Below are 57,671 nucleotides of genomic sequence, written 5' to 3'. Positions count from 1 at the left end.
AAACCCTGCTGCCTGTTCAGCCTTCGAAAGCCCCTCAGCACCAGCCAGTCCTGAATTAAGAACCTGACCTTTAAATGTGCCAGTCTGCTCAAGCATTGTCTCATCAGCTACTGTCAGTACATTCGCCAGTCCTGCTTCCGCAACTGCTTCTGCAGATTCTGCCGGTTCTTCAGGTTCGAGCTTAATTAGTCCTAACAGACTCAATACAGCGCCATCCAAACCTGATTCCTCTGCAAGCGAAAGGGATATCTGCTCTTCTGGAACGATACTCTCCTGTATGTTCTCATTTGCCCCCTGCTCCATTGTTTCACTATTGATTACAGCAGTTTTCACCTCATTTCTGGCATCATTTAAAAATGACAAAAATTTTGATGCTTCCGAGCCTGGACTCTTTTGAACACTTGAATGCTGACTGGTAAAATCAGCCGTCCTGGACGCTTGACTTACCTGTACTCCCATTCTTTCACCTCCTTATTAAATTGTCTAACCACTAGCTCAAAATCACATCTTATAAAATGCTAATCTAGCTAGTGCATCATTTATCTGAACAGCTTTCGCCAGTTCATTCAGTTCTTGCATTCCTTATCTGGAATGATTTTAATTTCCTATTTATTATACTGCAAGATTCTTTAAAGTTCAATAAAATATGGAACTTACCTTCTCTCTTTAGTTTAGATATACCCTTATATTTTTGAATTATCTAAAGACCATACAAACTTTTAATTCTAATCATTTTCTGGTATTCTGACTTGAAAAATCACTAAAAAATAAATAAAGGCAACTTTGCAGCTGCCTTAAATTCAAACCTATACAAATAAAAGCTCATTTGTATAGCATTTTAAGCAACTGGCTGTCATGTAATAAATTATTTAGACCCTGTAGTTTTGCGTCCTTACTTTTCAGTAAGTTTGCCCTATTTAGTTAGTCTCACTAATAGTACTGTATTCCTGATATTCTGTCAATATATACAAAAATATTTTTTGTTAAATTAAGGTTAACTTGAGAGACCGCCATATTCATTAAAACCAGCTTCATTATATTCACTTTGGCTGATTAAACCCTGATGCAGTTTAAGACCTAAAATCCCTTGTGCTATGTTTGAAGCATGGTCGCCTACCCGCTCAATATTTGTCAATAAATCCATAAAGATAATCCCAGCGTAAGGGTTGCAGATCCCTTCATTTAATCTATCAATGTGATCATCCTTTAGCTTTTCGGTCAGCTCATCAATTTCATCTTCCTCATCTAAAATTTTATAACAAAGTTCCAGTTCATCAGTTTCTAAAAGCATCACCATATCTTTGAGGGTATTAGTCGTAATGTTAATCAGCGTTAATAACTCCTGATTGGCTATCTCACTGAACTGAATTTTTCTGTTTACCTGCATTTCCAGTAATTCGCTGATATTCATCGCATGATCACCAATTCGTTCCAGATCGTGGCTGCCTTTCATAAAAAAGGCTAGTTGGTCATTTTCTGCTTCGGACATATTTTCATTCGATAATTTTACCGTGAAATCAATGATTCCCTGCTGGAATTCATCAATCCGTTCTTCGCGTTCTGTGATCTCTTCCAGTAATTTGGAGTCTTTGGTCATAATGACTTCACAGGACTCAAAGAAATTTTTTATTACCAGATTGCCCAATCGGACCATTTCTTTCCCCACTTGACCCAAGGCAATAGAAGGATTGTTTAACAAGCGATCATCCAGATACAAGCCCTTTTCAGCTTCCTGTTCTGGCATAAAATGATCCAGAGCTTTAACAAAATAATTGATAACCGGAAATAATACTATTGTATTAATAATGTTAAACAAAGTATGGGCCATGGCTATCTCGCGGGCCACATTGGGAACAACTTCACCGCTGGAATCAACCATTGTACCAGATACATTGGCTATAAATGTGTAGATGGGATTGACAGTCATCAGACTATCCATAACACCCAACAAGGCCATTACCCAAATCGCTCCAAATATATTAACGAACAGATGAATAAAGGCTGCCTTTTTAGCCGCTACTGAGGTACCAATACTGGAAATTAAAGCCGTCACACAGGTACCAATATTGGTTCCGATTAGAATCGGAATACAGACATCGATGGCTTCAGTCGCTCCCATTGTCGAAAATACGCCTGAAATAGCCAGTGCCTGAAGCAAGCCTAATGATGCACTGCTGCTTTGAATAATAGCTGTAATTCCGGTCCCAATCAGCAGTCCCAGTAAAGGATTCGTCCCATAAGTAGTCAGCAGATAAATAAACTCTTCACTTTCACGCAGCGGTTTCATCGCAGAGGACATTGTCGAGATTCCAAAAAATAGGATACCAAAGCCCAACAGCACACTCCCGAGATCGCGATTTTTTTTGGTCCTGCCAAACATCGTGATCAGCGCACCCACACCAATAAAAACCGGTGCAACATCAGAAACATTAAAAGCAATCATTTGTGCTGTAATTGTTGTTCCAATATTTGCCCCAAGAATAACTCCAGCTGCTTGAGCAAGTGTCATCAGTGAAGCGTTAACAAAACCTACCACCATTACTGTAGTCGTGCTGGAGCTCTGAACAATCATCGTGACAAGTGTCCCGACAAGAATTGCTTTAATTCGATTACTGGTTAATATTTCCAGCAATTGTTTCATTTTTGTACCAGCGACAGTCTTCAAGCCATCACTCATCATATTCATTCCAAAGATGAAAAGTCCCAAACCGCCAAATAGACCTATCAGCATTTCTAGCGTCATAAATTCCTCCAAGAAAAACCATAAATCACATCAAATATTTCCTGATCAAAATCATATAAATATCCTTTTAAAAAGCCAAAAAATTGATTTTTGATATGAATAAACCTGGTTAATCTTCCTTCCTTATTTTCTATTTTTAACCGTATTAATTTTAACATCAATTTAACATATTTCAAACATAATTTTAACATTTTATTTTATATTTATATGAAATTAATTAAAATTCAATTTTCATGTTAACCTACTTAACTGAATGGCATTCTAATATGTCAGTTTTTTTGTTGTTTTTTCAAAACTTTTCTTGACAGTTTAACTTATTTTTGCTATTCTTTTCGCATTAGTTAAATATTAAAAGCAATGCGGAAAGAAACTTACTTAAGTTTGATAATGTAGCGAGCAGAAGATGGTGCAAGTTCTGTCTATCAATTAATTAAGTGGCGCTTACCAAGCTGCAGGATTTTAGTCCTGACGTGAAAATCGTTATAGAAGAGTGGTCGTAACAGACAACTTGGGTGGAACCGCGGATAACCGTCCCTTGTATGAGGGGCGGTTTTTATATTCGCGAAAAGTAAAGCCGTGCGGAGCCGAGTTGTGCTCGGTTTGATTTTATACATGGTTCATTTTTGATTCATCAATTTATTTTAAAAAAGATCTTTAATTTTCAGGAGGTATAGTTATGTCTGATTTTACAATGGCTGAAATTGTCAGTCTTGCCAAAATGCGTGGTATTATTTTCCCCGGCTCAGAAATATATGATGGTCTGGCCAACAGTTGGGATTACGGTCCTTTGGGTGTGGAAATGAAAAATAATGTTAAAAAAGCCTGGTGGAAGAAATTTGTCCAGGAATCTCCCTATAACGTGGGCCTTGATGCGGCTATTCTGATGAACCCTAAAACCTGGGTAGCCTCTGGGCACGTAGGCGGATTCAATGATCCATTAATGGACTGCAAATCCTGCAAATCCCGTTTTCGGGCCGATAAATTAATCGAAGATTATTACCTGGAAAAAGGTGAAGAAGTTGTTGTCGATGGCTGGTCCAATGAACAAATGATGGACTTTATTCGTGAAAATGATCTGGCCTGTCCAGAATGCGGAAAAAGCGATTTTACTGATATTCGCCAGTTTAACCTGATGTTTAAAACCTTTCAGGGTGTTAACGAGGACACTGCCAGTGAAATTTTCCTGCGACCGGAAACCGCCCAGGGAATTTTTGTCAATTTCAAAAACGTCCAAAGAAGCAGCCGAAAAAAAATTCCTTTTGGAATTGCTCAAGTTGGTAAATCTTTCCGAAATGAAATCACTCCGGGTAATTTCATTTTTAGAACCCGTGAATTTGAACAGATGGAGCTTGAATTTTTCTGTGCCCCAGGAACTGATCTTGAATGGTTCGATTACTGGAAAGCCTTCTGTAAAAAATGGTTGTTTGACCTTGGCATGAAAGACGAAAACATTCGCTTTAGAGATCACGAAAAAGAAGAGCTATCCCATTACAGTAACGCTACAACAGACGTAGAGTTCCGCTTCCCGTTCGGTTGGGGTGAACTCTGGGGGATTGCCGACCGAACTGATTTTGATTTAACCCAACATCAAACCCACTCGGGGAAAGATATGAAATATACTGATCCTATAACCAACGAAAAATTCATTCCTTACTGTATTGAACCGTCTCTGGGTGCTGATCGCGTATTTCTGGCATTTTTATGTAATGCCATGGAAAAGGAAACCATTGAGAATGGAGCTAAAACTGAAGAACGAAATGTACTTCGTATTCATCCATTTTTATCGGCTTATAAAGCTGCAGTTTTACCGCTCTCTAAAAAGTTAAGCGAAAAAGCTGAATCAGTTTTCAGCTTACTTTCAAAAGAAATGATGGTTGAATACGATGAAGCAGGCAGTATCGGGAAACGATATCGACGTCAGGATGAAATTGGAACCCCCTACTGTATCACCATCGATTTTGACACTTTAGAAGACGAATCCGTTACCCTGCGTGACCGTGATACCATGGTTCAAATTCGTTTACCTATAGATGAAGTCGCTGACTATATCAAAGAACGAATTGCTTTTTAAGTCTAAATTTTATCGCTAATAAGACTTTGCAGAGTAAATAAAATAGTCAAGTACAAATTCCTAACTTATCTGTATATTGAAAATGATATTATATAGAATACTGCTAATACAAAACAAACCCGATTATAGATTAAAACTCTATAATCGGGTTTGATGATAATGAAATAATTATCCTTTTATGCTTCTTTAATTTCCAGTACATCTTGCGGACAAGCCGTTACACAGATTCCACACGCAATGCATTTAGAAGGCACATCTTTATCTTCTGATTTAACCAGCACACCAAATGGACAGGCTTCCACACATTTCCCGCAATTTACGCAAAGTTTTTTATTAATCATATAAACCCCAAATTTATTCTGGGTAATTGCACCTGCTTCACAAGATTTTGCACATTTTCCACACTGTACACAAACTAAAGTTTTCAGACTGCCATCATTTTTCTCTGTCACTTTGACACAAGTCAATTCCGGATCATACTGTTTATAAAAAGCAGTTGAACAGGCCATTTCACAGGCAAGACAGGCCACACAGGCAGATTGATCTTTTACATATACTTTCTTCATTTAGCTCTCCTTTTGGACAATTTTAATTGTCTCCTTCTAGTATCCATTCCATTCTACTGATTAAAAGTGCCACTGTCAATAAAAGTCAAATTTTTACCGGTACTTTATACTAAATTAAAATAAAGATAAAAAAAAGACCAGTAAAATAAACTGATCTTTATCTTTTTCAAGTTTTTACAGAATTAAAGGGTTCAAAAAAGACCCACCTGAATTAGACATTCTGTTTTAATTTTGCCGCCTGATCACTGGTCGTCAAGGCATTAATCATTTCGTCAATATCACCGTCAAGAAATGCTTCCAATTGATAAACAGTCAAACCAATACGATGATCGGAAATTCTTCCCTGAGGAAAATTGTAGGTCCGAATCCGTTCACTTCGGTCTCCACTTCCAACCTGACTTTTTCGGTTTTCTGCAATTTCACTGGCCTGTTTCTGCTGCTCAATCTCAAATAATCTGGCCTTTAAGATTTTTAAAGCCTTCTCTTTATTTTTCAACTGGGACTTTTCGTCCTGACAGGTTACAACCAGACCGGTCGGTTCGTGGGTAATTCGCACGGCAGAATCAGTAGTATTTACACTCTGACCTCCATTTCCAGAAGAACGATAAACATCCACCCGCAGATCATTGGCGTTAACTTCTATTTCCACGTCTTCAGCCTCCGGTAAAACTGCCACAGTAGCTGTTGAAGTATGAATTCGTCCGCCTGATTCTGTTGTTGGAATTCGCTGTACCCGGTGTACTCCGCTCTCATATTTAAGCCGACTGTAGGCACCATTCCCTTCAATTAGAAAAATAATTTCCTTGATCCCGCCAATATCCGGAATGTTTGAAGACATAATTTCGCTTTTCCAGCCCTGTCGCTCGGCATATCTGGTAAACATCCGGAACAGGTCACCGGCAAATAAAGCTGCTTCACTCCCGCCAGCACCAGCCCGAATTTCAACAATAACGTTTTTGTCATCATTGGGATCTTTCGGCAGCAATAATACTCGCAATTCCTCTTCTAAAACAGCCTTTTTCTCAGAAAGCTCTTCATCTTCCATTTCGGCCATTTCCCGCAATTCCTTATCCAACTGCTTATCCGCCAGCATTTCTCTGGCATCCTCAATCCCTGAAAGTACTTGTGTATATTCATTGTACTTTTGAATGATCGGTTCAATATGTGCATGTTCCTTAACCAGCTTTTTCCATAAATTCTGGTCGGCAATTACTGCCGGATCACTGATCTTGTCATTTAGCTCAGCATATTTTTCTGCCAAAAAATCTAATTTCTCTAACATGTTTCTCCTAATCCATTATTCCACTCTCGCCCAGTCAGCGTATTCATCAAAAAAGAACACGGCAAGTGTTCCCGGCCCTGAATGTGTCCCCACTGTTGCACCAAGTGTCACGATTTTAAATTTATCTGTATTCAGGCGTTTTCCCGCCATCTTAACAAAGCCTTCCAATAATTTGGGATTATCCGCATGACTGATGCCAATGGTCTGATGTTCAAAATCATCGCCATTTTGTTCCAGATAATCCACCATTTCCTTTAATAGTTTTTTATCACCCCGTACCTTGTCAATCTGTTTCAGTTCTCCGGTTTCACTCACTTCAAGGAGAGGATTAATATGCAGCATATTGCCGATGATGGCAGTACTTTTATTTAAACGTCCACCTCGATAAAGATATGAGAGGTCTGTCACAGTAAAAACATGTCTGATATGCTGACTGTAATATTCGATCCGTTTCGTAAGCTGATCCATTGTTTCGCCTTTAGAAGCAGCAAGCGCTACCGCATAAGCAATTAGACCCAGACCATAACAAACTGCCCGTGTGTCAAAAACTTTAAAGACTGCCTCCGGGTATTTTTCCTTGAGATCACGTTCTGCCAGAGCTGCTGCCTGATAGGTCCCAGACAAGCCACTGGAGAAGGCCAGATAGATAAAGGGCTGTTTCTCTAGAATCAGTTCTTCAAATCGCTTAACAAAATCTCCATAAGGAATCTGTGAGGTTTTAAAGACCGTTCCCTGTCTCATTTGCTCATATACTTCTTCAGGAGTAATATCAATTCCATCCCGATAGGTTTCATCCTCCTGAGTGACGTAAACCGGTATTATTTCAATATCTAAATTTTCCTGATCCTCTTTGAGGATATCGCAGGCTGAATCAGTCAAAATTTTTATCTTCACCATGCTCTCCTTTCATATTCGCTTTACGCTGACTTTTCTAATGAATTTGAATAAAGGTGTGATGAATTTAATATTCCACTGACAGTTTACCATAAATTTATTGGGAAAACAATTCTCTAGCTGCATCCCGGGGATCTTTAAATAATTTTCTTCCCTTTGCTTCAAGATGATCGATCAGCCTTTTTGTTTCAAGGTTTATGATCAGTTCATCAGGGAATCCAACCTCATTCAGTAATTGATCAACATAAGGAAACGCACCAATATCCGAAGCAAAATGTGTATCACTGCCGATAATTACTGGAATTTCCAGTTCCTTGCAACGATTAGCTATCCAGGTGCAATTGGGCTTGGATCCACTTCTGACAAAAAATGACGCATTATTAATCTCGATGAGAGTATTATGCTTTTTTGCTTCCTGTAAGATCGCTTCATAGTCCAGTTCATAAGTTGGATTACCCAGATGACAAATAAAATCAACTTCCGGATTTTCAATAGCACCTAATACCGCACTAGTATTTTCACTTTTAGATAAAGGTTTAAATGTCGGAGTATGCAGCGAAGCCGAACGAATTTCAATGGAATCTAAGAAGGCTGTGGGAATATCTGTATTACCGTCAACATCTAAAATATTACTCTCAATCCCTTTTAAAAGCTTCACATTTTTGATTACACTGGGGATAACCCGGTAGTTTGCAAAAAAAAGCGCGTTGGGCGCGCCAGGTAAGGCTGGTGCATGCTCAGTGAGACAGATCATCTCCAGATTTTTTTGTGCCGCCATTTCAATCAGTTCCATTAGTGTATTGTAAGCATGTCCGCAAGCTAAGGTATGGGTGTGGGCGTCTAAAACGTAATTTCTCAAAATTTTCTTCCTTTTCTTATTCTTAATTCTTAATCTTCTCGCGACGTTTCACTTCTTCATCATTAAAATCAGTTATCCGATCGCAAAATACCTGGGCCGAATGATATCCGTATTGTTTAGTTCGATTGTTGATCGCCGCCGTTTCAATGATACTGGAAAGATTTCTGCCGCTGGAAACCGGAATCATAACTTGCGGTACATCCATCCCCAGAATATCCATGGTCTGTTCATCCAGCCCCAATCGATCATAAGGGGAGCGTTCATCCCAATTTTCCAGTTTTATTACCATATCAATCTCTACTACCCGCTTGATCGCCTGGGCTCCGAAAAGAGTTTTTACATCTATAATACCAATTCCCCTAATCTCCATAAAATGCTGCAAAAGTTCCGGTGCCGTTCCCATTAAGTATGAGTCACGAATTCTTTTGACTTCAACCACATCATCGGCAATCAGGCAATGTCCCCTTTTAACTATTTCCAGAGCGGTTTCACTCTTACCAATCCCACTGGGCCCCATAATCAATACACCTACACCAAATACTTCGACCAGCACACCATGCAGACTGATCGTCGGAGCCAAAAGCTGGTCCAGAAAACTCACCAGATGATAAAAAATCGAGGTCGTCCGCTCACGACTTCTAAATAGATAACGACCGTATTTTTCCGCAAATGGGATGAAAATCTCAGCTTCATCAAGCTCCCAGCAAACAATAAAGCAGGGAAAATCGTAAGCAAAAAAATCATCGATTTTCCGGTTTCTTGTTTCTTCATCCAGCGCCATTAAATATGACATTTCCACTTTTCCGATCACCTGAATCCGATTAGGATCAAAATGTTCATAAAAACCGTGCAATTGTAATCCCGGACGGTTGATCCCACTGCCCAGTAGATCCAATTCATCTCCAGGACAGTATATTTTTTCCAGACACAATTCATTGCTGAATTCATCCAGACTGACTTTTCCTTTCATCTGACTCACCCTTCTTATTCTTTTTAAACTGATTAATCCGCTCATTTATTCTACCGCAAAACTTCTCCTGATTAAAGTCTTTTCATGCATCGCGATGAAAAAAATCATACACTGCCTGGGCCAGTTTCTGATTCATTCCCGAAACACCGGTTAGTTCTTCCAGTGTTGCTTTTTTAATATTTTCCAAACGGCCAAAATGAAACATCAAAGCTTTTCGTCTTTTTTCACCAACTCCGGGAATCTCCTCAAGAACTGAAGCCAGCATTTCCTTTTTTCTTAATATTTTATGATACCCAATCGCATAACGATGAACTTCCTCAGAAATTTCATTAAGAAATACCCCAATAGTACTGGCTTTTTTAACCAGCAACTCTGTATTATCTTTATAGACTCCGCGCAAGCGGTGCTGGTCATCTTTAACTAAGCCACAAACTACAATATCAAAGGGATACATCGAAATAATAGCTTTGGCTGCATTGACATGACCTTGTCCACCGTCCATCATCATCACCTGTGGAAGGGGCAGAAAACCATTATTTTCGCCACCCTTTTGAGCTCTTTCCAGTCGTCTGAAGAGCATCTCCTGCATACTTGCATAATCGTTTTGTCCATCAACAGATTTTATTTTAAAACGTCGGCAAGCCTTTTTATCCAATTTTCCGTCGGTAAAAACAACCATCCCACCAACATTGCTGGAGCCAGCAATATTGGAAATATCATATGCTTCAATTCGAACCGGCAATTCTGACAACTTTAAAAATTCAGCTAATTCCTGCATGCGATCCATTTTTCTATTTTCTCGCTGAGCTAACTCAAGGAATCTTTGTTTTAAAGCAATTTCCGCGTTTTCCTGAACCATTTCCAGCATTTTCACTTTTTGTCCCCGCTGCGGAATGGTGATGGTGATTTTTCGGCCAGCCAATTCTGACAGCCAGTCTAAAAGGGCTTCTAATGATTCCGGTTCATGTTTTATGATTATTTCTTTAGGAATAAATCCGCAGTTGACATAATACTGTTTTAGAAAACTTGCAACAATTTCTGCTTCACTTTCATCACCTATCCCGCTTAGGAAAAACGGGTCACGTCCCAAAAGTTTTCCTTCCCGGACATGGAAAACCTGAAAACAAGCCTGCTCACCATCTAAGGCAAGGTTTATAAAATCCTGATCCTGCTGGTTACCACTGGTTATTTTCTGTTTCTGGGCTATGTGCTTAATTCCTTCAATCTGGTCACGATATTTTGCCGCATTTTCATAGTCCTGAGCGATTGCTGATGATTTCATTTTTCCCTGCAAATTATCAATCAGTTCCGTATAATGTCCATTTAAAATATCCAATATTGCATCGATATTTTCTTTGTATTTTTCAGGTGGGAGTTTTCCCTGGCATGGTCCCTGACACTGACCGATATGATAGTTAAGACAAGGACGACCAGTTTTTTTGCCATACTGAATAAAGCGATTGCAGGTTTTTAAAGGATAAACTCGGGAAACCGCCTCAATCGTATTCTTAACCGCTGCAGCGCTGGTAAACGGTCCGAAGTATCGACTGCCATCCTTTTTATAACTTCTTGTCATTACTATTTTGGGATAGTCTTCATTTAAAGTTACTCGAATCCATGGGTAATTCTTATCATCCTTTAGTAGAATATTATATCGCGGACGATGCTGTTTGATCAGATTGGATTCGAGGATCAGAGCTTCCATCTCCGAATCCGTCACAATCGTTTCAATCTCAGCTATATGAGAAACTAAAACCGCTGTCTTTGAATTACTTTCGTGGCGGGATTGAAAATACTGGCGAACACGATTTCTTAAATTGATAGCCTTTCCCACATAGATTATTTCTTTGTTCTCATTTTTCATCAGATAGACCCCTGGTGTCTGGGGCAGGTCTTTTAATTTACTTCGATCGTACATATCTGTCCTTATCAATAATAATTCTTAATTCATTCTTTTTTTAAATTTTTTTGTTTATTTCCCTGCTGATTTTGGTATAATATTACTACTTAAATCTTAATGAAAGGAAGTGTTATCAATGTTTGAAAAAACGACCAAAGATGGCATTAGTACCGTGATTTCTTTTGGAAACTACGAGGTGAAAATCGTCCCCAAAATTTATGGTGGCTACACATTGACGAAATCTGCAACTAACGATCCTTTTAAAATTATCGAAATTCGTGAGATAAGACTTCCTCTCACCGAAAAAGAAATTTTAAAAGAAGCCAGGGACTTGTTAAAACGCAAATACGACTCAATTGACTTTAACAGTTATTGTACCACCTGAATCTTGATTTCAGCTTTCACCTGTTTCTGACATGGCAATCTGTTTAACAAGGTATTCATCTTTATGCAACTTAAAAATGCAGGACTGTATCCCAAAGAAAAATACAAATCCTGCTTTTTTATTGTTCTCAAAGATTGCTCCTGACCTTAATCATATCTCATCTTGTTCTGGTCAAATAATTTTTTTATAAGGCACCAGACAAATTAATGCTTTTTCTTATCGCCCGCTGAACAGCTTGAACAGGCTCCACCTTTACAACCCTCACAGGAGAAATCGCCATTTTTCATTTTCACAAATTTTCTCACTAAAATATATGCCGCTGAGCCAATAATTACTGCTGCAATTAAAAATGTTGCCATTACTTTCTCCTTTGCTGTTAATCTCTTTAAAAACCTTTTAAATCTACCACGCTATTATTGCAAATATCTGTATTTAGACCAATAGCCGACTTAAAACCTGATAAGCAAGCAGAGCCACCAGATAAGCCATTCCCATCTGATATGCCAGAGCAAATAAAAAGTCGCGCCAATTCCCCAATTCTTTTTTCATGGTGGCTATGGCGGCCATACAAGGGGACGCCAATAGTACAAAAATCATAAAACTAAAGGCCGAAGCCTGGGTAAATAAACTGCCAATTGACAACGTAAAACTACCTTCAGCCCCGGATAAGAGAACACTCATCGTCGAGATAATCATCTCTTTGGCCGCCATCCCCGAAAGCAGTGATACTGATGCAACCCAATTACCAAATCCTAAAGGGGTAAAGATTGGTGCGATCAGTTTACCCAATCCGGCTAAGATGCTTTCATCAGCTGCCGATACCATTGTCAGTCCAGGAGTAAAGCTCTGTAAAAACCATAGAACTACTGACGCTGCAAAAATAATCGTTCCTGCTCGAACAAAAAACTCTTTTATCCGTTCCCAAACTTGTGACATGGTGTTTTTTAGCTTGGGAATCCGGTAAGGCGGCAGTTCAAGCAGGTATGAGGAACGGGCCCCCCTAAACCAGGTTTTTGACAATATAAAAGCAGAAAGAAAAACGGTCAGCAAACTGACCAAATAAAGGCCAAAAACCATTATCGATTGATATGTGGTAAAGAAAACAGAGCCCATCAGCACATAAACCGGCATTTTTGCTCCGCACGACACGAAAGGCGTGACAACAGCTGTTAATTTTCGTTCTCTTTCATTTTCCAGAGTACGGGAGGCCATAATGCCAGGAACCGAGCAGCCCAAACCCACCACCAATGGTATAAATGATTTTCCAGATAATCCAAAACGGCGAAATACACGGTCCATCATAAATGCCACTCGCGACATATAGCCGCTGTCTTCAAGCAAAGCAATAAAAATAAATAATACGAAAAGCTGTGGTATAAAAGTCAGAACTGCACCTACACCGGCAACTATTCCATCATTAATCAGCGAATTCAGCCAATCAGCTGCCCCAACTGCTAATAAAAGATTGTTTACCAAGACGACAACCACATCATTAATAAAAGTTTCGATCAGGCCAATAGTAACCTCACCGACCAGGGTGATAGAGACATAGTAAATAATAAACATAATCAGAAAAAAAATCGGAAGTGCCGCGAAACGGTTCATTAAGACTTTATCCAACCGATCCTGAAAGGAAATCTGATTGTCTCTTGTCGAATGACTTGCACCTTTTACTTTATCAGTAATGAATCGATAACGGTAATCAGCAATTGTCGAATCAACATCCTGCCCCGAATAAGCGGTAATTTCTTCTCTAACTTTATCAATCAGTTCAATCAAATCCTGATTCTCTGAAAAATGGGTCAGCAGTTCTTCATCTTTTTCAGCCAGTTTAACAGCCCTAAAAACCGGTGGCGTATCGGGTAATATTTGAGGAAACTGATCTTTTAACGCTTGATCAAAGACCTCCAATGATTTTTTTATCTCTTCTGGAAAAACACTGGGATAATGGCTTTTTCCACCTTGCTTGAGCATACTTTCCATATTTGTTATCAGTGCCTGAATCCCAGTTTCTTTCTGTGCCGATATCTTTACAAATGGAATGCCAAAAGCGGCTTCCAATTGGGATATCTCCAACTCGATCCCTTTTTTTTCAACCACATCCATCATGTTAAGTGCGCTAAGAATCGGGCATCCCAATTCCATCAGCTGGGTGGTCAGATAAAGATTGCGCTCAATATTTGAAGCATCGATTATGTTTATGATCAGATCTGGTTTTTCTTCCAAAATATAGTTTCTTGTAACAATTTCATCCATCGAATAAGGTGCCAGGGAATAAATCCCCGGCAAATCGACCAGATTGATGACTTCTTTGGAATTCCTGATCCTGCCTTCTTTTTTTTCGACGGTAACGCCCGGCCAATTGCCGACATAGAGATTACTGCCTGTCAGACAATTGAATAATGTTGTTTTTCCTGAGTTCGGGTTCCCCACCAATGCCACATTATAATTCATGTCATCCTCTTTCACTGACGAACCCACCACCGAAACGGTAGTGGGTTCAATGGTTTACTTATTTTATTACGATATATGAATATTCTGTGCATCTTCTTTACGAAGACTTAAAGAATAACTTCTAAGCCGAATTTCTATGGGATCTCCAAGCGGTGCCGTTTTATTCACTTCAATCTCAACACCCGGTGTAACACCCATATCCATCAGTTTCCGGCGCATCAGACCTTCTACCGTAATACAATGAACACAACCTTTTTGACCTGGTTTTAAATCTTTTAGCGTTCCCATATGGATTTCCTCATCTTCTGTCGTTTTACAAATCCTAGTTAATTTGTTAGGTTTAGTATACTCTTATTGAAAACCATTGTCAATTAGATTTTTCTAACATCAGGTTTTTTTTAACTTTTTCTTAAACCATTAAAATATTTGCAGTAAATCAAGCCTGCAAACATCCAATTGTCATAATTTTAAAAAAAGTCTGTTCACCTTCGTATAACGAAAATATTTGTAAAACTGAAAAAACTGTCAGGAAAAACTAAACTTAATCAGTTTTCCATAACAGCTTTTAGAATTCATAACATTGCTTGATTCAGACATTATCCTTTGTTAATCAGCTTTTTGAGATATTGTCCAGTATACGATGATTCAACGCCAGCAACTTCCTCAGGAGTCCCTGTCGCCACAATAGTTCCTCCAGCATCTCCACCTTCCGGTCCCAAATCGATTAGATGGTCTGCGACTTTAATCACATCCAACTGATGTTCGATTATTACAACGGTACTGCCACTGTCAGCCAGACGATGCAAAACCTCGACCAAGCGATGGACATCAGCAATATGAAGTCCAGTTGTTGGTTCATCCAAAATATATAATGTTTTTCCAGTATTTTGTTTGCTGAGTTCAGTTGCCAACTTGATCCGCTGCGCTTCGCCACCGGATAACTGGGGTGAAGGCTGACCCAACTTCAGATAGCTGAGTCCCACATCATTTAAGGTCTGAAGTTTCGTCCGTATCCGCGGCAAATTTTTGAAAAACTCCAATGCTTCTTCAACCGTCATATCCAGCACATCAGCAATATTTTTACCTTTATACTTCACTTCCAGTGTTTCACGATTATAGCGCTTACCACCACAAACTTCGCAGGGCACATAAACATCCGGTAAAAAGTGCATTTCAATTTTTAAAATCCCGTCACCACTACACTTTTCACAACGACCGCCTTTAACATTAAAACTAAAGCGCCCTTTCTTGTAACCCCTTGTCTTCGCTTCTGGAAGCCGGGCAAAAAGATCACGAATCAAATCAAAGATACCGGTATAGGTTGCCGGGTTGGATCTTGGAGTTCGCCCGATTGGAGACTGATCGATATCAATCACTTTATCGATGGCATCAATCCCTTCCATCGCTTTAAATTTCCCAGGCTTCTTAATGGACCTTGACAAGTGCTGTGCCAATCCTTTATAAAGAATTTCATTTACCAGGGTGCTTTTCCCCGAACCGGATACGCCGGTTACACAAACCATTTTACCAAGAGGAAAGGAAATCGTCAGATTCTTTAAATTATTTTGGCTGGCACCGGTAATTTTTATCGCCTGACCGTTGCCTTCCCGACGTTTATCCGGCAGAGGAATAAATTTCTTCCCACATAAATACTGTCCGGTCATCGACTCCGGATTTTTCATAATGTCCTCAAGGCTTCCCTGAGCAACTACCTGACCGCCGTGAACACCAGGTCCTGGCCCAATATCCACGATATGGTCGGCCTCTTCCATGGTTTCCTCATCGTGCTCCACGACAATCAGTGTATTCCCCAAATCAGTCAGTCGACGCAGCGTCTTTAAGAGTTTCTGATTATCCCGCTGATGCAAACCTATACTGGGCTCATCAAGAACATAAAGTACACCTACCAGACCGGACCCAATCTGGGTCGCCAGACGAATTCGCTGTGATTCGCCACCTGACAAAGTTCCAGCGTTGCGTGAAAGGGTCAGATATTCCAGCCCCACATTGGACAAAAACTGAAGACGAGCATTAATTTCCGCAAAAATCGACTCTCCGATCAGGCGTTCAGTTTCTGTCAACTCCAAACCTGAAAAAAAACAAAGTAAATTCCCCACTGACATATCCGTCAGCTCAATAATATTTTTATCCTGGACGGTCACCGCCAGGCTGGTTGGATTTAAGCGTTTGCCTTTGCAAGTAGGACAGGGAATTTCCGACATATACTTGTTAATCAGCATCCGCATCCGTTCAGAAGTGGTTTCCATATAACGTCTTTCCATGTTATGAATCAGACCTTCGAATTTTGAAGTGTAGGTGCCTGAAAATTTTCCTTCGTAGGCAATTTCCAGCTCTTTTTCACTTCCATAAAGAAGCTCATTTATAAAAGCTTCCGGAGCCTCTGCTATAGGAGTATCCATTGAAAAATCATGTTGTTCAGCCAATGCTTTTACAAGGTTATAATAATACTTAGAATCGCTTTTTAAGCCAAAGAACTTAATCGCGCCACCAGAAATCGATAATCTTTTATCTGGAATCAGCAGATCCGGATCAATTTCCCGGTGAAAACCCAAGCCATGACAATCAGGACACATTCCAAAAGGATTATTAAAGGAAAAGGTTCTTGGTTCCAGGACGTCCATGGCAATTTTACAGTCAGGGCAGGCCAGCTTTTCACTGAAAAGATGTGATTCTCCGTCGATAATCTGAGCAATTACCATTCCATTTGCATGTTTAAGTGCTGTCTCCACCGAATCAGTCAGACGCTTTCTGATTCCTTCTTTGGCAATCAGACGGTCTACGACGATTTCAATGCTGTGCTTCCTGTTTTTATCCAGTTCTATCTCATCGGTTACTTCCATTGCTTCACCATCGACTATAAGTCGAAGAAAGCCTTCTTTTCTGATCATCTCAAGGGTTTTTTTGTGCTGACCTTTTTCACTTCTGACAATCGGTGAAAGAATCTGGTATTTGGTTTTTTCAGGATAGGCAAGAATTGTATCAACAATCTGGTCCACTGTTTGAGATTGGATTGGCTTTCCGCATTTTGGACAGTGCGGAATCCCAATTCGAGCATATAATAACCGAAAATAATCATAGATCTCCGTCACTGTTCCGACTGTCGAACGGGGATTTCGATTAGTTGTTTTCTGATCAATAGAAATGGCTGGTGACAAGCCGTCAATACTTTCAACATCAGGCTTTTGTGTCTGTCCTAAAAACTGTCTGGCATAAGAGGATAAAGACTCCACATATCGTCTCTGTCCTTCCGCATAAATGGTATCAAATGCCAATGAAGACTTGCCCGAACCACTGAGACCAGTCAGAACCACTAACTGGTCACGGGGGATTTTCAAGTCAATATTCTTTAAATTGTGTTCTTTTGCACCTTTTATTTCAATGTATTTCATATTACTCAACTTTCTTTAAGCGTGAAATTTCATCACGTATCTGTGCCGCTTTTTCAAATTCCAGCGCTTCTGCGGCTGAAAGCATTTCCGCTTCCAAATTTTTAATCAGATCAGCAAGTTCATGAGGATCCATTTTCACTTCATAAGCCGCGGGCTCCTCAGCCACTTTAGTCGCCTCAATAATCTCATGAATCTCTTTTTTTACCGATTCCGGTGTTATTCCATGAACCAGATTATACTCACTTTGAATTTTACGTCGCCGGTTGGTTTCATCAATAGCCCGTTTCATCGACGGCGTAATTTTGTCGGCATACATTATAACATGGCCATCAAGATTTCGTGCTGCCCGGCCGATGGTCTGGATCAGCGATGTCTCCGACCGTAGAAAGCCTTCCTTGTCGGCATCCAGAATCGCAACTAATCCTACTTCCGGCAAATCCAAACCCTCACGCAGGAGGTTAATTCCTACCAGGACATCAAATTCACCGACTCGCAGATCTCTTAATATTTTCATTCGTTCAATAGTATCAACGTCAGAATGGAGATAATTCACCCGTTCACCATTTTCGTTGAGATAGTCAGTCAGGTCTTCGGCCATTCGTTTTGTCAGCGTAGTTACCAGGCTGCGGTGGCCTTTTTTTGTATTCTCGCGAATTTCCCCCAGCAAGTCATCAATTTGCCCAGTTACCGGTCGAATGATGACCTCCGGATCAATTAGGCCGGTAGGCCTGATAATCAGTTCCACTTCCTGCTGACTATGTTCTTTTTCATAATTGCCCGGTGTTGCTGATGTAAAAACGATTTGATTTATTTTGCCTTCAAATTCCTGAAAATTCAGAGGGCGGTTATCATAAGCTGATGGCAGTCGAAAACCATAATCTACCAGATTCGATTTACGGGCGCGATCCCCCGCATACATACCCCCAATCTGAGGTATGGATACATGGGACTCATCGGCAAAGATTAAAAAATCATCCGGAAAGTAATCGATCAGGGTATAGGGCGGTGAACCTACAGGGGCATTATTGATATATCGGGTATAGTTCTCGATCCCGTTACAGTAACCCATTTCTCGAAGCATCTCGATATCATAATTAGTCCGCTGAAGAATCCGCTGAGCTTCCACTAACTGATTCTTTTCTGTGAATTCATCGTATCGCTGTCGGACCTCAGCTTGAATTCCCTTGATTGCCCGTTCTAGATTTTCCGGTGTTGTGGTGTAGTGGGAAGCTGGAAATATCGAGGCATGATTAAGTTCTCCATAGATTTCTCCCGTCAAAGTATTGATTTCCGTAATCCGCTCTATTTCATCGCCAAAAAACTCCAGACGGATTGCTTTCTCCGAAGATGCCGCAGGGAAAATTTCCAGAATATCTCCTCTAACCCGGAAATTATTTCGCTCAAAGGCAATATCATTTCGGGTATATTGAATATCCACTAATTTCCTGATTATTGCATCACGATCCTTTTCCATCCCCGGTCTTAAGGAAAGAACCAGATTTTCATAATCGATGGGACTCCCCAGACCATAGATACAGGACACACTGGCTACCACTATCACATCTTTTCTTTCGAATAAAGAAGCCGTGGCAGAATGCCTGAGCTTATCAATCTCATCATTAATTGAAGAATCCTTTTCAATATAAAGATCTGAATGGGGTACATAGGCTTCCGGCTGATAATAGTCATAGTAACTGACAAAGTATTCCACCGCGTTTTCCGGGAAAAAACTGCGAAACTCATTTGTCAACTGAGCCGCCAGTGTTTTATTGTGAGCAATAACCAGGGTCGGTTTCTGTACCGCTTCAATGACTTTAGCCATCGTATAAGTTTTCCCCGAACCTGTCACACCAAGCAGTGTCTGATATTTTAGACCTTTATTAATGCCATTACTGATTTTTTCAATCGCCTGGCCCTGATCTCCTTTGGGCTCATATTCAGAAATAACCTTGAATGCTTTATTAGTATCTTCCATTAACCCTCCCCTAATAATATAAAACAGGCTTCAGCAGCATAGCTGCTAAAGTCTGTCAATGATTTCCGCTATCTGTACTGCAGCGTAGTTGATTATACCACAAAATATTTTAATAATGAAGAACGATTATAATTTATTAAGATATTTTCTGATTGACTATTTCCAGAGCTTTTTGTAACTGAACATCCTCTTCGTCGGTAAAATAGTTATTCATCATATAATCACTGGCTTCGATCACTACGTCCGGCTCCAGACCGATGCCCTGAATGTTTCGCCCATTGGGCGTAAAATATTCAGAGTTAGTTACTTTAAACCCCCCTTCGCCGTCGAGCCCTTTGATGATTTGGACAACACCCTTACCATAAGTGGTCGTTCCTACTAATGTGGCTGCCTGGGTGTCCTGCAGAGCTCCAGCCAGAATTTCCGAGGAACTGGCAGACCCTCCATCAACCAGTACTGCCATTGGCAAATCCAGTTGTTCGGTGTCGTCAGACTTATAATCTGTACGGTTTCCATCTTTATCTTCGGTGTAAACGACAATCGTTTCACCCAACAAACGATCAGCTATATCCACTGCAATCTGAACGTTTCCGCCAGGGTTTGATCGCAAATCAATCACCAATCCTCTAATATTCTGACTTAATAATTCATCAAGTTGTGAATTAAACTCATCAGCTGTATTGGATGCAAATTCAGTAATTTGAATGTAACCAATCCCGTCAATCACTCTGGAATCAACCGTCAGAGTTTCAATACTGCTTCGCGTCAGGGTAAAGTCCAATTCCTGACCATCTCTGGCAATTGTAATTGTGACCTGAGTATCGGCCTGCCCTCGTACCCTTGACACGACCTCATCAACACCTAGTGTTGTTACATCTTCACCGTCAACACCAATAATCTGATCACCAGTCTGAATTCCGGCATCGTCAGCAGGTGTTCCTTTCTGGGGGGCTATCACAAAGGTATGCTGGTCTTCATCCTCTGTAACCACCACACCAATTCCTTCATATATCCCAGTAGCAGAAGCTAAATATGAATTATATTCTTCTTGTGTAAAGTAAGCGCTGTAGGGATCATCCAGACTTTCGAACATTCCCTTAATCGCTCCTTCCATCAAAGTATTGCTGTCCACATCATGATAGTATTCTTCCTCGATCTGATTCTTTAATGCGAGTAATTTGATAATTCCGTTTTTAGTTTCTTCATCATCTACCGTTATTAACATCCGATTGCCAAAAATCAGAGTGCCCGAAGTTGCTAAGGCAAAAGTAAAAACATTTGTCAGTACTAAAATGACCACAACAACGATAAACCGCTTTTTATTGCTTTTTTCCATGCTTTATCACCCTATTGATTAATTTATTTGCAGTTTGTTATATTGAGATTGCTGCGCCTCGTCGCGGGCTTCGCCCTATACTTGGCCGTGCACTCGGTTTCGCTGCGCTTCACCTCGTCGCGGGCTTCGCCCTATGTAAGACCGTGCACTCGGTTCCGCTATGCTTCACCTCGTCGCGGGCTTCGCCCTATGTAAGCTGTCGCCAATGATTTATTTTGAAAACGCGCTTTCAAAACAAATCATTGGCGACAGCTTACGCACGGCTTCATTTTTCACGCAAAACAGGAGAAAGAATCATGATTCTTTCTCCTGTTCTTTAAAATTATTCTACATTTTTACTCTTAAAAATATCCTAAAGGATCAACATAACTACCGTTTTGAAGGACTCCAAAATGCAGATGAGCTCCTGTAGAATCACCGGTTGAACCGACATAACCAACGACATCACCTTTTGATATTGTTTGTCCTGATGAGACAGCAATACTGCTCATGTGTCCATATAATGCCTGAACACCATTGCCCATGTCAATAATTACACAATTTCCATATCCACCGTTCCATCCGGCCGAAATAACTGTCGCATTACCCATCGCATGAATTGGTGTACCGCTTGGGGCCGCACAGTCTACGCCGTAATGGGTTAGGTATGTGCCCCAAATTGGGTGAAGTCGAGTTCCAAAGAAATCATCGCTGGCTGTCGGATAATAACCCGGCACTGGCCATTGATAGGTCCCCTCAGTCGGGGTAAATGAATAGCTCCCACCGTTTGAAGCCTGCTGCTGCAGAGCAGCCTGAATCTGCGCCTGAATATTAGCAGCATTAGTCGCTTCTGCATCTACAATTGCCTTGTATTGTTCGATTAAGGCCTGGTTCTGAGCCAGCAACTCATCTTTCTGTGCTTTTATACTTTCCTGTTGGCTTAAGGCTGTCTCCTGTTCGGTTTTCTTTTCAACAACTGCCTCACGATCAGCTTCGATGCTTTTTTTCTTCTCATCGATTTCTTTTCGTGTCGCTTCCAGAGCATCTAAAGAATCTTTATCAGATTCAACAATATATCGGGACATATCTACTTTTGTTATAAAATCTGAGAAATCAGTGGCATTAAACAAAAATTCCAGAATACTGCCATTACCATACATATACATGGTTCGAACCCGTTCATTCATTGCATCTTCCTGTTCGGTCAATTTTTCCTGAATGACTTCAAGTTCTGCTTCTGTTTTCGCAATTTTTTCTTCTAATGCTTTAATTTCCGCGGTCAGACCATCAATCACACCATTTATTCGGGTAATTTCTTCATTTGCTTTAGTAATCTCCGCTTCAATACCGTCAATGGTAGATTGTGTCAGATCCACCTGATATTGTGCTTCTGCCTGCTTCTGCTGACTTTCTTCCAACTGTTCATCCAGGGTTGCTGCATTGACCGCCGGACTTAAGACACTTAAAACCATCGCTATGGTCAGAAAGATACTGCTTACTTTTCTTCTTAACATTGAATCCCCCAAACCTTATACATCTAAGAATTTTCTGATTGCAAAAACACTACCAACCGCACCAATGATTCCCCCATACAAGAGGAAAAAGATGATCAGTTGACTTAATACCGTTGTCGGTGAAGCTAATTGAGCATCAACCGGTAAAAATGAACTTGTACCGATAATACCTAGAATGTAAAAATATGTTACTCGGATAACCATATAGGCAATGACTGCACCAATTACACCGAGAAATAAACCTTCCAAAATAAAGGGGGTCCGAATATAAGTATTGGTTGCACCCACATATTTCATAATTCCAATCTCACGCCTTCTGGCAAAGACCGTTAACTTGATGGTGTTGTATATAATAAAGATGGAAATCAGTGAAAGGACGATCAGGACCCCAATACTTAAAGTATTAGTGAAGTTATTGAAACTGATCAGTACTTCGACATATTCCTGTCCATAACGAACATATTCCACACCTTCGCCTTCATACTCCATCGCCAGTTCCTGTACTGCTTCCAGATCCTGAGGATCCTTAACTTTTACGATAAACGAGGCTGGCATAGGATTATTTTCAGAATTATAACCACTTAATAAAGGCGCATAATCTTCAAGACTGACGGTAAATTTCTCTAAAGCTTCCTCAGCACTTTCAAAATCAACCGACTCGATCATATCGCTTTCATCAAAAGCTTCTTCAATTGTATCCTTTTGCGAATCAGTAAAGTCTTCCTGTAGAAATACTGTCAGTTCCAGTTGAGATTCAATATCCTTGGTTACTTCTTCAACATTGATTGTCAAAATTAAGAAAATTCCTAGAATCAAGAGAGCCGCAACGACTGATACCACTGATGCCGCACTCATTAAATTGTTACGCTCAATACTCTGGATGGTGTCCCTTAAGATATTTTTAGGCATTGTTTTAAATGAACTAAACCTCATAGCCGTACCTTCCTGTTGCATCATCAATAATCAGGCAACCATCTTCAAGGGTTAGAACCCTTTTCTTCATCACATCAACGATTTCCCGATCATGGGTTACGACTACAACTGTTGTCCCCCGACGGTTGACTTCTTCCAAAATCTTAATAATTTCATAGGAGGTTTCTGGATCCAAATTTCCAGTTGGCTCATCACAAATCAGAATGGTCGGATTATTGATAATCGCTCTGGCAATTACCACACGTTGCTGTTCTCCCCCCGATAATTCATTTGGATAATGGTTAATACGATGAGTAAGTCCAACCATTTCCAGTGCCAGCGGAACACGCTTAGCAATCTGTTTCTCTGATTTACCGATGATTTCCATCGCATAAGCCACATTTTCATATACACTTTTTGATTCAAGTAATCGGAAATCCTGAAATACTACACCAATTTTTCGTCTTAGATAAGGAATCTCTTTTTTTGAAAGTTTGGCTATACTATAGTTATTAATCAGGATATCTCCAGAAGAAACATCCACTTCTCTTAAAAGCAGTTTGATGAAAGTTGATTTTCCAGCCCCGCTTCGCCCGACTAGAAAAACAAACTCGCCTTTATCAATAAAAAGACTCACATCTTTAAGTGCTTCACATTTGTTTTTATCATAACCTTTTGTTACATTTCTAAATTCTATCATTTTCTACCTCTTTACGGCCCTCTTAAAAAATTAGACGACTCGTATTATCCACGATAAATTTAAATTTTTCCTTAAAATTTGTTTTTTTGGAATACAAAATCCAAGACTACTCCAAACTAAAATGAAAATTTAAACATTGCCGTTTCATTACCGAGTATTATTCTAACACATTTTATCTTGTATTTCATTAAGAAAATAAATATTTTGTAACAAATGTAAACTAAAACTGTACTTTTCAGCAATTTTGAAACGTAAGACAGTGAAATTGTTAGTGCACTGCCCTAATGAAAGCCTTTATAGCTATAAAATTTCTATTCTCTATGTTTTGGTAACAGAGATATTTCAATTTTTCTTAAATCATACTGAAAAGTTTACCTCTTATAGCTCAAGTCATTCGATTATCTTTACTTTTTGCCGTGCTGCACTCGGTGTTTTCCAAACACCTCGTTTAGGGCTTCGCCCTATAAAATTAGAGCCGGCCTCCCTGACAGGATAAATAACTTTCTCCTGTCAGGGAGGCCGGCTCTAATTTTGCACGGCTTTATTATTAAAAATAGTTATACGGACTAACGGCTGATCCGTAGAGGCGCATTTCGAAGTGAAGGTGGGGACCTGTAGAATCACCGGTACTTCCAACAGCACCTACGGTTTGACCTGCACTTACCGTTTGTCCAGCGGAAACGTACATGGCACTGAGATGTGCATAAACTGCTGATACACCATTGCCAAGATCAACTATAATACAATTTCCATATCCACCGTTCCAGCCAGCAGAAATAACCGTTCCGTTACCGGCACTGGCTACCGCTGTTCCACTAGAAGCACCAATATCAACGCCTGAGTGGAAACGCTGATCACCATAAATTGGGTGAGTTCTCCAGCCAAAAGGACTGGTTATTGACCCTGAGCAAGGCCAGACATAACCACTTGAATAGACGATATCACTGGATGATCCTGAGCTGCTTCCGCCGTCACTGCTATTATCAGCACCACTACCAGCATCTCCAGTTGAATTATCAGCTGACTCTTGTGCCGCCTGTTGCGCGGCCTCTTCAGCAAGACGCTGCTGTTCAGCATAATAAGCTTCCAATTGACTTTCGATTGCTGCTCCGGTTGCCACTTCTGATTCCAAAATAGCTGTATACTCATCTAAGATCACCTGGTTTTGAGCAATCAATTGATCTTTTTGTGCTTTTATACTTTCCTGTTCTTCAAGTACCGATTCCTGCTCAGTTCGCTTTTCAACAGTCTTCAGACGATCAGCTTCAATACTTGCTTTTTTCTCATCAATCTCATTCTGAGTCTCTTCCAAGGCTTTTAGAATATCTTTATCTGCCGATACAATGTATCGCGACATATCCAATTTGGTAATAAAATCAGAAAAATCTGTAGCCGAAAAAAGGAATTCCAAAATACTGTCGTTTCCGTACATATATAGGGTACGAACACGATCACTCATTTCATCTTCCTGTTCAGTTTTTTTTGCTTCTGCTATTCCCAGTTCCTGCTGCGTTTTTGCAATTCGCGTTTCCAGCTCAGAAATCTCAGTATTGATACTTTCAATGACACCATTAATCCGGTTAATTTCCTGATTAACTTTTTCTGCTTCAGCAGCAATCCCGTCAATCGTATTTTGGGTCATATCAACCTGATATTGAGCCTCTTCCTGCCTGGCATTACTTTCTGCCAACTGATCGGTAAGCGACGCCCCATTAACAGGACTAATTAAAAATGTCAAAACCAGTGAACCAGTTAAAATCCCTGATAATATTCTATGTTTTTTCATTTGTCTTTCCCTTTGTTTAAAATTTATTGAATTTGTAACGATTGTATTATAGCATACTCTTTGTGAATTAAAAATAGAATTTTCCGAAATTAATTTCAATGCAATTTCAAGGAAAAATGGACCAAATATTCTTACCGAATATGCATTTACCTAAACAAAGCGGGATTTCTATCAGTATTCTTTTAATATTTCTTAATACAAGAGCCTTCAACAAAGTGAAGGCTCTTGTATTTTACTTATCTTTTTAATACATCAACCATATCAAGACGTTCCCATGGTAAATTAAGATCATTTCTGCCAAAATGGCCGTATGCAGCCGTCTGTTTATAAATTGGCGCCCGCAGCCCTAACTTTTCAATAATTGCTGCCGGTCGCAAATCGAAGTGTTCTCTGACTAAGGCTACAATCTCATCTTCTGGAATAGTTCCCGTTTCGAAAGTATCAATATAGATAGAAACAGGCTCCGCCACGCCAATTGCATAGGCCAGTTCAACTTCACATTTTTTAGCCAGTCCGGCTCCAACAATATTCTTTGCCACATATCGTGCTGCATAAGCGCCTGATCGATCTACCTTTGTTGGATCTTTTCCTGAAAAAGCGCCGCCGCCGTGACGACCATAACCGCCATAAGTATCAACAATAATTTTTCGTCCGGTTAAACCGCAATCCCCTTGAGGTCCACCGATAACAAAACGTCCAGTCGGATTGATAAAATATCGGGTGTTTTCGTCTAATAGTTTTTCATCAATTACCGGCTTAATTACTTTTTCAAGCATATCCGTTTTGATCGTTTCTGAAGAAACATCAGCACTGTGTTGAGTAGAAATAACAATCGTGTCAATTCGGGTTGGTACACCATCATCATATTCCACAGTTACCTGTGTTTTTCCATCTGGTCGCAAATAATCAACAACTTTCTCTTTTCGGATATCTGTCAGTCTTTTTGACAACTGATGTGCCAGCGAGATCGGCAGCGGCATCAGCTCCGGTGTTTCATCACAGGCAAAGCCAAACATCATTCCCTGGTCTCCGGCACCTGTTGCCAGGTTGGCTTCTTTAAGGCTTCCTTCCTTAGATTCCAGCGCTTCATCTACTCCCATTGCAATATCAGAAGACTGCTCATCAATGGCTGTAACGACAGCACAGGTATCACAGTCAAAACCATATTTGGCTCGGTCATATCCGATTTCTCGTACGGTTTCACGAACAAGTTTAGGGATATCGACATAGCAGCTGGTCGTAATTTCTCCGGCTACCATCACAAGTCCAGTTGTAACCATTGTTTCGCAGGCTACGCGAGCCATCGGATCCTGCTCAAAAATCGCATCCAGTACCGCATCGGAAATCTGATCACAGATTTTATCCGGATGTCCCTCGGTGACTGATTCAGATGTAAACAGTTTTTTCATATATTCTCCTTATAATTGAACTAATTTATTTACCTCATAAAGAAAACCCCATTAAAAAATGGGGTTTAAATTACTTTAAAACATCCCATCATTGCACATTTGTGCAGGTATTGGCACCATGCATATGCTGGTTGCCGGGTTTCATCGGGCCTGTCCCTCCACCTCTCTGGATAGGTAAATATTCAATTTCCTCACTATACTACACCGGACTGGACTACTTGTCAAGTCCTTTACAAAACTTCACACCCGGTTTGAGTAATCACAACATCATCTTCAATGCGAATACCAATCCCAGCCTCTTTGACATATATTCCCGGTTCAACTGTCATAACCATCCCCGGTTCTAATATCAAATCACCTTGTGGCCTGATATCATGGGTATCAAGTCCTAGAGAGTGCCCGATCCCGTGATAATAATACTCTTTTATGTCACCGCTTGCAGGCAGGCAGTCGTTTGTTCGACACTTTTCCTCAAACAAATCCAGAGTTCTTTTCTGAAGTGCTTTTAAGGAAGCACCGGGTTTATATGCTTTAAACATTTCCTTCTGAACAGAATGAACCATCTCAAAATACATAGCCTGTTCGTTTGTCATCTCCGTTGAGACCGCAACTGTCCGACTTAAATCACCGCAATATCCGTTGACCCGAGCTCCAAGATCAAACAAAACCAGCTCACCTTCTCTAATTCGCCTCTGATTGGTGATATAGTGTAAAACAGTAGCATTTTCACCTGATGCTACGATACTGTCAAATGACGTTCCCTGAGCGCCCCATCGTTTAATCAGATATTCAAAACAGGCAGCCAGCTCATATTCATAGAGTCCCGGCTTAATTTCCTGACACATCCGTTTAAAAGCCTTTTTAGTCAGCTGACTGGCCTTCTTAATTGCCGCAATCTCCTCTGTACCTTTAATCAGTCTCATTCTTTCAAAAATTGGATTTAAATCAGCTGTGTTTTGTTTTTTTAAAAACTGCTTAAGTGTCTCTTCCTGAATTTTAAAATTTTGATAGGGTAAGACTCTGGAATCAAGGTATAAAGCGCTGATTTTTCGGGCCTTAAGATCATCCGGTAACTGTTCATATGTTTTAATATCTCGAATGCCTGTCTGATGAGCAGCCTCATCAGCTCTTAGTTTACGGCCTTCCCATTTCTCTTTTAACGGATCTACTTCGTTTAAGTAGAGACTTTCTTCCAATTCTCCATGCTCATTTTTAAACAGAACATATAAAACCAGGGCTTCCTCTAATCCAGTCAGATAATAAAAATTATGGTTAACCCGAAATGGATAATTGGCATCTGCCGACATCATAATTTCCCTTCCAGAAAAAACCAGAGCCAGATCATTTTCTTTCAGTTGTTCGCCAAGTGCCCTTCGTCTGCTTTGATGAAATACTTTTGATAATGCCATTTTTCTTCCTTTCAGAATATTTAAACTAACAATAAACCACCAGCAACCAGCATTGTCACAATCAGTCCCGCCGTCATCGTGCCAAGGATCACCGAAATCATACTTTGTCTGAATTCCATTCCCATTAATGAAGCGGCCAGACAGCCAGTCCATACTCCTGTTCCCGGCAAGGGAATGGCTACAAAGAAAAACAGACCAAAAAATTTAGTTCGGGCAATTTTATCTGATTTTTTCATTCCTTTGCGAATAATCCATTGTGCTAGACTACCAAACACCTTCGTTTTTGCCATCCAATTGAGGATTGCGGGAATAAAAGCCAAAATAAAGGGAGCTGGAATCAAGCTTCCCAAAACTCCCAATAAATAAGTCTGTATATAGGGCATTCCGTAAACAAGGATTCCCAGGGGAATCGAACCTCTTAATTCAACGACTGGAATCGCTGAAACCAGAAGAATTTCAAACCAGTCCGGTAAAAATGCCAATAAACTTATAATTGTTTCTTTCATCAGGGATAATCTCCTTTTATTCTGGGTGATTCGATGTTACAATATTCTCAATGTCATCAGATTCCCATTTTACCTTTTATCTAATTTTTTGACAAGCCATTTTCTATTTAAGGTTAACTATTATCTGGTCTGGCATAATTTCTATAATGGAGTACATCTTTGAAAAAAATTCTTGGTCCTCTACGACGAGGCATTGAACAATATGAAATGATTAAACCTGGCGATTCCATCGCCGTTGGTCTTTCTGGCGGGAAGGACAGTACAGCCCTACTGATGGCAATGAAACGCTTTCAGTATTTTTCACCTGTTCCTTTCGAATTAAAAGCGATCACCCTGGATCTCGGTTTTGAGGGAATGGATTTCACCCCACTGGTTGATTTATGTAAAGAGCTTACAGTTCCCTATACGATTAAAAAAACAGAAATTGGCCCTATAGTTTTTGAAGAACGGCAGGAGAAAAGCCCCTGCTCCCTGTGTGCCAGAATGAAACGTGGCGCACTTCACGATCTGGCAATTTCTGAGGGTTGTCGGAAAATTGCATTTGGTCATCACAGTGACGATGTGGTTGAAACATTTTTTCTCAGTCTTTTTTACGAAGGACGAATTAACACATTCTCTCCCGTAACTTATCTTGATCGAAAAGATATCACCCTGATTCGCCCGATGATTTTCGTTAAAGAAAAAGACATTTTATTCGATCCTTTACTAAAGGAACTACCGGTTATCAAAAGCACCTGCCCTGCCGATGGCCATACCAAACGTGAAGAAGTAAAACAATTATTAAAAACAGTGAAACTGACCGTACCCGATCTCTATGACCGGGTTATCCGAGCTATCCAAAATGAAGAACAATTACACTTGTGGTTTTAAATACAGAAAGAGGGATACAAAATGAATGAGAAAATTTTAGTTGTCGATGACGAAGCTTCTATTGTTGATTTAATAAAAATGGAACTTGAATTTGAAGGATATCAGGTGGAAACCGCATACGATGGCGTTGAAGCTGTGGAAAAAGCACTGGAAATCCGACCTGATCTTATTGTCCTGGATATTATGCTGCCCAAAAAAAATGGCTATGATGTTTGCCGCGAACTTTCTCCCCAGCTGGGTGTACCAATCATTATGTTGACCGCAAAAACGGATATTATCGATAAAGTTCTGGGTCTTGAACTGGGTGCTGATGACTACCTGACTAAACCCTTTGATAATCGCGAGCTACTGGCTCGAATCAAAGCCCATTTGCGCCGTTCAGCGACTATTATGGATCCGCCAAAGGAAGATTCAGTGATTAAAAATGGCGATCTCTGCATCTATCCCGATGAACGGATGGTAACTCTTAAAGAAGAAGAAATTCATCTTACTCCCAAGGAATTTGAACTCCTCTTCCTTCTTGCCTCCAATCTGGAACAGGTTTTTCCCCGAGATTCTCTGCTCGAAAAAATCTGGGGTTACGACTATTACGGTGATACCCGAACCGTTGATATGCATGTCCAGCGAATTCGTCGTAAAATTGATTCTCAGGGCAATAAATATATTCAAACGGTCTTTGGCATCGGTTATAAAATGAGGAAAATTTAAATGCATCTCACCTATCGTGCGCGAATTATCCTCTACAACTTTTTGCTGTTCTCTTTTTCCTTTCTGTTTATCCTGTTTTGTGTCTATCAGGGAACTTCCTACTATTACATTAATCAGACAAAAAATTTGCTGATGGAAATTTCCAAGGATTCGACTCTGTATATCAGTCAGGAATTAAAAAACATTTCTGATGATTCCTCCCTGGAAAACAGTTTTATCAGCAACAGCCTGTATTTGGGTCATACTATATCGGCAACAGAATCTACCCGCACGTTATTATATGACGCAAATGGTGTTCTGATTGCCGATTCCAGTACACTAACAACCTCAGCCAGCCTGGATACTGAAGTTAATCTTTCACGTAAAGAAAATGCGCCGGTTTTTACCCTAAAAAAAATCAATAACACTACTTACGCCTATTTTACTGCCCCTATTTCAGTTGACGAAACACTGATTGGCTATCTTGGATTTGTCTACTCGCTGCGGGACATGGATGTTTTTTTAAGCCATGTCGCCTTTTTTATGTGGGTTAGCAGCAGCATAGCACTAATCGCTATTGCAGTCACATCTTTTCTTTTTGCCAATAATTTCATCCGCCCGATCAAAGACCTGACAAAAATCTCAGAAGAAATTAACGAAGGCAACTATAATCTGGCGATTTATTATAAGCACGAAGATGAAATAGGAGAACTGACAAAAGCTTTTAATGGGATGATTACCAATAACAACAGCATGATTATTCAGCTTGATTCCGAAAGAAAGCGCCTAGCCGGAGTCCTTGCTTCTCTTGATGATGGTCTTTTAGCACTTGATCGAAACGGTAATATCATTACCTCAAACCGTTATATCAAGACTTATTTTAACGTCAGTAATCCAAAAAGTATTTATGATTTTCAATATCAGTCCTTTCTTAGAGATATTTTTGATCGTCTCAAAAATGGTAAAGACCATATTCAGGAAGATATAGACTGCAATGACCGTAACCTGCTCCTGATCGGCAGTCCCATCCGTGAAAAAGGCTTTGAAGAAAATTACATGATTATTATCAGAAATATGACTGCCGCCAAGCATATTCAAGACGAACAGCGCAAATTTATCAGCAGCGTTTCTCATGAATTAAGAACCCCATTGACAACTATTATTGGTTACACTGATATGCTTACCAGACGGCAGGTAGTCGACCCTGAAATTTTAAACCGATCGCTTAACACTATCAACCGCGAGGGTCACCGACTTTTACGTCTGGTTGACACCCTTTTAAATGCTAATAAAGTCGATAAGGCAGAGTTTGATTTTAAGAAAACAAATCTGAACATTGTTATCCTTTTATCTGAAGTTGTCGAACAAATGCAAATAAAGGCCGCACAATCGGAGGTTGAAATTAACTATCGTTCTGAAGACCTGCCTGAAATTCTTGGCGATTATGATCGACTGCAACAGGTTTTTATCAATATAATCCACAATGCTATTAAATATTCCAACCCGGGCGATATCATAGATGTGGTCTCAACTATTGAGGACCAGCATATCAATGTGTCAATCAGAGATTATGGTCCTGGTATTTCTGATATTGAACAAAACCGGATCTTCAATGCCTTCTACCGTGTTGAAGAAGACCGCTCCCGCGGTCCTGGTGAAGGCGGGTCTGGTCTCGGTCTTTATATTGTTAAACAGATCGTTGAAAAACACGATGGTCAGATCCACATAGAGAGCGTTGTTGGTGAAGGGACCAATATTATCGTTACCCTGCCAATCCTCGAAGAACTGATCTATGGAGGAACTAAAGATGATACACTTTAAAAAGCTTTTGTTAGTCAGTCTACTGATGTTTTTTTATCTTCTGGCTGCCAGCGGTTGCCAGAATATTCTTTTTCCATATAATGTTCCGGTCGTTCTGCAGGATGATCAGAACAGTGAAACAAATAACCCATTGGAGTCTACGATAATCAGCTATCAGTCTATTTCTACTGGTATCGTTCAGGATATCAGCTACAGCGGCTCCAATTTGATTGTTCTCAATCCAACCGTCCCTTACTCTGTTAGTATCCTTGACACCAACAATTTTCAACTGACCAATTTTGTGACAACTGACAAACATCAGTCTTCAGCAGTTTACGATTCATATGATACTGGTATTTACTATATCGAAGCAACTGCTAATTCTGAATCAACTACTACTGATGTTCAACTAATCTGGTCTGATGTAAACAAAAGTATTACCCGAGTTATTTCTGATCCGGAAGAAAATGTCGTCCCCAATTTTGGCATTGCTGACCAGGGCAAAGTGGTTTATGGTAATAACAGCAATGAACTGATTCTTTCAGACAACACCGGTAATCGTACAGTCTTTAAAAACCCCGATAACGATACCTTGCTTCAAGTCGGTTATATTGATGATGAATCCGGTTTTGTTTTTATCGCCTCCAACCCTGCTGCCGAAGATAAAAGCAACCTGTATTACGCACAAATTCCTGATGATTCAAACGAGCTTTCGCCAATCCTGATTAGTGAAAATGTCTCGAATTTTAATATTGATACGCTCAACAATCAGATCCTTTTTATCAGGAACAGCGGTGACAGCCAAAACATCTGTATTTGGCAGCTTAATCACAGTAAGCCGACAGTTCTGACAACTGGTACATTTGGCAGTGCTCAATTTACACCAAGCGCAGAAAACATCATCTATACCCAAACTTCAACCAGTAACAAGGATTCGAAAAGTCAGTCAATCTGGATAATGGATCGTAATGGTGAAAATCCGATTCAATTAACGGCCCCGATTAATTTAAGTTCCAATATTGTCTGCCACCCATTTCAGTCAGTACTTTTCTTTTCTGTTGAACGTAATACTGATAATACAGAAAGTTATAACTCCCGCGTTATATCTGAAGTCTATCAGATGGTCTATCAGTTAGAGTAGTGGCCATGCATTTTCAAGTTACACTTGAATGCATGGGGCTTGGTATTTGCTTTGTTTGTTATACTTACCTCAACCAGGCTATTCGTTGTGGCTGTCTCCACAACTCATATCGGGCTTCGCCCGATAAAGAAAAAATAGAAGAGTCCCATGCATTTTCAAGTTACACTTGAATGCATGGCTCTCGGTATTTGCAGTGTTCGTTATACTTACCTCAGCCAGGCTATTCGTTGTGGCCGTCTCCACAACTCATATCGGGCTTCGCCCGATAAAGAAAAAATAGAAGAGTCCCATGCATTTTCAAGTTACACTTGAATGCATGGGACTCTTCTATTTTTTCTTTGCCTGGCTTCATTGTTCTTACATCATCTTCACACGCCCCTGGTAGATCATGCCGCGTTTGGGGTCGATGGAAATTAGTTTTCCGTGTTCGATTAATTCCAGTGCTTTTAGTACATTGACAATAACAGGAATATCATAATGCAGGCCAGCAATCGCTCCCTCAGAACTTAAACCACCTTCTTCTGTAATGATTGCTGATGCTTTAGGAAGAATCGCACTGATATCCGGTGTTAATGCCTGAACGACCAGAATATCGCCTTCTTCAAAATCCTCCATATTTGCTGCAGTGATCAGTTTTGCATTGCCAGTGACAGCTTTCTTGCCAATTCCAACACCACTAATAATTGCATTACCCACCGTATGTACTTTTATCATATTGGTATTCCCCTGAACACCTAAAGGTACTCCGGCAGCAACCACAACAATGTCACCAAAGCAAACATAATCTAAAGCCACAGCCTGCTTAACTGAATCCACAATCATGCTGTCAGTATCTTTAAATTCCGGAATATAGATGCAATCCACTCCCCAGACTAAAGCCAGACGCCTGACTGTCGAAACCTTATCGGTTACGGCTAAAATACTGCAATCTGGTCGATATTTTGAAATCATGCGGGCTGTATGACCCGATGAAGTTGCCGCCACAATCGATTTTGCATCTAACTGACTGGCTATTTGACAGGCTCCCTCACTGACAGCATTGGTGATACTTAATTCGCCATGATCGGGCTTTTTACGTCTGTCATATTCCTCCGAATCTTCGCTTTGGATGACGATATTATTCATGGTTTTTACCGCTTCCAGTGGATAAGAACCAGCCGCAGTTTCCCCTGACAGCATTACTGCATCGGTTCCGTCAAATACTGCATTGGCCACATCTCCCACTTCCGCACGGGTTGGACGAGGGTTTCGCATCATTGAATCCAGCATTTGAGTCGCCGTTATAACCGGTTTTCCCAACAAATTGCATTTACGGATAATACTTTTTTGGACAAGCGGGACTTCCTCAGCTGGTATTTCAACACCAAGATCACCTCTGGCTACCATGATTCCATCAGAAACGGCCAAAATCTTATCTATTTTTTCAACACCTTCGCGATTTTCAATTTTAGAAATAATGTTAATTAGGTCTCCACCGTTTTTCTCAAGCACTTTTCTGATCTCCAGAACATCCTGGGGTTTTCGAACAAAAGAAGCGGCGACAAAGTCAATCTTCTGTTGAATGCCGAAAATAATATCTTCTTTATCCTTTTCTGTAATAGCTGGAAGTTCAATATTTACATCCGGTATATTAATACTCTTACGGCTTCCAAGTGTTCCGCCATTAAGAATTTCACAATTTATTTCAGACCCTTCAATACTTTTAACTTCCAGCTGAATCAGACCATCATCAATTAGAATTCGATTACCCGGATTCAGTTCACCTGGTAAATTAATGTAAGAAATGCTTACTCTATCCTTATTACCTGAAATGATTTCACTGGTTAATACAACATTCTCGCCTTTAACCAGTTCAACTTTTCCTTCAGTCAATTCACCAGTTCTGATTTCCGGCCCCTTAGTATCAAGCATAATTGCCACCGGAATACCCAGCTCTTTTCTAACTTCTTTAACCCGGTTTATTCTTTCAGCATGTTCTTCATGGCTACCGTGAGAAAAGTTTAGCCGCGCTACATTCATTCCATTCAATATCAATTCCTTTAACAAATCTGTGGAATCTGTAGCCGGTCCTAATGTACATACTATTTTAGTTTTTTTCATATTAACCCTCATTTCAATATTTATATCGATAAAATCGATGCTATATCATACATATCCTGCCTAAATACTTTTGGCATTTCCAACGCTTCTTTTAGGGGAACTGCCAGGTATTCGCCTTTTTGTTGAACGATTACCCGTCCACTTTCTTGTCGAAGCAAAGCTTCAATTGCATGAAAACCCATAAAACTGGCCAGATTACGATCCTCGTTTGAGGGACTTCCCCCTCTTTGTATATACCCAAGATTTGTCCCCTTAGTAGTAACCTGGGTTTTTTCCTGTATTTTTTCACAGTAACTGAAATAATCGCCGCAGCCTTCAGCAAGCATTACAATACTATGCAACTTACCACGATCTTTACCGATTAAAAGTCGCTCACAAATAGCATCCAGATCCGTATCCACTTCCGGCAAAATCATTGCTTCCGCACCACCGCTTAAACCAGAATATAAAGCTATGTCACCGCACTTACGTCCCATTACCTGGATCACATTTATCCGATTATGAGAATATGTGGTATCACGGATTTTGCCGATCGCATCCAATGCAGTTGTCACTGCAGTATCAAACCCGATGGTGTAATCACTACAACCCAGATCATTGTCAATGGTACCAGGAATCCCTATAACGCTGCAGCCAAGAGCCTCGAGCGCTAATGCCCCACTAAGACTACCGTCCCCGCCAATAATTATCAGATGATCGATCCCATATTCTGACAGTACTGCTGCCCCTGCCTTTTTTCCAGCTTCTGTTGCAAAAAAATCACTTCGTGAAGTTCTTAGAATCGTCCCGCCTTTTTGAATAATATCTGCAACTGAATACACATTAAGTGGTACGATCTCCTTTTCAAGTAAACCCGAGTAACCGCGTTGAATCCCATAAACTTCGATATTGTTATAAATTGCCGTTCGGACTACAGCACGAATCGCCGCGTTCATTCCAGGAGCATCTCCTCCACTAGTCAGTACACCAATACGCATTTAATTTACCTCCACATTCTGATCACCTAGAATTGTTTCAAGCTCCCTGATCAGGCGTTCATCTAAACGAACCCACATTTCCCGGCTAGCACCAAAACGAGTGTTTTCTTTTTCAAAATATAATATGACTGGCATTTCCCCTGGAAATTGAACCAGTACTTTCTTAACCTTGTCAATTAAATACTTCTGACTGTAATCTGAGAATTTTAAGAATAACTTTTTTGTTTTCTTCTCTTTATCATTAAGCGAATAAACTGCTTTTTCTTCCTGAACACTGTTCTTATGTTTGGAGATTTCTCCGATCGGAAAAATTTGATCTGCCAGCACCGAGGCGCTGGTTTCTTCGTTGTAACTGATCTTTCCTTTAACGATGACCGGTTGATCCATTTTCAGATACCGCCGATAAGACTCATAAATTCTGGGAAAAACCACAACTTCAATTTTGCCGTATAAATCTTCGATTGTCATAAAACACATCATCTGGCCCTTTTTTGTCATCATCGGCTTCAATTCCTGAATCAGTCCGCCGATACTTACCATTACACCATTTGAAAATCCCGCTTCTTCAAGCTCCTGATCATTATCTACCATATTTGAAAACAAGTTAACGGTCTTTTTTAAGATTTCTTCATATTGATCTAATGGATGACCTGTTACATAAAGACCCAAAACTTCTTTTTCCAAAGCCAGACGTTCTTCTTTAGAAAATGGATCAACTTTTGGAAAATGCTCTTCTTTCATACTGACAAGATTCTGACCACCTCCCAAAGCATCCAACTCCAACAATGAGATCTGACCGGATAAACGGTCTTTCTTCTCTACTTGGACCTGTTCGATAATCCGTTCTGAATCCGACAAAAGCTGAGCCCTGGAAGAACCGGTAAAATCAAAGGCTCCTCCTTTAATCAGGCTTTCAATACAGCGTTTGTTCAATAACTTCAAGTCAACTCTTTCACAAAAATCTCTGAATCCTTTAAATTCGCCTTCCAGCTCACGTGCCATGATAATCGATTCAATTGCATTTTTACCCAGCCCTTTAACCGCGCCCAATCCAAAACAGATTGAGGTGGCTGAAACACTGAATTTCTCAAAACTGACATTGACACCTGGTGGCAGAACATGAATACTCATTTTTCGGCAATCATCTATATATTTTGCTACTTTTTTTTCATCATCCATCACACTTGACATTAGGGCAGCCATAAATTCCTGTGGATAGTGATATTTTAACCAGGCTGTCTGATAAGCGATTACTGCATAAGCAGCCGCATGGGATTTATTAAAGGCGTAGTTCCCAAAATCTTTCATTTCCTCATATAAATCTTTAGCCGTCTTTTCAGGAACTCCTCTTCTAATCGCACCCTCAACGATAATATTACCGTTTTCATCCGTTTCACCATACACAAAAACGTGGCCTTCCGCATCCATAACTGATTGTTTTTTCTTGGACATGGCTCGTCTGACAAGATCACTACGTCCCTTGGAAAAGCCGGCCAGATCTCTGAAAATCTGCATAACCTGCTCCTGGTAAACCATACAGCCGTAAGTAACATTGAGAATTGGCTCAAGCATTGGGTGTAAATAAGCTACATCAGCCGGGTTCTTTTTATTATGTATATAACGGGGAATCTGCTCCATTGGTCCCGGTCGATATAAAGAGATACCGGCAATAATATCTTCAAAATTATCCGGCTGCAATTCTTTGACAAACTGCTGCATTCCCCGACTCTCCAATTGAAAAACACCTAATGTATCGCCTTTTGAAAGCATAGCAAACACATTCTGATCGTTCATTTCAATACGGGCGAGATCAGGACAGAGCTTTTTGGCGTTCGTAATGTTTTCTAGCGTATCACGAATTACCGTCAATGTTCTAAGCCCCAGAAAATCCATCTTTAAAAGGCCTAAATCTTCTAAGAGTCCCATCGTAAATTGTGTGGTGATTACATCGCCATTGCGATAAAGAGGAATATACTCGACCAAGGGTAAATCAGAAATCACCACTCCAGCTGCATGGGTTGAGGCATGGCGGGATAAACCTTCAATAGACTGAGCTGTCTGCAGCAAATTTTTGATCTGAGAATCCGCTTCCTGCATTTTTTTTAGTTCAGGATTTTCTTCAAGAGCAGTTTTAATCGTGACATTTTTCCCTGGATGTTGAGGAATCTCTTTAGCAACCCTATCAACAAAGCTATAAGGCAGGTCCATTGCCCGACCCACATCCCGGATTGAACCTCGGGCAGCCATAGTTCCAAAAGTAATTATTTGTGCCACTCGGTCGCCGCCATATCGGTCTACAACATAATCGATCACTTCCTGACGCCGTTCATAACAGAAATCCACATCAATATCCGGCATGGTAACCCGTTCCGGGTTTAAGAAACGTTCAAACAGCAGGCTGTACCTGATCGGATCGACGGTGGTAATATCCAGCCCATATGCGACCAGGCTCCCGGCAGCACTACCCCGACCTGGACCAACCATTATATTGTTCTCTTTGGCATACCTGATAAAATCCCAGACGATTAGAAAATAATCATCAAAACCCATGGTATGAATAACATCAAGCTCGTAGCCAACCCGTTCTATAATCTCACTGGTCAATTCGCCATACTTTTTTTTCAGACCTTCCAGACATTTTGCTTTAAGATAATGTGCTGCGGTTTCACCATCAGGCAATTCAAAAACTGGGAGATGTGTTTCTTCCAAATCAAAGTGAACCTGGCATCTTCTGGCAATAAGATTGGAATTTTCGATCGCCTCAGGGACATCAATAAAAAGACGTGCCATCTCCTCAGTGCTTTTTAAATAAAATTCCTGATTGGGAAAACGCATCCTTTTTTCATCCTTTACATTAGTCCCCATCTGAATACATAGAAGAATGTCATGATTTTCTGCATCATTTTTATTAATATAGTGAACATCGTTGGTTGCAACTAACGGAATGGAAAGTTTTTTCCCGATTTCTTTAAGCCGTTCATTAACCAACGCTTCATTTCTCAAGCGATGGTCCTGAATTTCCAGGAAAAAATTGCCTTTGCCAAAAATATCCTGATAAAGCCGACAAATTTCTTCTGCTTTGCTGATTTCATTATTAATAATCAGAGCTGGGATCTCTCCCGCCACACAGGCTGACAGGCAAATAATCCCGTCACTATATTTTCGCAAGCAGTCATGATCGACTCGTGGCTTATAATAAAAACCGTCAATATAGCCCTTTGAGACAATTTTCATCAGGTTTTTGTATCCCTGGTTATTCTCGGCCAATAAAATAAGATGGGCACTTTCTTTATCAAAATGTGATTCTTTCTGATCAAGGCGACGAGAAGCAACATAAACTTCACAGCCAATTACAGGATGAACCCCATATTTTAGGCAGGTACGATAAAAATCAACCGCACCAAACAGAACACCATGATCCGTCAGAGCGACACTTTCCATCCCCTGGTCTACAACTGATTTCACCAGGTGTTCAATCCGGCCGAATCCATCAAGCAAACTATATTCTGTATGTACATGTAAATGTGTAAATTGTTTTGTCATTCTATTTTCCATCACTTTATTAAGCTGACCTCTTCTATTTCAGTCCGATTATAACACAAGGCCTTGCTATTGAATAGTATTTTGTCCCACTCGGATATATTTGATCCCGCCACCTTTTAAACTATTTATATCTTAGATTATAATTCATAAGTCGTCAGGCCGCAACGGTCTGGCATTAAATTGATTTTAAATTTCCAGATATTAATCTTCGTAAAACATTCCATATGTATAAACTGTGTAGATATTAGAAAAATATTCAGCTCAGTAATCCGTTAATAAATTAACAGTCTTTTTTTAATTGTTAATCCTTTACAAGTTTCATTTACTATGTTATTATTATCAAGAAATGTGAATTGCATTTTTTTATGCAATCTCGTAAATCGCAATAATTTTATATTTTGGCAGGAGTTTTGGAGGGCCGTACTTTCTTTTTTACATTAAGTAAATATGTAAATTTGTTAGTGTGCCCTTTTTTATTGCCGATTTCTCACCGATTTTTTTATGTCTATACATAATTAAATAAATAAAAAATAAATAGGGGGGTTATACTTATGAAAAAGTATATCTTATCACTGGATGCAGGAACTACAAGTTCAAGAGCGATTTTATTTAATCATGACAGCGAAATCGTTAGTGTTGCACAAAAAGAATTTACTCAGATTTATCCAAAAGCCGGTTGGGTTGAACATGATCCAATGGAAATTTGGGCTACCCAGAGTGGAGTTGTAACTGAAGCCATGTCAAAAATTGGTGCTACTGCCGATGAAATTGCCGCCATTGGTATTACCAATCAACGTGAGACTACTGTCGTTTGGGACAAAAAAACTGGCGAACCTATTTATAACGCAATTGTCTGGCAATGCCGACGAACTGCTTCTTTCTGTGACGAATTAAAAGCTAGAGGATTAGGCGACTATGTTCAGGATAATACTGGTCTAATTATCGACGCTTATTTCTCAGGTACAAAAATCAACTGGATCCTTAATAATGTTGAAGGTGCAAGAGAGCGTGCTGAAAAAGGCGAACTGGCTTTTGGTACCATTGATACATGGTTAATCTGGAAACTGACTGACGGAAAAGTTCATGTCACTGATTATTCAAATGCATCACGTACGATGGCTTTCAACATCAAAACATTAAAATGGGATGAAAAAATGCTGAAAGAACTGGATATTCCTGCTTCTATGTTACCTGAAGTCCGACCATCTTCTGATATTTACGGAACCACTTCTCTATTTGGTTCAGAAATTCCAATCGCCGGGGCTGCTGGTGACCAGCAGGCGGCTTTATTTGGACAAGCATGTTTCGAACCAGGAATGGCTAAAAATACATATGGAACCGGTTGCTTTATGCTTATGAATACTGGTGAAAAACCAGTTAAATCTAACAGTGGTCTAGTTACTACCATTGCCTGGGGACTTGACGGAACCGTTGAATATGCCTTGGAAGGCTCAATCTTTGTAGCAGGTGCCGCAATCCAATGGCTGCGAGATGAAGTTAAAATGGTTGATTCTTCTCCTGACAGTGAATTCTATTGCAATAAAGTAGCTGATACTAACGGTGTTTACATGGTACCTGCTTTTGTTGGCTTAGGCGCTCCTCACTGGGATATGTATGCTCGTGGTGCAATCCTTGGCTTAACTCGTGGTGCTAATAAGGCTCATTTAATTCGGGCAACTGTTGAATCACTGGCTTACCAGACAAAAGATGTTCTGGACGCTATGGAAAAAGATTCCAACATCAAACTGGCTTCTTTAAAAGTAGACGGTGGAGCATGTGCCAATAATTTCCTGATGCAGTTCCAGGCAGACATTCTGGGTGTTCCTGTTGATCGTCCATCGATCGTTGAAACAACCGCTATGGGTGCTGCTTATCTTGCTGGTCTGGCTGTTAAATTCTGGGATGGCAAAAACGATGTTACCGATGCCTGGAAACTAGATACATCATTTGCACCAATGATGGATGCAGATGTTCGGGCGAAATTATACGCTGGCTGGTTAAAAGCTGTTGAATGTTCAAAAAATTGGGAAGATGCTGAATAAAACATTTTCAGGTATGCAGATAAATTGAATTTATCTGCATACCTCCCTAATTATGTTAATATACTGTTAATTATTTTTTAATTATCCCTTTCTAATTTTATTTCTTATGTTATAATGTACAGAACGATTAGTTTGGGAGGGGCCATGTCAACGCAAAAATGTTTTTTGATGTTTAAGAACAACCCCATTATCGTTGCAGTTCGGGATCCAAGAGATTTGCAAGATGCCTTGAAATCTTCTTCAAAGATTATTTTTCTGCTAACCGGTAATGTTTTTAATTTAAAAAAAATGGTTGAGCTTTGTACCAGATCAGGAAAGTATGTTTTTACCCATTTGGATTTGGTTAAAGGGTATTCCCAGGATTCTTATTTTATAAAATATTTAAAAGAAGAAATCAAACCCACTGGCATCATTACCACTAAAAACAATATCATTACTCGCGCTAAACAGGAGAATCTGATGACCATCCAAAGACTTTTTCTTTTGGATTCATCAGCTATGGATGTATCCATTGATTCAGCCAGAAAAATAAAACCTGATGCTATTGAAGTATTGCCGGGACTTGTCCCAAAACTCATTCAGCAGGTCAAAAAAGAAGTGAATATTCCCATCGTAACAGGTGGTTTTATCCAAACTGAAGATGAAGTAAGATCATGTCTTGCAGCAGGTGCACTCTCATCAAGTACGTCACATAAACCTTTATGGAAAAAATTTGATATGATTCGTGCTGAATATAATCAGGATCAATAACAACAAATAAATATCAGGCAACGGAGAGCCACACTGTTTTTTTAAATCATCGGATTTAAGAAAATTGTGTGGTTTTTAATTTGAATTTATCTGCTTAACCGGTACTCATTCCGGGAATAATTAAATTAAGTGATAACTTATTATAGTCAAGGAGGAAAATAATATGTATGATATCGCTATCATTGGTGCTGGTATTGCTGGCTCCTATATTGCTAGAGAGTTGACCCGTTATAAATTAGATGTAGTTTTACTAGATGGTGAAAATGATGTTGGCAACCAGATTACGATGGCTAACTCAGCAATAGTACACGGCGGATATGATGCCCCATCCTATAAATTTAAAGGTAGATTTAATTCGCCCGGAAACATTATGTACGAAAAAATCTGTGATGATTTGGATGTTCCTTTTAAACAAATCGGATCGCTGGTTGTTGCTCACAATGAATATGAAATGGCAACTTTACACGAACTATATCAAAACGGCCTAAAAAACGGCGTACCAGGTCTGCGAATTATCTTTAAAGATGAGGTTCATCAAATGGAACCCAATTTGAACAAAGACATCTGCGGAGCCCTTTACTCTCCAACAGCCGGCGTTGTTTCTCCTTTTGAACTCTGCGTACATGCTGCTGAAAATGCGGTTGACAACGGCGTAACTTTAAAACTTAACCATCTGGTAACTGATATTGAAAAACTTGGTGATAGATTTAAAATCACGACTACCGCTGGTGAAATCGAAGCTAAAAAAATTATCAATGCCGCTGGTGTTTATGCTGATGATATATATGAAATGGTCGGCCAACCTTATTTTGAACTGTTGGCTAGAAAAGGAAACTATTTCATCTTTGATAAAGAAGCAGGATCTTTAGTTAACCGTGTCATTTTCCCATGCCCTACTAAAAAGGGAAAAGGTATTCTTGTCTCTCCTACAGTTCACGGCAATCTCCTAATCGGCCCCGATGCTGAACCAGTAGATAAGGGTGACATTGCAACCACCAGTGAAAGACTGGATTACATTAAACAAAACGCCTTGAAGAATGTACCTGAAATCCCCATGAACAAGATTATCAGATCTTATGCAGGCCTTCGTAATACTCCTGTTAAGGCTTCCTTTACAACTACTGATGGTGATTTTATCCTCGAGGAATCTCCGGTAAAAGGCTTTATCAACGTTGCCGGATATGAATCTCCGGGATTATCTTCGATTCCGGCTGTTGCCCACTATGTCGTAGAAGAGATTGTTGTCCCGATGTTTCCTGAAATCGAAGAAAATCCGGACTATAATCCCAAAGTCAAAAAACATTTACGCTTCGAAGAAATGAATGATGCCGAAAAAGAAGCCGTTATTAAGAAAGACCCCAAATATGGAAAAGTAATCTGTCGCTGTGAAACAATCACCGAAGGCGAAATTATCGATGTCATTCACCGTAGTGCAGGAGCTCGTACAGTAAAAGCCGTTAAAAAACGAACTCGTGCTGGAATGGGACGCTGTCAGGGTGGTTTCTGTTCACCACGTGTAGTTGAAATACTAGCACGCGAACTTAATTGCACCCTGGAAGATATCATGTATGACCAGCAGAATTCTGCCTATATCCTTTCCGGAAAAACAAAATCAGCTGCAGAGGAGGTATAAAAATGATTTATGATGTAGTAATATTAGGTGGCGGTCCAGCTGGACTGGCTGCTGCAGTTGAAGCTAAGAAAGACGGTGCAAATGATGTCCTGATCGTAGAACGTGACCGTGAACTGGGAGGAATTTTAAATCAGTGCATCCACAATGGTTTTGGACTTCATACCTTTAACGAAGAACTAACCGGCCCTGAATATGCCGAACGATATATTAAACAATCGATTGACCTTGACATTCCCTATTTTCTCAATACCATGGTTTTGGATCTGGTAGACCAGGGTGAGACGAAAGTCATTCATGTAATCAATGAAGAAAACGGTTATATGACAATCGAAACCAAGGCTGTTATTTTGACCATGGGATGTCGTGAGCGAACTTCAGGTGCTATTGGCATCCCCGGTTACAGACCAGCAGGCGTCTTTACTGCCGGTACCGCTCAGCGCTTTATCAATATGGAAGGGTATATGCCCGGTAAAGAAGTAGTTATTCTTGGCTCTGGAGATATCGGCCTGATTATGGCTCGCCGGATGACTTTAGAAGGTGCAAATGTAAAAGCAGTCTGTGAATTAATGCCTTATTCAAATGGTCTGGTACGAAATATCGTGCAGTGTCTGGACGATTATGATATTCCACTAAAACTCAGCCATACCATCACTTTTATTCATGGAAAGGATCGTCTTGAGGGTGTCACCATCGCTCAGGTCGATGACAAACTTAAACCGATTCCCGGAACAGATGAATATATATCATGTGACACGCTCCTGCTTTCAGTTGGTCTCATTCCAGAAAATGAGATTACCCGTAATGCTGGAATCGAGATGGACCGGCGCACTAATGGACCAGTGGTTGGTGAGCTGCGCCAAACATCTACACCCGGTGTATTTGCTTGTGGTAATGTCGTTCACGTCCACGACCTTGTTGACTTTGTGAGTGAGGAATCTGTATTAGCCGGAAAAGGTGCCTCATTGTATATAAAAGGTGAGTTGGACAGTGAGAACAACTTTACTACTGCAAATGGCGATGGTATCGGCTATGTTGTTCCCCAAAACGTTGCAATGAAAAATGTTTCTGATAATGTAACCTTCTATATGCGGGTCCGCCAGGTCTTTAAAGATAAGGTTGTAAATGCCTATCTGGGGGATGATCTGATCGCCACAAAAAAAGAAAAGAAATTATTGCCTGCAGAAATGGTTAACTTCAAAATCGCAAAAGATGTGTTGGAAAAATATCCTAACGGAGAAATCCGTTTTGTAGTGGAGGATGCAAAAAAATGAAAAAAGAAATGACTTGTATCGTATGTCCTATTGGATGTCAGATGACAGTTGAGAAAAAACCCGATGGCACTTATGATGTAACTGGAAATAACTGTAAACGCGGTCCTAAATATGCTGTTGCAGAAATGACCAATCCTACCCGCGTAATTCCAACGACTGTTGTAATTAAAAATGCCATGCTACCACGCCTCCCGGTTAAAACTGCTGAGCCGATTCCCAAAGGTAAAATTTTTGAAGCAATGGATGCCATTAACAAAGTATCTGTTGAAGCTCCGGTTAAAACCGGTGATGTAGTAATTAAAGATCTATTGGGTCTGGGTATAGATGTTGTCTCTACCCGAACCATGGATAAATGTTAAGTTAAACCCTTAACCCCATTTCCTCAAGAGCCCTCTGCCAATTCAGAGGGTAAAACAAAAGCCCCTGCCAATTCAGGGGCTTAATTTTTTAATATCGGGTTGCCCGGTAATAGGCATAGGTCATGGGTTCGTCCTTAGTAAAGGCATCACCTTCCAATACTTTTGCGATAAACATATAATGCGTGCCCAAATCAATGGTCTGCTCGACCTCGCATTCCACAAAACAAATCGAGTTCAAAAGGCCAGGACAGCCGGTTTTTTCGCCGGTAACATAACTCATATCCTTAAATTTATCAACATCTCGACCACTTTGGTAACCAAAATGTTTCACCAGGTCATGGTTTTCTTTGCCCATTATGGATACTCCAAAAACCCCAGATTTAAGTACATATTCTGCCGTTAAAGTTCCTTTACCCAGGCAGACACTGGCTTTAAGCGGAGTGTTGGTTACCTGAATAAAAGTATTAGAAACCATGGCATTGAGTTTATCTTCTTTTTTTGACGAAACGACATATAAACCATAAGAAATATTAAAGAGCAGCTGCTGAATGGCTTCACGTTTTTCATCCGGCAGATCGTCAGGGCTTTCCTCAACCAGAACAAACTTATCCGGTCCCACTCCGCAAATCGGACAAATATCAGGCGGCGTCTCTCCAGTATGAATATAGTTGCAAACTGTGCATCGCCATTTTTTTTCTTTCTTAACAGGTGCCTCTGCTTCTTCATCAATCAGCACAAATTTCTCAGGACCAACTCCACAAACAGGACATTTATCCGGGGGAGTATCCCCAGTATGAACATAATTACAAACTGTACATCGCCATTTTTTCATTTTGTTCCCCGCTTTCTCTGGTATAAATATTATAATCATTATAGATTATATTCGAATCGAAGTCAAAGCTTATTGTGGGTTCTACTAAATTTTGATACTTGAAATGCAATTTACTATTATTGATCTGACAATACTTTTCTGGCTATCATCGCGCCTTCACGCGCATCTTTTCCATAAAAATCAGCACCTATTTCCTTTGCATAGTCCGGCGTTAAAACAGCACCGCCAACCATAATGCTGATTCCAGAAACTTCATCTCGCAAGGTCTCGATAATGCTCTTCATGCTTCTGACTGTTGTTGTCATCAGGGCACTCAATCCTACCAGAGAAACCTGTTCGTTTTTAACAGCAGATAAAATACTGTCTGCTTTGACATCCTTACCAAGATCTATCACCGTGTAGCCATAATTTTCTAAAATGACTTTTAAAATATTTTTTCCGATATCATGAACATCCCCTTCAACTGTTGCCAGGATAATCTTACCTTTACTGACCTGAACTGTGCCTTCGCGATCCATTTTTTCTTTGATCGCTTCAAAAGCTTTTTGTGCTGTTTCAGCTGCAAACATCAGATGAGGCAAAAATACTTCACCTGTTTCAAAGGCATCCCCAACGGCATCCAGGCCAGGTATGATATCCTCGTTAACAATGTCCATCGGATCTTTAGATTCCAGAAGTTTTTCAGTAGCCTCTTTGGCCTTATCCGACTGTCCTTCTTCAATAATCATTCTAAGGCTTAATTTCTCGGTGCTAACCTTTATACTAGTCTCTTTAACTTCTTTATACTGATTGGCATATTCGATACATTGTCCATCATAACCCCACAAAGCTCTAAAAGCACTGACTGTATCCATCATTTCCTGATCGCCTGGATTCATTATCGGGTTAGTCAAACCATGATTTAAGGCCATCGTCAAAAACGTCCTATTTAAGAGTTCCCGATTCGGTAAACCAAATGAAATATTTGAGACACCCAAAACGGTTGGAATTCCGTAGCATTTTCTGATTTCACTAACCGCTTCAAGGGTTGCTTTAACCTCATTTTGCTGAGCTGAAGCCGTTAAAACCAAACAATCCATTAAAAAGTCTGAATGCTCTAGTCCATATTCCTGACCTGATTTAATAATTTTATCAGCAATTTCCAGTCTTTTCTCCACCGAATCAGGAATTCCGGCATCATCCATTGTTAAGCCCAAGACAAGCGCTCCATATTTTTTAGCAATTGGCAGGATTGCTTCAATTGATGACTTTTTCCCGTTCACCGAATTAATAATCGCTCTTCCGGGGTATGATCGAAGAACTGCTTCAATTACTTCTGGGTTGGAAGAGTCTATCTGAAGTGGCGTGTCTACCAGTTTAGAAATCGTCTCTACGGCTTTTTGCATCATTTTCTGCTCATCAATTCCAGGAAGACCTAAGTTTATATCCAGGATTATTGCTCCATCTTTTTTTTGACTGATGGCCAGATCAGAAACAATGTTCAGCTGTCCCTGTTTAAGTGACTCCTTCAGGACCTCATTTGTTGTCGGGTTGATAGATTCTCCAATAATCAGAACATCCTCTCCTAAAATCTCAGTTCTGCTTGAAGAAGATACTGCGGTTATTCGCTCTTTAGGTATATCCTCGATCGCTAAATCTTTTGTTGCAGCGACCATTTTTCTGATATGATCAGGTGTAGTTCCACAACAGCCTCCTAGAATCCTTGCCCCTGATTGAGCAATCTCTCGCATAAATTGTGCGAACTGATCAGAATTAATATCATAAACAGTTTTACCGTCAACAATTTTCGGCATTCCTGCATTGGGTTCAACCATAATTGGAATATTGGCATATTGAAGGATCTCTTTAATAACAGGCATCATTCCGTCAGGTCCCGTGGAACAGTTAATCCCAATGGCATCAACTCCTAACCCTTGCAGAATATTGACCACTGTAAGAGGATCGCTTCCTGTCAAAGTTCTGCCATTTTCTTCATAAGTCATTGAAACCATAATCGGAAGATCTGAAACTTCCCTGGCAGCTATGACTGCGGCTCGGGCTTCGCAAATGTCAGTAATTGTTTCAATCACAATCAGGTCGGCTCCAGCTTTCTGACCGGCTTCTATCACTTCTTTAAATATCGAAACCGCCTGTTCAAAATCTATTTCTCCAAGCGAACCAATTAAAGCCCCAATTGGACCGATATCCAGGCCGACAAAATCGGGGTTGACCGCCCTGGCATTTTCCATTGCTGCTGCAACGATTTCTGCTACTGAATAAATACTTTTTTTAAGTTTATAACGGTTAGCACCAAATGTACTGCATAAAATGATGTTAGCCCCAGCATCACAATAAGACTGGTGTATCTCTCTAATCACTTCCGGATGAGTTATATTGAGTTCTTCCGGTATCAGGCCAATGGAGGGAAGGCGTTCCTGCAACATACTTCCCATTGCTCCGTCCAGATAAAGTCTTTTCGATTTTAAAATATTTTTCATTCTATCCTCCAAAACTAACACAACTCAATTCTTCCCCAAGCCCCCATTTTATCTTCTATAATAATCAGAGCACCCAGAACTCCGGGGATATTTTTCGCCCACTCAAGACCTTTTTCGATGTCTTCCATCTTTTCAATACGATTACCCAGGGCTGTAGCCGCAGCATCAGCAAGCGCTGGATTTTCACTGATTACGGTGACTGAATCAGCTTTACCAAAGCTCAATGAATGGCCCATCGTTCCAGATGATGTACAAATTCCCAGAGCTTTCCAATATGGTTTTATCTTCAAACCCAAATTCTTAAAATGTTCATTGTTTGTATACAGTGCAATCCTTCTTGTCTTATCGGACTGGAGAAAAATATCTCCGCCATTTTCAATAATTACTTCGGTAGAATTCAAACTGATTATCTTCCCTATCTGCCTGGCCATAGCACCGGCGACTGCTCCCATAGGGCCAATACCAGCCTTATGGGCCGCTTCAATCATTTCACTGACAATTGGTGCTGCAGCTCCCCGTTGACGTACGGGAATCAAAGAATGGACAAAACCGGGATTTCTTTTTTCATAATCAAGTATTGCTGACCGCTGTTTAATTACTTCTTCATGAATCATTTTAATAAAAGCCGGATTCACTGCCTGCGGCTCTATCCCTATATAAAGATCTGTTTCCATTTCTTCAATCTGAAAATATGAAAGATCTGAAGCTTTCATTGCTTCGCGATAAACTCGTTCTTCAAAAATCATGGCTATATCAAAGCCCGAATTGCCCGCATCGGACAGGCCTGAACACACTGCATACACTCAAGACATTTATCCTCATGATGAACCAGATTCCAGTTTTCATCCATTTCCAGAGCGTCTACTGAACATACCGCTGTACAGGCTCCACAATCTACGCATTGCTGATGCTCAACTTCAATTACAGACTGAATTTCTCTAACCCCAACCTGATGTTCTCTCAAAAATGTCATTCCCTTTTCGATATTTTCATTTTCTCCACGAACTTCCAGAAGTAGTGTCCCCTTTACGTTGTCATCAATAAAGGCTTTTAAAATATTAAAATCCAGATGATAGGTTTTAATCAGCTCCATCGCCACGGGTTCCCCAGCAGAACCTTGAGGAAAAGATAATAACAATTTTTTCACTACCATTATTTTTCCGCCTTTCTGATTTCCAGTCCATTCACTGTATTGGCCATGGGAAATTGCATGATCGGCTCCTGCAGATAAAACTGCTGATTGACAATCCAGCCCTTTAATTCATCGGCAATTTCTCTAGCCCGTTTTAGACTTGACATTGGTGAAGTCTTGATTTTCTTGCCAGAAACATCAACACTTCCGCTGCGTAACTCTTCGTAACTTACTCTTTTGATCACTGGTTTTGACTTGCTCTGAACACTGTAATCAATAATATTCGTTGTCAGCTCTTTATTGGTCACTGACACAAACTTCATCATTTCTTCGTCTAGGATTGGAATCGGAATTCCTACGCCAACAAACATTGACGTGCCATATTTCTCATAAGCAGCACCTCTAATATAGCGAGGATCCATTTCCTTCATGTTGCCAATCAGCGCCAATGTCGCACCTGGTGTTTGCGGAAAACCATTTTCATCTCGAGCGCAGGCAGTATTAAACTGAGTACCCATCCAGGAAACAAAGCCTTGTGCACCACCAAAAAAGATTCGTGTTCCCATTCCAATTGTCCTCAGCAGGGGATCATTTAATAATGGACTGAGCTGACCTGAAGTACTGTAAGTGATATTTCCCATGTTGGGTTTTAAAATCCCCATATAGGTGTAAATTCTTTTAGCTGATGTATTAATTGCGGCATTATAATTTTGATAAACATTTCTGGGATTGTAAAGATAGGCTTCGTTCAAATCGTCAAGATCCACCCATGTATCAATTTCTGTCCGTGGATAGCAGTCTGTTCCCGCAGATTTTGCGACCAAATGGACAGATTTTCTGGCTATCAGATCTTCAATAACATGAGCGCCACCATATTCAATGCCCTGATCACAGGAGGGTTGAGTAGCTCCCAGATAAGTATCGACAGCAGCCAATCCGCCATAAGCTTCAACATTATTAATCATAATTTCACTCATTCGAATCGCTGGATCCGAATGTCCGAAATTGAGAAAGGCACCTGATGAACACATGGGGCCAAAAGTAGCTGTGGTCACAACATCGACATAATCAGCCGCTTCTTTTATACCCCGTTCTTTTACAATATCAATAACCTCTTCGGCAGTTACAACTACTGCATCACCGTTTTTAATTTTTTCATTTATTTGAGCATAGGTTTTCGCCATATTATCCTCCACCATTATTCCTTTGTCTGTCCGCTGGCTGTCTCGACAATTGAATTCAGATATGCATTCATAAAAGCATCCAATTCACCATCCATTACACTTTGCACATTGCCCACTTCTACATTCGTCCGATGGTCTTTGACCATATTGTAGGGGTGAAAAACATATGAACGGATTTGGCTACCCCAGGCGATTTGACTGTAGTCTCCCTTGATATCCTCGATATGCTCCATTTTTTCCTGTTCCATGATTTCAACAAGTTTACCTTTAAGCATATTCATGGCAACATCCTTATTCTGATGCTGCGAACGTTCATTCTGGCACTGTACAACCACACCCGTCGGCAAGTGGGTAATACGCACGGCTGATTCAGTCTTATTAACATGCTGTCCGCCGGCACCACTGGCTCGATAAGTGTCGATTCGCAAATCGTCTGGTTTAATTTCAATTTCTACTGAATCGTCAACTTCTGGAACCACATCTAATGAAGCAAATGAAGTGTGGCGTCTTCCAGATGAATCAAAGGGCGAGATTCGGACCAGCCGGTGAACCCCTCTTTCGGTTTTCAAATAACCATATGCATTGATTCCTTCGATCATTAATGTAACACTCTTAATTCCGGCAACATCTCCTGGCTGCAAATCAAGAGTCTTTACTTTATAGCCTTTTTTCTCAGCCCATCGGGTGTACATTCTCAATAGCATCTCAGCCCAATCCTGAGATTCAGTCCCACCTGCGCCAGGGTGTAGGGAAATGATTGCATTATTGCTATCAAATTCGCCTGAAAGAATGGTCTCAATATGAAAGGACTCAATTTTTTCACTAAGTTTTTTTAGGTTGTCTGAAAATTCATCAAACTCTTCTCCGGCTTCAATAAGCTCAACCATTACCTGAATATCATCCAGCTCTTCTGAAAGCGCATCGAAATGATCGGTCTTCATTTTTAGAATTTTCAATTCTTTTAAAACAACCTGAGCCTGTTTCTGGTCATTCCAGAAATCAGCCTGTTCAGTGGCCTCTTCGAGCGTCCCGATTCGTTCTTTTAAGGTTGGTAAGTCAAAGAGAGTTCCCCAGTTCTGTCAGTTTTTTTTCCATTGATTGGATTAATAATTTATCTTCATATAAATCCATATCATTCTCACATCCTTTCATCTTAAAACGAAGCAAACTTTAAGCAGTTTGCACAAGTCAATTTATATTTGAAATTAAATAATTTTATCTTGAAATTTATAATTCGAGCTATTTTAAGCACCACAGCATTTTTTATATTTTTTACCGCTTCCACAAGGGCATGGATCATTTCGCCCAACTTTATTCGCTTTTCGTTGCTCTCCCTGAGTGTTGCCTTCTATCTGGGATTCATTAGTCTTCATTTCCGAAAAATCTACAGCCTTTTCTTCTTTAGGCGCCGTCTTAATCTCTAAACTGTACAGATATCTAACAGTATTCTCCTGAATTTGCATGACCATATCGTCAAAAAGATCAAACCCTTCTTTTGTATATGCTTTAACCGGATCCGTTTGTCCATAGGCACGCAAACCAATCCCCTGCTTAAGGTGGTCCATATTATCAATGTGCTCCATCCAGGCTGAGTCAACACTTCTTAAAAGAATAGCTCTTTCGATATTCTGAAGCTGGTCTTCCCCAATGGTTTCTCGTTTTTCTTTTAGAACTTCATCACATTTTTTAAGGACAGTTTCTGTTAATATCTCACGGCTTTCTGGTTTTTCCGGCAAGTCAACTGTATTCTTAACTAAAACACTCGCTTCAATATGTCGTTTTAATCCTTCCAAATCCCAGTCGTCATAATAGTTGCCTTCTCCCGTATACATATTCACATATGCTTCAACCACCGTTTTTGTCATATCAAGAATTTCGGCCTCGACGTCTTTTCCGTCAATCACTTCCTGTCGCTGCTGATAAATAATTTCACGCTGACGGTTCATGACATTATCATACTGGAGAACATGTTTTCGAATATCAAAGTTGCGACCTTCCACTCGTTTCTGAGCATTCTCGATCCCTTTTGTCAGCATTTTATTTTCAATTGGCACATCTTCTTCCATGCCAATCGTGTCAATCAGGCTCTGAATTTTTTCAGATCCAAATACCCGCATCAAATCATCCTCTAGTGAGACAAAAAACTGTGAGGAACCGGGATCACCTTGTCGTCCTGCACGTCCCCGAAGCTGATTATCAATACGGCGACTCTCATGACGTTCGGTTCCCAGAATATGTAGTCCCCCTACTTCTTTAACACCTTCACCCAATACTATATCGGTACCACGACCAGCCATATTCGTTGAAATTGTTACTGCATTCATCTGCCCGGCATTGGCGACAATTTCAGCTTCTTTCTCTAAATATTTAGCATTAAGGACATTATGCCTGATTCCAGATCTTTTAAGAAATCCGCTCAAAAGTTCAGATTTTTCAATTGATATCGTACCAATCAATATTGGTTGTCCTGTCGCATGACGCTGTTTTACTTCCTCCGTAACTGCCTGGAACTTTCCCTTCTCAGATTTATAAACCAGATCATTTAAATCCTTTCTGGCAAGCGGGCGATTGGTTGGAATTGAAACGACATTAAGATTATAGATTGTCTGAAATTCATTTTCTTCTGTTTTAGCAGTCCCGGTCATTCCCGAGAGTTTTTTAAACATTCTAAAATAATTCTGGAAGGTAACTGTTGCCAAGGTTTTTGATTCGCGATTGACTTTTACCTTTTCTTTAGCTTCAATGGCCTGGTGCAAACCGTTTGAATAACGTCTTCCAGGCATCAAACGACCGGTAAACTCGTCGACAATGATGATCTCCCCATCTTTGACCACATAATCCCGATCTTTAAACATCAAGACATTAGCGTGCATTGCCTGATTAATATGATGAGAGATTTCCATATTTTCAACGTCTGCCAGATTCGTCAAGTTAAAATAGCGTTCAGCCTTTATAACCCCTTCATCGGTAAGCATAACCGACTTGGCTTTCTCGTCTTTTTCAAAATCACTTTCACGTAGAGTTCGGGCAAATCCATTAGCCAGGTCATAAAGCTTTGTACTCTTATCTCCGCTTCCTGAAATGATTAAAGGCGTTCTGGCTTCATCAACCAGCACTGAATCTACCTCATCAATTATGGCAAAGTTAAGCTGGCGCTGAACCTGCTGGGCTTTGGTAGATGCCATATTATCACGCAAATAATCGAAGCCAAATTCGTTATTCGTTCCGTAAACTATATCGCAGCCGTAAGCATCAATTTTTTCCTGGAAAGATAATCCATGTACAACTAATCCGACAGATAAACCCAGAAATTCATGTATCTGTCCCATCCATTCGCTGTCACGCTTGGCCAGATAATCATTAACGGTCACAATGTAAACGCCACGACCATCCAGCGCATTTAAATAAGCTGGTAAAGTAGAAACCAATGTCTTCCCTTCACCAGTTTTCATTTCCGCAATGTTACCTTCATGAAGTACCATACCACCAAGTAATTGTACCGGGAAATGTCGCATCCCCAGAACCCGATCTCCTGCTTCACGTACGGTCGCAAAAGCTTCTACCAATATATCATCAAGACTTTCGCCACTTTCCAGACGTTCTCTAAACAAAGCTGTCTGATTTTTCAGGTCATCATCACTCATAGACTTGAATTTATTCTCTAGCGCTATAACTTCATCAACCTTTTTCTGTAGTCGCTTTATTTCTTTTTTACTGCTATCAAAGATTTGTTCTAATAATCCCAAAATCCTCACTCCTATCTCAAATTCTCATAAAATCACTAAACTTTATTATACCATAGTCTCTTAAATCTTTCTTCAAAAACTCAATATTTAACCATGTCATAACTAAAAACAAACTATAGTTCTAAAAATACGTTCAAAAATCTGACAGTCATCTTTTGCATATGCAAAAAGTCTTACTGAGGCATCTGGAATCCAGATACTTTCAGTAAGACTTATCATCCAAACGCTTTACTCTTGCGTTTCTCCTTCTTTTTTCTTTCGCCAGAACTCGACTTCTTTACCATCTAGTTGCAACTTAACCAGCTCATATCCGGCTCTCTTTCGTTCTACTGCCGTCTCATCTGCCTGATCAATTTCCTCTGGTTGAGTTATATCATCTTCTCCATTCTCATCATCAAAAGCTTTTTTGATGGAAAATTTAGTTGCATCTTCAATTTCCTTAAAAGATATTCCTTCATCATCGCCAATGCTGGGCTTTAAATAAGTCTCAGAATCTATATTGCTTTGACGGATAACCTGCTTGCGTCGTTGGGCTTTTTTCTTTTCATCTTCCTGATTAAGTCTCTGCCAGACACTCAGCATTTCACCTTCACTGAATTCTTCCTCATCTTCATAGTGCTCAGAGAACTTCTTGGTCTGGTACGGATTTTTCTCACTTCGAAGGACAAAAGGTTGTTCCTGGTCAGAGAGACGAAGACTCTCAACAATTCTCAGATCTGTTTCGGGTATATCCCGCGGCGGTACATTGGCATCAAGCATAGATTGGGCAACTCTAGATAATTCACGTTCTCTAGCTTCCAGTTCCAAACGCTCTTTTTCCATCGCCAATTTTTCTTCATAGTATTTTTTCTCGAAGAAGCCAGCTTCGTCACTGTTAAGTATTTCTTCCATATCCTCTGTATTCATCTCGCGGCTTCTCGTCTTTTTCACAAAAGTTCCAGCTTCCTGGATGTTTCCTAACACTTTTGTACTTCCATCTTCAATCGGTTCAAGGACCTTTGTCGCCGCAGCGAATTCATCGTTATCCATATCTACAACCAGGATTTCTTCTGTCTCTGTACCTATTTCCAGTCTTTGAGTTGCATCTACCGAAGCTGGTATTACACGCGTTTCGGCTGAATTTGAGTTTCCTTTTTCAAGATTCATGTCATATGATTCTGGATATGCTTCAATTTCATCATCAGCTTCAAATCGGTAATCATCTTCTTGAATATCCCCATGAATCGCTCCGGTTCCGTCAAGTTCCATGGAAAATTCTTCATCCTCATCGTACTGGTCATCTTCCCGTTCATTTAAAGAAACCCGACCTTCAAAGGCCCCCTCATCATCTCCAAAGATTCCTTCATCATCAAGATAGTCCATATTTTTATCAGATATGATAGAACCCTTTTTCATCATCATATACTGAATATAACCACTTAACCCCAGTAACGCTACAATACTTCCAGGGCTGATTCCGGCAACTGCACCATACAAACTCATGATCTGAGGTAAAAATGGTATCGGCAGCGGAATAATGACACCTAGAAAACCAAGTAGCGTTGTTTCTTGGGTAACAGTAAAAATAGGATTAATTCCATCTGTAATCTGCTGAGCGAAATCCGTCGGCAACAGTCCCATGACCGCCTCAGAAACCGGCATATGACCGCCATTGATAAAGATTACCACAAAGTTTGCTGTGATCCCTAAAGCCATTAAAATTACCCAAAAGTCATCCAGGTTAAATACCAGCATTACCAATACCAATATATAACTTGCAAAATTCACGATTTCGATATAAGGATCAATCAGTCCAATTCCACCCGTGTACATATAAAAATGCAAAAACAATTGCAAAATTCCGCCAATTATCCCGATCGGCAACAGCGAGATCCTTCGCGCGCTCAATCCCTTAAAGCTACCTTTACGAATAATTCCAATTAATAAACCTAAAACAATAGCAATTAATATAAGCATATTTTTTCAACCCCACACTTTATTTGATTCCTGGTTTGTTATCTGCACATATACAAATGAAAGTTTTTAAACGCTCAAATTCCATTATATAGATCTATTTTAATGCAAAAG

The 57,671-nt window shown here is 40.2% G+C and carries 43 protein-coding genes and 2 riboswitches (1 of these 45 only partly in view); of the genes, 11 read left to right on the top strand and 32 right to left on the bottom strand.

Annotated features, from left to right (window positions below):
* Both Q5O24_04200 and Q5O24_04195 read right to left on the bottom strand, forming a co-directional pair.
* Positions 1-459 carry the start of a flagellar hook-length control protein FliK gene (locus Q5O24_04200; GenBank protein ID WKY48525.1) on the bottom strand. 954 nt of this gene lie to the left of the window's left edge, so only the first 459 of its 1,413 coding nucleotides appear in the window; the start codon lies at positions 457-459; its stop codon lies beyond the left edge, outside the window.
* 379 nt (positions 460-838) lie between these two features.
* A riboswitch (cyclic di-GMP riboswitch) is annotated at positions 839-923 on the bottom strand.
* A gap of 71 nt (positions 924-994) precedes the next feature.
* Complete coding sequence (locus Q5O24_04195; protein ID WKY48524.1) at positions 995-2,743, bottom strand: Na/Pi cotransporter family protein; 1,749 nt, start codon at positions 2,741-2,743, stop codon at positions 995-997.
* A 676-nt stretch (positions 2,744-3,419) separates the two neighbouring features.
* Here Q5O24_04195 and Q5O24_04190 point away from each other — a divergent pair.
* Positions 3,420-4,814, top strand: coding sequence for a glycine--tRNA ligase (locus tag Q5O24_04190; protein ID WKY48523.1), 1,395 nt, complete (start codon positions 3,420-3,422; stop codon positions 4,812-4,814).
* Between the two features lie 176 nt (positions 4,815-4,990).
* Here the strand turns inward: Q5O24_04190 and Q5O24_04185 are convergent, their stop codons facing one another.
* The 6 genes from Q5O24_04185 to uvrC form a co-directional block, all read right to left on the bottom strand.
* Complete coding sequence (locus Q5O24_04185) at positions 4,991-5,380, bottom strand: 4Fe-4S binding protein (protein ID WKY48522.1); 390 nt, start codon at positions 5,378-5,380, stop codon at positions 4,991-4,993.
* Positions 5,381-5,591: 211 nt separating this feature from the next.
* Positions 5,592-6,662, bottom strand: a complete 1,071-nt coding sequence (gene prfA / locus Q5O24_04180) for a peptide chain release factor 1 (protein WKY48521.1) — start codon at positions 6,660-6,662, stop codon at positions 5,592-5,594.
* A 15-nt stretch (positions 6,663-6,677) separates the two neighbouring features.
* Positions 6,678-7,556, bottom strand: coding sequence for a DegV family protein (locus Q5O24_04175; GenBank protein WKY48520.1), 879 nt, complete (start codon positions 7,554-7,556; stop codon positions 6,678-6,680).
* Between the two features lie 97 nt (positions 7,557-7,653).
* Complete coding sequence (locus Q5O24_04170; protein WKY48519.1) at positions 7,654-8,415, bottom strand: phosphatase; 762 nt, start codon at positions 8,413-8,415, stop codon at positions 7,654-7,656.
* A 22-nt stretch (positions 8,416-8,437) separates the two neighbouring features.
* Positions 8,438-9,385, bottom strand: a complete 948-nt coding sequence (hprK, locus tag Q5O24_04165) for an HPr(Ser) kinase/phosphatase (GenBank protein WKY48518.1) — start codon at positions 9,383-9,385, stop codon at positions 8,438-8,440.
* 82 nt (positions 9,386-9,467) lie between these two features.
* Positions 9,468-11,303: an excinuclease ABC subunit UvrC gene (gene uvrC / locus Q5O24_04160; protein ID WKY48517.1), complete on the bottom strand. Its 1,836-nt coding sequence runs from the start codon at positions 11,301-11,303 to the stop codon at positions 9,468-9,470.
* Positions 11,304-11,421: 118 nt separating this feature from the next.
* On the opposite strand from uvrC, the gene Q5O24_04155 reads away from it, so the two are divergent.
* Positions 11,422-11,670, top strand: a complete 249-nt coding sequence (locus Q5O24_04155; protein ID WKY48516.1) for a hypothetical protein — start codon at positions 11,422-11,424, stop codon at positions 11,668-11,670.
* Between the two features lie 203 nt (positions 11,671-11,873).
* On the opposite strand, the gene Q5O24_04150 is transcribed toward Q5O24_04155, so the two are convergent.
* The 13 genes from Q5O24_04150 to Q5O24_04090 all read right to left on the bottom strand — a co-directional run bounded on the left by Q5O24_04150 (position 11,874) and on the right by Q5O24_04090 (position 29,060).
* Positions 11,874-12,029, bottom strand: a complete 156-nt coding sequence (locus Q5O24_04150) for a FeoB-associated Cys-rich membrane protein (protein ID WKY48515.1) — start codon at positions 12,027-12,029, stop codon at positions 11,874-11,876.
* Positions 12,030-12,102: 73 nt separating this feature from the next.
* Positions 12,103-14,124, bottom strand: coding sequence for a ferrous iron transport protein B (feoB, locus tag Q5O24_04145; GenBank protein ID WKY48514.1), 2,022 nt, complete (start codon positions 14,122-14,124; stop codon positions 12,103-12,105).
* Positions 14,125-14,190: 66 nt separating this feature from the next.
* On the bottom strand, positions 14,191-14,412 hold the full coding sequence (locus tag Q5O24_04140; protein ID WKY48513.1) for a FeoA family protein: 222 nt from the start codon (positions 14,410-14,412) through the stop codon (positions 14,191-14,193).
* Between the two features lie 308 nt (positions 14,413-14,720).
* Positions 14,721-17,534: an excinuclease ABC subunit UvrA gene (uvrA, locus tag Q5O24_04135; GenBank protein WKY48512.1), complete on the bottom strand. Its 2,814-nt coding sequence runs from the start codon at positions 17,532-17,534 to the stop codon at positions 14,721-14,723.
* 1 nt (position 17,535) lies between these two features.
* Complete coding sequence (uvrB, locus tag Q5O24_04130) at positions 17,536-19,509, bottom strand: excinuclease ABC subunit UvrB (protein ID WKY48511.1); 1,974 nt, start codon at positions 19,507-19,509, stop codon at positions 17,536-17,538.
* Between the two features lie 136 nt (positions 19,510-19,645).
* Positions 19,646-20,845 carry a S41 family peptidase gene (locus tag Q5O24_04125; protein WKY48510.1) on the bottom strand — a complete coding sequence of 400 codons (1,200 nt, stop codon included), beginning with the start codon at positions 20,843-20,845 and terminating at the stop codon, positions 19,646-19,648.
* 341 nt (positions 20,846-21,186) lie between these two features.
* Positions 21,187-22,338 (bottom strand): peptidoglycan DD-metalloendopeptidase family protein, encoded by a 1,152-nt coding sequence (locus tag Q5O24_04120; GenBank protein ID WKY48509.1) that lies wholly within the window; start codon positions 22,336-22,338, stop codon positions 21,187-21,189.
* Positions 22,339-22,353: 15 nt separating this feature from the next.
* Positions 22,354-23,271 carry a permease-like cell division protein FtsX gene (gene ftsX, locus Q5O24_04115; GenBank protein WKY48508.1) on the bottom strand — a complete coding sequence of 306 codons (918 nt, stop codon included), beginning with the start codon at positions 23,269-23,271 and terminating at the stop codon, positions 22,354-22,356.
* Positions 23,261-23,950, bottom strand: a complete 690-nt coding sequence (gene ftsE / locus Q5O24_04110; protein WKY48507.1) for a cell division ATP-binding protein FtsE — start codon at positions 23,948-23,950, stop codon at positions 23,261-23,263. The genes ftsX and ftsE overlap by 11 nt, the downstream gene beginning before the upstream one ends.
* A gap of 547 nt (positions 23,951-24,497) precedes the next feature.
* On the bottom strand, positions 24,498-25,736 hold the full coding sequence (locus tag Q5O24_04105) for a peptidoglycan DD-metalloendopeptidase family protein (protein WKY48506.1): 1,239 nt from the start codon (positions 25,734-25,736) through the stop codon (positions 24,498-24,500).
* Between the two features lie 236 nt (positions 25,737-25,972).
* A complete protein-coding gene (gene metK / locus Q5O24_04100) occupies positions 25,973-27,145 on the bottom strand; it encodes a methionine adenosyltransferase (GenBank protein WKY48505.1) in 1,173 nt (390 codons plus the stop codon).
* 82 nt (positions 27,146-27,227) lie between these two features.
* A riboswitch (SAM riboswitch) is annotated at positions 27,228-27,322 on the bottom strand.
* 53 nt (positions 27,323-27,375) lie between these two features.
* Complete coding sequence (locus Q5O24_04095) at positions 27,376-28,554, bottom strand: Xaa-Pro peptidase family protein (protein ID WKY48504.1); 1,179 nt, start codon at positions 28,552-28,554, stop codon at positions 27,376-27,378.
* Positions 28,555-28,574: 20 nt separating this feature from the next.
* On the bottom strand, positions 28,575-29,060 hold the full coding sequence (locus Q5O24_04090) for a small multi-drug export protein (protein WKY48503.1): 486 nt from the start codon (positions 29,058-29,060) through the stop codon (positions 28,575-28,577).
* A 159-nt stretch (positions 29,061-29,219) separates the two neighbouring features.
* Between Q5O24_04090 and Q5O24_04085 the strand changes: the two genes are divergently transcribed.
* The 4 genes from Q5O24_04085 to Q5O24_04070 are packed head-to-tail and all read left to right on the top strand — an operon-like array spanning position 29,220 to position 33,558.
* Positions 29,220-29,930, top strand: coding sequence for a tRNA 2-thiocytidine biosynthesis TtcA family protein (locus tag Q5O24_04085; protein WKY48502.1), 711 nt, complete (start codon positions 29,220-29,222; stop codon positions 29,928-29,930).
* 21 nt (positions 29,931-29,951) lie between these two features.
* Positions 29,952-30,638 carry a response regulator transcription factor gene (locus Q5O24_04080; protein WKY48501.1) on the top strand — a complete coding sequence of 229 codons (687 nt, stop codon included), beginning with the start codon at positions 29,952-29,954 and terminating at the stop codon, positions 30,636-30,638.
* Positions 30,639-32,438: an ATP-binding protein gene (locus tag Q5O24_04075; GenBank protein WKY48500.1), complete on the top strand. Its 1,800-nt coding sequence runs from the start codon at positions 30,639-30,641 to the stop codon at positions 32,436-32,438. It abuts the gene before it with no gap.
* Positions 32,425-33,558: a hypothetical protein gene (locus tag Q5O24_04070; GenBank protein ID WKY48499.1), complete on the top strand. Its 1,134-nt coding sequence runs from the start codon at positions 32,425-32,427 to the stop codon at positions 33,556-33,558. The genes Q5O24_04075 and Q5O24_04070 overlap by 14 nt, the downstream gene beginning before the upstream one ends.
* Positions 33,559-33,915: 357 nt before the next feature.
* On the opposite strand, the gene pyk is transcribed toward Q5O24_04070, so the two are convergent.
* Genes pyk through Q5O24_04055 form a run of 3 tightly spaced genes read right to left on the bottom strand, consistent with a single transcriptional unit; the run spans position 33,916 to position 40,190 of the window.
* A complete protein-coding gene (gene pyk, locus Q5O24_04065; GenBank protein ID WKY48498.1) occupies positions 33,916-35,658 on the bottom strand; it encodes a pyruvate kinase in 1,743 nt (580 codons plus the stop codon).
* 20 nt (positions 35,659-35,678) lie between these two features.
* Positions 35,679-36,635 (bottom strand): 6-phosphofructokinase, encoded by a 957-nt coding sequence (gene pfkA / locus Q5O24_04060; protein ID WKY48497.1) that lies wholly within the window; start codon positions 36,633-36,635, stop codon positions 35,679-35,681.
* On the bottom strand, positions 36,636-40,190 hold the full coding sequence (locus Q5O24_04055; protein WKY48496.1) for a DNA polymerase III subunit alpha: 3,555 nt from the start codon (positions 40,188-40,190) through the stop codon (positions 36,636-36,638).
* 539 nt (positions 40,191-40,729) lie between these two features.
* Between Q5O24_04055 and glpK the strand changes: the two genes are divergently transcribed.
* The 5 genes from glpK (at position 40,730) to Q5O24_04030 (ending at position 46,233) form a co-directional block, all read left to right on the top strand.
* Complete coding sequence (glpK, locus tag Q5O24_04050; protein WKY48495.1) at positions 40,730-42,220, top strand: glycerol kinase GlpK; 1,491 nt, start codon at positions 40,730-40,732, stop codon at positions 42,218-42,220.
* 144 nt (positions 42,221-42,364) lie between these two features.
* The gene (locus tag Q5O24_04045; GenBank protein ID WKY48494.1) at positions 42,365-42,970 is read left to right on the top strand and encodes a glycerol-3-phosphate responsive antiterminator; all 606 of its coding nucleotides are present in this window, start codon (positions 42,365-42,367) and stop codon (positions 42,968-42,970) included.
* 163 nt (positions 42,971-43,133) lie between these two features.
* Positions 43,134-44,603, top strand: a complete 1,470-nt coding sequence (locus tag Q5O24_04040) for an NAD(P)/FAD-dependent oxidoreductase (GenBank protein ID WKY48493.1) — start codon at positions 43,134-43,136, stop codon at positions 44,601-44,603.
* 2 nt (positions 44,604-44,605) lie between these two features.
* Complete coding sequence (locus Q5O24_04035) at positions 44,606-45,874, top strand: FAD-dependent oxidoreductase (protein WKY48492.1); 1,269 nt, start codon at positions 44,606-44,608, stop codon at positions 45,872-45,874.
* Positions 45,871-46,233, top strand: a complete 363-nt coding sequence (locus Q5O24_04030) for a DUF1667 domain-containing protein (GenBank protein WKY48491.1) — start codon at positions 45,871-45,873, stop codon at positions 46,231-46,233. The genes Q5O24_04035 and Q5O24_04030 overlap by 4 nt, the downstream gene beginning before the upstream one ends.
* Before the next feature lie 88 nt (positions 46,234-46,321).
* On the opposite strand, the gene Q5O24_04025 is transcribed toward Q5O24_04030, so the two are convergent.
* From Q5O24_04025 to Q5O24_03990, 8 genes are all read right to left on the bottom strand, one after another.
* The gene (locus Q5O24_04025) at positions 46,322-47,065 is read right to left on the bottom strand and encodes a flavin reductase (protein ID WKY48490.1); all 744 of its coding nucleotides are present in this window, start codon (positions 47,063-47,065) and stop codon (positions 46,322-46,324) included.
* A gap of 116 nt (positions 47,066-47,181) precedes the next feature.
* On the bottom strand, positions 47,182-49,542 hold the full coding sequence (locus tag Q5O24_04020; protein ID WKY48489.1) for a homocysteine S-methyltransferase family protein: 2,361 nt from the start codon (positions 49,540-49,542) through the stop codon (positions 47,182-47,184).
* A gap of 14 nt (positions 49,543-49,556) precedes the next feature.
* The gene (locus Q5O24_04015; GenBank protein ID WKY48488.1) at positions 49,557-50,345 is read right to left on the bottom strand and encodes a UPF0280 family protein; all 789 of its coding nucleotides are present in this window, start codon (positions 50,343-50,345) and stop codon (positions 49,557-49,559) included.
* Positions 50,291-50,695, bottom strand: coding sequence for an NIL domain-containing protein (locus tag Q5O24_04010; protein ID WKY48487.1), 405 nt, complete (start codon positions 50,693-50,695; stop codon positions 50,291-50,293). Before Q5O24_04010 ends, Q5O24_04015 begins: the two co-directional genes overlap by 55 nt.
* Positions 50,695-51,858: a homocysteine biosynthesis protein gene (locus Q5O24_04005; protein ID WKY48486.1), complete on the bottom strand. Its 1,164-nt coding sequence runs from the start codon at positions 51,856-51,858 to the stop codon at positions 50,695-50,697. Before Q5O24_04005 ends, Q5O24_04010 begins: the two co-directional genes overlap by 1 nt.
* A gap of 14 nt (positions 51,859-51,872) precedes the next feature.
* Positions 51,873-52,989, bottom strand: a protein-coding gene (gene prfB, locus Q5O24_04000; protein ID WKY48485.1) for a peptide chain release factor 2 whose coding sequence is annotated in 2 segments (ribosomal slippage) — positions 51,873-52,916 and positions 52,918-52,989 — 1,116 coding nt in all. Because the reading frame shifts where the segments join, the coding sequence is not laid out codon by codon here.
* Positions 52,990-53,102: 113 nt separating this feature from the next.
* A complete protein-coding gene (gene secA / locus Q5O24_03995) occupies positions 53,103-55,604 on the bottom strand; it encodes a preprotein translocase subunit SecA (GenBank protein ID WKY48484.1) in 2,502 nt (833 codons plus the stop codon).
* A gap of 228 nt (positions 55,605-55,832) precedes the next feature.
* The gene (locus Q5O24_03990) at positions 55,833-57,560 is read right to left on the bottom strand and encodes a DUF5317 domain-containing protein (GenBank protein ID WKY48483.1); all 1,728 of its coding nucleotides are present in this window, start codon (positions 57,558-57,560) and stop codon (positions 55,833-55,835) included.
* Positions 57,561-57,671: the final 111 nt, after the last annotated feature.

The sequence above is a fragment of the Eubacteriaceae bacterium ES3 genome, assembly GCA_030586155.1.
Taxonomy (GTDB): Bacteria; Bacillota; Clostridia; order Eubacteriales; family Eubacteriaceae; genus Acetobacterium.
The sequence above is the reverse complement of the archived record's forward strand: the minus strand, read 5'-3'. Positions and strand labels throughout refer to the sequence as shown.

Coding starts and splice junctions, on each gene's coding strand:
- Q5O24_04195 (WKY48524.1), bottom strand. CDS start 2,743: ATGACGCTAGAAATGCTGATAGGTCTATTTGGCGGTTTGGGACTTTTC.
- Q5O24_04190 (WKY48523.1), top strand. CDS start 3,420: ATGTCTGATTTTACAATGGCTGAAATTGTCAGTCTTGCCAAAATGCGT.
- Q5O24_04185 (WKY48522.1), bottom strand. CDS start 5,380: ATGAAGAAAGTATATGTAAAAGATCAATCTGCCTGTGTGGCCTGTCTT.
- prfA (WKY48521.1), bottom strand. CDS start 6,662: ATGTTAGAGAAATTAGATTTTTTGGCAGAAAAATATGCTGAGCTAAAT.
- hprK (WKY48518.1), bottom strand. CDS start 9,385: ATGAAAGGAAAAGTCAGTCTGGATGAATTCAGCAATGAATTGTGTCTG.
- uvrC (WKY48517.1), bottom strand. CDS start 11,303: ATGTACGATCGAAGTAAATTAAAAGACCTGCCCCAGACACCAGGGGTC.
- Q5O24_04155 (WKY48516.1), top strand. CDS start 11,422: ATGTTTGAAAAAACGACCAAAGATGGCATTAGTACCGTGATTTCTTTT.
- Q5O24_04150 (WKY48515.1), bottom strand. CDS start 12,029: ATGGCAACATTTTTAATTGCAGCAGTAATTATTGGCTCAGCGGCATAT.
- feoB (WKY48514.1), bottom strand. CDS start 14,124: ATGAATTATAATGTGGCATTGGTGGGGAACCCGAACTCAGGAAAAACA.
- Q5O24_04140 (WKY48513.1), bottom strand. CDS start 14,412: ATGGGAACGCTAAAAGATTTAAAACCAGGTCAAAAAGGTTGTGTTCAT.
- uvrA (WKY48512.1), bottom strand. CDS start 17,534: ATGAAATACATTGAAATAAAAGGTGCAAAAGAACACAATTTAAAGAAT.
- uvrB (WKY48511.1), bottom strand. CDS start 19,509: ATGGAAGATACTAATAAAGCATTCAAGGTTATTTCTGAATATGAGCCC.
- Q5O24_04125 (WKY48510.1), bottom strand. CDS start 20,845: ATGGAAAAAAGCAATAAAAAGCGGTTTATCGTTGTTGTGGTCATTTTA.
- Q5O24_04120 (WKY48509.1), bottom strand. CDS start 22,338: ATGTTAAGAAGAAAAGTAAGCAGTATCTTTCTGACCATAGCGATGGTT.
- ftsX (WKY48508.1), bottom strand. CDS start 23,271: ATGAGGTTTAGTTCATTTAAAACAATGCCTAAAAATATCTTAAGGGAC.
- ftsE (WKY48507.1), bottom strand. CDS start 23,950: ATGATAGAATTTAGAAATGTAACAAAAGGTTATGATAAAAACAAATGT.
- Q5O24_04105 (WKY48506.1), bottom strand. CDS start 25,736: ATGAAAAAACATAGAATATTATCAGGGATTTTAACTGGTTCACTGGTT.
- metK (WKY48505.1), bottom strand. CDS start 27,145: ATGAAAAAACTGTTTACATCTGAATCAGTCACCGAGGGACATCCGGAT.
- Q5O24_04095 (WKY48504.1), bottom strand. CDS start 28,554: ATGGCATTATCAAAAGTATTTCATCAAAGCAGACGAAGGGCACTTGGC.
- Q5O24_04090 (WKY48503.1), bottom strand. CDS start 29,060: ATGAAAGAAACAATTATAAGTTTATTGGCATTTTTACCGGACTGGTTT.
- Q5O24_04080 (WKY48501.1), top strand. CDS start 29,952: ATGAATGAGAAAATTTTAGTTGTCGATGACGAAGCTTCTATTGTTGAT.
- Q5O24_04075 (WKY48500.1), top strand. CDS start 30,639: ATGCATCTCACCTATCGTGCGCGAATTATCCTCTACAACTTTTTGCTG.
- Q5O24_04070 (WKY48499.1), top strand. CDS start 32,425: ATGATACACTTTAAAAAGCTTTTGTTAGTCAGTCTACTGATGTTTTTT.
- pyk (WKY48498.1), bottom strand. CDS start 35,658: ATGAAAAAAACTAAAATAGTATGTACATTAGGACCGGCTACAGATTCC.
- pfkA (WKY48497.1), bottom strand. CDS start 36,635: ATGCGTATTGGTGTACTGACTAGTGGAGGAGATGCTCCTGGAATGAAC.
- Q5O24_04055 (WKY48496.1), bottom strand. CDS start 40,190: ATGGAAAATAGAATGACAAAACAATTTACACATTTACATGTACATACA.
- glpK (WKY48495.1), top strand. CDS start 40,730: ATGAAAAAGTATATCTTATCACTGGATGCAGGAACTACAAGTTCAAGA.
- Q5O24_04045 (WKY48494.1), top strand. CDS start 42,365: ATGTCAACGCAAAAATGTTTTTTGATGTTTAAGAACAACCCCATTATC.
- Q5O24_04040 (WKY48493.1), top strand. CDS start 43,134: ATGTATGATATCGCTATCATTGGTGCTGGTATTGCTGGCTCCTATATT.
- Q5O24_04035 (WKY48492.1), top strand. CDS start 44,606: ATGATTTATGATGTAGTAATATTAGGTGGCGGTCCAGCTGGACTGGCT.
- Q5O24_04030 (WKY48491.1), top strand. CDS start 45,871: ATGAAAAAAGAAATGACTTGTATCGTATGTCCTATTGGATGTCAGATG.
- Q5O24_04025 (WKY48490.1), bottom strand. CDS start 47,065: ATGAAAAAATGGCGATGTACAGTTTGTAATTATGTTCATACTGGGGAT.
- Q5O24_04020 (WKY48489.1), bottom strand. CDS start 49,542: ATGAAAAATATTTTAAAATCGAAAAGACTTTATCTGGACGGAGCAATG.
- Q5O24_04010 (WKY48487.1), bottom strand. CDS start 50,695: ATGGTAGTGAAAAAATTGTTATTATCTTTTCCTCAAGGTTCTGCTGGG.
- Q5O24_04005 (WKY48486.1), bottom strand. CDS start 51,858: ATGGCGAAAACCTATGCTCAAATAAATGAAAAAATTAAAAACGGTGAT.
- Q5O24_03990 (WKY48483.1), bottom strand. CDS start 57,560: ATGCTTATATTAATTGCTATTGTTTTAGGTTTATTAATTGGAATTATT.